Origin of the sequence: Halorubrum depositum (genome assembly GCF_007671725.1) — an archaeon.
Taxonomy (GTDB): domain Archaea; phylum Halobacteriota; class Halobacteria; order Halobacteriales; family Haloferacaceae; genus Halorubrum; species Halorubrum depositum.
The window spans coordinates 1-57,671 of record NZ_VCNM01000003.1 but is presented as its reverse complement, the minus strand read 5'-3'; the positions used below and the strand labels follow the sequence as shown (position 1 = coordinate 57,671).

The 57,671-nt window shown below is 66.7% G+C and carries 44 protein-coding genes and 2 pseudogenes (1 of these 46 running past the window's edge); 25 read left to right on the top strand and 21 right to left on the bottom strand.

Annotation, left to right across the window (positions count from 1 at the left end; translation table 11 throughout):
- Positions 1-509 carry the 3' portion of a DsbA family protein gene (locus tag FGM06_RS14595; RefSeq protein ID WP_144800007.1) on the top strand. 382 nt of this gene lie to the left of the window's left edge, so 509 of the gene's 891 nt are visible here — the last part of the coding sequence; the start codon falls outside the window, past its left edge; its stop codon occupies positions 507-509.
- Positions 510-882: 373 nt separating this feature from the next.
- Here FGM06_RS14595 and FGM06_RS14590 read toward each other — a convergent pair whose 3' ends face one another.
- The 6 genes from FGM06_RS14590 to FGM06_RS14565 all read right to left on the bottom strand — a co-directional run bounded on the left by FGM06_RS14590 (position 883) and on the right by FGM06_RS14565 (position 8,609).
- Complete coding sequence (locus FGM06_RS14590; protein WP_241662596.1) at positions 883-2,775, bottom strand: glycosyltransferase family 39 protein; 1,893 nt, start codon at positions 2,773-2,775, stop codon at positions 883-885.
- 123 nt (positions 2,776-2,898) lie between these two features.
- Positions 2,899-3,933, bottom strand: coding sequence for an ATP-grasp domain-containing protein (locus tag FGM06_RS14585; RefSeq protein ID WP_241662595.1), 1,035 nt, complete (start codon positions 3,931-3,933; stop codon positions 2,899-2,901).
- 395 nt (positions 3,934-4,328) lie between these two features.
- Positions 4,329-5,354 (bottom strand): DUF354 domain-containing protein, encoded by a 1,026-nt coding sequence (locus FGM06_RS14580; RefSeq protein WP_144800005.1) that lies wholly within the window; start codon positions 5,352-5,354, stop codon positions 4,329-4,331.
- Between the two features lie 9 nt (positions 5,355-5,363).
- Positions 5,364-6,650, bottom strand: a complete 1,287-nt coding sequence (locus FGM06_RS14575; RefSeq protein ID WP_144800004.1) for a nucleotide sugar dehydrogenase — start codon at positions 6,648-6,650, stop codon at positions 5,364-5,366.
- Complete coding sequence (locus FGM06_RS14570) at positions 6,643-8,031, bottom strand: nucleotide sugar dehydrogenase (protein WP_144800003.1); 1,389 nt, start codon at positions 8,029-8,031, stop codon at positions 6,643-6,645. The genes FGM06_RS14575 and FGM06_RS14570 overlap by 8 nt, the downstream gene beginning before the upstream one ends.
- On the bottom strand, positions 8,028-8,609 hold the full coding sequence (locus tag FGM06_RS14565) for an acyltransferase (RefSeq protein WP_144800002.1): 582 nt from the start codon (positions 8,607-8,609) through the stop codon (positions 8,028-8,030). Before FGM06_RS14565 ends, FGM06_RS14570 begins: the two co-directional genes overlap by 4 nt.
- 431 nt (positions 8,610-9,040) lie before the next feature.
- Here FGM06_RS14565 and FGM06_RS14560 point away from each other — a divergent pair, with 431 nt between their 5' ends.
- From FGM06_RS14560 to FGM06_RS14550, 3 genes are all read left to right on the top strand, one after another.
- Positions 9,041-10,123, top strand: coding sequence for a DUF1616 domain-containing protein (locus FGM06_RS14560; protein WP_144800001.1), 1,083 nt, complete (start codon positions 9,041-9,043; stop codon positions 10,121-10,123).
- Complete coding sequence (locus FGM06_RS14555) at positions 10,123-10,692, top strand: metal-dependent hydrolase (RefSeq protein WP_144800000.1); 570 nt, start codon at positions 10,123-10,125, stop codon at positions 10,690-10,692. The genes FGM06_RS14560 and FGM06_RS14555 overlap by 1 nt, the downstream gene beginning before the upstream one ends.
- A gap of 149 nt (positions 10,693-10,841) precedes the next feature.
- A complete protein-coding gene (locus tag FGM06_RS14550; protein ID WP_186311043.1) occupies positions 10,842-12,356 on the top strand; it encodes a pectate lyase family protein in 1,515 nt (504 codons plus the stop codon).
- Between the two features lie 86 nt (positions 12,357-12,442).
- Here FGM06_RS14550 and FGM06_RS14545 read toward each other — a convergent pair whose 3' ends face one another.
- Positions 12,443-13,126: a helix-turn-helix domain-containing protein gene (locus FGM06_RS14545; protein ID WP_144799999.1), complete on the bottom strand. Its 684-nt coding sequence runs from the start codon at positions 13,124-13,126 to the stop codon at positions 12,443-12,445.
- Positions 13,127-13,292: 166 nt separating this feature from the next.
- Here FGM06_RS14545 and FGM06_RS14540 point away from each other — a divergent pair, with 166 nt between their 5' ends.
- The 5 genes and pseudogenes from FGM06_RS14540 to FGM06_RS16440 all read left to right on the top strand — a co-directional run.
- Positions 13,293-14,318: a glycosyltransferase family 2 protein gene (locus FGM06_RS14540; protein ID WP_144799998.1), complete on the top strand. Its 1,026-nt coding sequence runs from the start codon at positions 13,293-13,295 to the stop codon at positions 14,316-14,318.
- A gap of 102 nt (positions 14,319-14,420) precedes the next feature.
- Positions 14,421-16,058 carry a right-handed parallel beta-helix repeat-containing protein gene (locus FGM06_RS14535; protein WP_144799997.1) on the top strand — a complete coding sequence of 546 codons (1,638 nt, stop codon included), beginning with the start codon at positions 14,421-14,423 and terminating at the stop codon, positions 16,056-16,058.
- Between the two features lie 57 nt (positions 16,059-16,115).
- The gene (locus tag FGM06_RS14530) at positions 16,116-17,336 is read left to right on the top strand and encodes a glycosyltransferase (protein WP_144799996.1); all 1,221 of its coding nucleotides are present in this window, start codon (positions 16,116-16,118) and stop codon (positions 17,334-17,336) included.
- Between the two features lie 291 nt (positions 17,337-17,627).
- Positions 17,628-19,103, top strand: a complete 1,476-nt coding sequence (locus FGM06_RS14525) for a PQQ-binding-like beta-propeller repeat protein (RefSeq protein WP_144799995.1) — start codon at positions 17,628-17,630, stop codon at positions 19,101-19,103.
- 306 nt (positions 19,104-19,409) lie between these two features.
- Positions 19,410-19,766 (top strand): annotated as a pseudogene (locus FGM06_RS16440) (hypothetical protein); the annotation flags it as partial.
- An 828-nt stretch (positions 19,767-20,594) separates the two neighbouring features.
- On the opposite strand, the pseudogene FGM06_RS16435 reads toward FGM06_RS16440, so the two are convergent.
- From FGM06_RS16435 to FGM06_RS14510, 3 genes and pseudogenes are all read right to left on the bottom strand, one after another.
- Positions 20,595-21,557 (bottom strand): annotated as a pseudogene (locus FGM06_RS16435) (lipopolysaccharide biosynthesis protein); the annotation flags it as partial.
- A gap of 138 nt (positions 21,558-21,695) precedes the next feature.
- Positions 21,696-22,634: a hypothetical protein gene (locus FGM06_RS14515; RefSeq protein WP_241662594.1), complete on the bottom strand. Its 939-nt coding sequence runs from the start codon at positions 22,632-22,634 to the stop codon at positions 21,696-21,698.
- Positions 22,635-22,770: 136 nt separating this feature from the next.
- Positions 22,771-23,820 (bottom strand): AAA family ATPase, encoded by a 1,050-nt coding sequence (locus FGM06_RS14510; protein WP_144799994.1) that lies wholly within the window; start codon positions 23,818-23,820, stop codon positions 22,771-22,773.
- A gap of 116 nt (positions 23,821-23,936) precedes the next feature.
- Between FGM06_RS14510 and FGM06_RS14505 the strand changes: the two genes are divergently transcribed.
- A complete protein-coding gene (locus FGM06_RS14505) occupies positions 23,937-24,851 on the top strand; it encodes a glycosyltransferase family 2 protein (protein ID WP_144799993.1) in 915 nt (304 codons plus the stop codon).
- 65 nt (positions 24,852-24,916) lie between these two features.
- Here FGM06_RS14505 and FGM06_RS14500 read toward each other — a convergent pair whose 3' ends face one another.
- The 4 genes from FGM06_RS14500 to FGM06_RS14485 all read right to left on the bottom strand — a co-directional run bounded on the left by FGM06_RS14500 (position 24,917) and on the right by FGM06_RS14485 (position 29,529).
- Positions 24,917-26,242 carry a helix-turn-helix transcriptional regulator gene (locus FGM06_RS14500; RefSeq protein WP_144799992.1) on the bottom strand — a complete coding sequence of 442 codons (1,326 nt, stop codon included), beginning with the start codon at positions 26,240-26,242 and terminating at the stop codon, positions 24,917-24,919.
- A gap of 303 nt (positions 26,243-26,545) precedes the next feature.
- Positions 26,546-27,142, bottom strand: coding sequence for a DUF7344 domain-containing protein (locus FGM06_RS14495; RefSeq protein WP_144799991.1), 597 nt, complete (start codon positions 27,140-27,142; stop codon positions 26,546-26,548).
- Positions 27,143-27,404: 262 nt separating this feature from the next.
- Positions 27,405-28,394 (bottom strand): Gfo/Idh/MocA family protein, encoded by a 990-nt coding sequence (locus tag FGM06_RS14490; RefSeq protein ID WP_144799990.1) that lies wholly within the window; start codon positions 28,392-28,394, stop codon positions 27,405-27,407.
- Positions 28,387-29,529 (bottom strand): DegT/DnrJ/EryC1/StrS family aminotransferase, encoded by a 1,143-nt coding sequence (locus FGM06_RS14485; protein ID WP_144799989.1) that lies wholly within the window; start codon positions 29,527-29,529, stop codon positions 28,387-28,389. Before FGM06_RS14485 ends, FGM06_RS14490 begins: the two co-directional genes overlap by 8 nt.
- 253 nt (positions 29,530-29,782) lie before the next feature.
- On the opposite strand from FGM06_RS14485, the gene FGM06_RS14480 reads away from it, so the two are divergent.
- Together FGM06_RS14480 and FGM06_RS16135 are read left to right on the top strand one after the other, a co-directional pair.
- Entirely contained in the window at positions 29,783-30,400 is a 618-nt protein-coding gene (locus FGM06_RS14480) for a DUF7344 domain-containing protein (RefSeq protein WP_144799988.1), read from the top strand.
- A 247-nt stretch (positions 30,401-30,647) separates the two neighbouring features.
- On the top strand, positions 30,648-30,809 hold the full coding sequence (locus tag FGM06_RS16135; RefSeq protein WP_186311042.1) for a hypothetical protein: 162 nt from the start codon (positions 30,648-30,650) through the stop codon (positions 30,807-30,809).
- 126 nt (positions 30,810-30,935) lie between these two features.
- Here the strand turns inward: FGM06_RS16135 and FGM06_RS14475 are convergent, their stop codons facing one another.
- From FGM06_RS14475 to FGM06_RS16290, 4 genes are all read right to left on the bottom strand, one after another.
- Positions 30,936-34,106 carry a PAS domain S-box protein gene (locus tag FGM06_RS14475; protein WP_186311041.1) on the bottom strand — a complete coding sequence of 1,057 codons (3,171 nt, stop codon included), beginning with the start codon at positions 34,104-34,106 and terminating at the stop codon, positions 30,936-30,938.
- 226 nt (positions 34,107-34,332) lie between these two features.
- Positions 34,333-34,743 carry a helix-turn-helix transcriptional regulator gene (locus FGM06_RS16295; RefSeq protein WP_241662593.1) on the bottom strand — a complete coding sequence of 137 codons (411 nt, stop codon included), beginning with the start codon at positions 34,741-34,743 and terminating at the stop codon, positions 34,333-34,335.
- A gap of 324 nt (positions 34,744-35,067) precedes the next feature.
- Positions 35,068-35,880, bottom strand: coding sequence for a phosphatase PAP2 family protein (locus tag FGM06_RS14465; RefSeq protein ID WP_144799986.1), 813 nt, complete (start codon positions 35,878-35,880; stop codon positions 35,068-35,070).
- Positions 35,877-37,010 carry an ABC transporter substrate-binding protein gene (locus tag FGM06_RS16290; RefSeq protein ID WP_241662592.1) on the bottom strand — a complete coding sequence of 378 codons (1,134 nt, stop codon included), beginning with the start codon at positions 37,008-37,010 and terminating at the stop codon, positions 35,877-35,879. Before FGM06_RS16290 ends, FGM06_RS14465 begins: the two co-directional genes overlap by 4 nt.
- A gap of 1,329 nt (positions 37,011-38,339) precedes the next feature.
- Here FGM06_RS16290 and FGM06_RS14455 point away from each other — a divergent pair.
- The 4 genes from FGM06_RS14455 (at position 38,340) to FGM06_RS14440 (ending at position 43,328) form a co-directional block, all read left to right on the top strand.
- A complete protein-coding gene (locus FGM06_RS14455; protein ID WP_144799985.1) occupies positions 38,340-38,666 on the top strand; it encodes a DUF5783 family protein in 327 nt (108 codons plus the stop codon).
- Between the two features lie 95 nt (positions 38,667-38,761).
- Positions 38,762-39,139: a NifU family protein gene (locus FGM06_RS14450; RefSeq protein WP_144799984.1), complete on the top strand. Its 378-nt coding sequence runs from the start codon at positions 38,762-38,764 to the stop codon at positions 39,137-39,139.
- Between the two features lie 189 nt (positions 39,140-39,328).
- Positions 39,329-39,748, top strand: coding sequence for a PPC domain-containing DNA-binding protein (locus tag FGM06_RS14445; protein WP_144799983.1), 420 nt, complete (start codon positions 39,329-39,331; stop codon positions 39,746-39,748).
- Positions 39,749-39,764: 16 nt separating this feature from the next.
- Positions 39,765-43,328: a DNA polymerase II large subunit gene (locus FGM06_RS14440; RefSeq protein WP_144799982.1), complete on the top strand. Its 3,564-nt coding sequence runs from the start codon at positions 39,765-39,767 to the stop codon at positions 43,326-43,328.
- A gap of 252 nt (positions 43,329-43,580) precedes the next feature.
- On the opposite strand, the gene FGM06_RS14435 is transcribed toward FGM06_RS14440, so the two are convergent.
- Entirely contained in the window at positions 43,581-44,225 is a 645-nt protein-coding gene (locus FGM06_RS14435; RefSeq protein ID WP_144799981.1) for a bifunctional 4-hydroxy-2-oxoglutarate aldolase/2-dehydro-3-deoxy-phosphogluconate aldolase, read from the bottom strand.
- 207 nt (positions 44,226-44,432) lie between these two features.
- Between FGM06_RS14435 and FGM06_RS14430 the strand changes: the two genes are divergently transcribed.
- The 5 genes from FGM06_RS14430 to rpsJ all read left to right on the top strand — a co-directional run bounded on the left by FGM06_RS14430 (position 44,433) and on the right by rpsJ (position 50,280).
- Positions 44,433-46,622, top strand: a complete 2,190-nt coding sequence (locus tag FGM06_RS14430; protein WP_144799980.1) for an elongation factor EF-2 — start codon at positions 44,433-44,435, stop codon at positions 46,620-46,622.
- Positions 46,623-46,878: 256 nt separating this feature from the next.
- Positions 46,879-47,529, top strand: coding sequence for an amino acid-binding protein (locus FGM06_RS14425; protein WP_144799979.1), 651 nt, complete (start codon positions 46,879-46,881; stop codon positions 47,527-47,529).
- Entirely contained in the window at positions 47,526-48,512 is a 987-nt protein-coding gene (locus tag FGM06_RS14420) for a homoserine dehydrogenase (protein ID WP_144799978.1), read from the top strand. The genes FGM06_RS14425 and FGM06_RS14420 overlap by 4 nt, the downstream gene beginning before the upstream one ends.
- Before the next feature lie 190 nt (positions 48,513-48,702).
- On the top strand, positions 48,703-49,968 hold the full coding sequence (gene tuf, locus FGM06_RS14415) for a translation elongation factor EF-1 subunit alpha (protein ID WP_008005409.1): 1,266 nt from the start codon (positions 48,703-48,705) through the stop codon (positions 49,966-49,968).
- A 3-nt stretch (positions 49,969-49,971) separates the two neighbouring features.
- A complete protein-coding gene (gene rpsJ, locus FGM06_RS14410; protein ID WP_004048854.1) occupies positions 49,972-50,280 on the top strand; it encodes a 30S ribosomal protein S10 in 309 nt (102 codons plus the stop codon).
- Between the two features lie 77 nt (positions 50,281-50,357).
- Here rpsJ and FGM06_RS14405 read toward each other — a convergent pair whose 3' ends face one another.
- On the bottom strand, positions 50,358-50,918 hold the full coding sequence (locus FGM06_RS14405; protein WP_144799977.1) for a rhomboid family intramembrane serine protease: 561 nt from the start codon (positions 50,916-50,918) through the stop codon (positions 50,358-50,360).
- Between the two features lie 71 nt (positions 50,919-50,989).
- Positions 50,990-51,262 carry a hypothetical protein gene (locus tag FGM06_RS14400; protein WP_144799976.1) on the bottom strand — a complete coding sequence of 91 codons (273 nt, stop codon included), beginning with the start codon at positions 51,260-51,262 and terminating at the stop codon, positions 50,990-50,992.
- 230 nt (positions 51,263-51,492) lie between these two features.
- Between FGM06_RS14400 and FGM06_RS14395 the strand changes: the two genes are divergently transcribed.
- From FGM06_RS14395 to FGM06_RS14380, 4 genes are read left to right on the top strand one after another with little or no spacing between them, the layout of a single operon-like run.
- Positions 51,493-52,734 carry a lysylphosphatidylglycerol synthase transmembrane domain-containing protein gene (locus FGM06_RS14395; protein ID WP_144799975.1) on the top strand — a complete coding sequence of 414 codons (1,242 nt, stop codon included), beginning with the start codon at positions 51,493-51,495 and terminating at the stop codon, positions 52,732-52,734.
- A gap of 22 nt (positions 52,735-52,756) precedes the next feature.
- Positions 52,757-53,938: an alpha-1 4-glucan-protein synthase gene (locus tag FGM06_RS14390; RefSeq protein ID WP_144799974.1), complete on the top strand. Its 1,182-nt coding sequence runs from the start codon at positions 52,757-52,759 to the stop codon at positions 53,936-53,938.
- Between the two features lie 39 nt (positions 53,939-53,977).
- A complete protein-coding gene (locus tag FGM06_RS14385) occupies positions 53,978-55,114 on the top strand; it encodes an extracellular solute-binding protein (RefSeq protein ID WP_144799973.1) in 1,137 nt (378 codons plus the stop codon).
- Positions 55,115-55,130: 16 nt separating this feature from the next.
- On the top strand, positions 55,131-57,365 hold the full coding sequence (locus tag FGM06_RS14380) for a DUF7846 domain-containing protein (protein WP_144799972.1): 2,235 nt from the start codon (positions 55,131-55,133) through the stop codon (positions 57,363-57,365).
- The last annotated feature ends 306 nt before the right edge of the window (positions 57,366-57,671 follow it).

The following is a 57,671-nucleotide window of genomic DNA, read 5'->3' as shown; positions in this document are numbered from 1 at the left end:
AACAGTTCGACGACCTCGTCGACGACTTCGTCGCCACCGGCGACGTCTCCGTCGAGTTCCGAAACGTGGCGTACGTAGACGGCGAACCGTATCTCGGCGAGGACGCGCCGAGAGCGACCGAGGCGGGCCTCGCCGTCTGGGACATCGACCCGTCGTCGTTCTGGGACTACTTCGCGTACGTCTTCGCCAACCAGCCGCAGGGGCGATTCGAGTGGGCGACGACCGACAACCTCGTTCGCTTCGCCGAGCACGCGGACGTCGACGGACTCGACCAGATCCGACAGGCCATTCGCTCCCGAACGTACAATCGGAGCGTCGAACAGTCCGCCGAACGCGCCGACGGACTCGAGATCACGACCGTTCCGCGCGTCGCCTACGGCGACTCCGTGACGGCACCGACCGTCGACCCCGAGTCGACCCGCGAGCAGTTCGAACGGGCGGCCGACGGGGCGTCGGGATCCGGCGACGACTCGTCCGGCGGTAACGGCACCGCGACCGACGGAAACTAGACGCGGCCGCGGACTCCAACGAACCCGAGCAGTCGGACGAGAGCCGCTTCGCGGAGGCAACTCCCGTGTTTTCGCACCGTTTCCAGCCGCAGGCGCTCAGCGGTTGACGCGTGTTCCGTGCCGACCGTCGCGGGCGGATTCTCCTCGACCCGTCCGGAAACCCCGCGGAAGAACACGCCGACCCCGAGTAGACGGTCGACCGTCCCTCGCGGGGCGTCGCCGCAACGCGAGGAACGCACCGCGTGGCATCGTCGCCGACGGCGGTTCGACCGTCCGTCGAGACGCACTGACCGATCCGCGCTTCGCGTTCCGCAGGACGACCGTCCGTCGGCGCGGCGGGGACGCGAGATCCGAGAAGAGCGGCCGCGGTCGATCAGGACCCGGGCAGCGTGCAGACGGTGACCTGCCCGTTCGCGTAGACGTGGTTGGTCGTCGACGGGCAGACGTCCGTCTTCGACGGGTTGAGGTTCGTTGCCGCCTCGGTCTGACTGTTCATGAAGTACGAGGCGCTCTCGGACTGGTAGTCCCGGTACACCGAAGTCCCTTGCGGCACCGGCCGTCCCGCCTCCGCGGGGAGCGGTTCGGCCGGATGCGCGTCTGTTCGTTCCCACACTGTCCCGTACGGCAAGTCGGTGTAGATCTCGCCTCCTTCGTCGGTCGGACGGGCGTTGCCGTACGTGTCGACCGCGGCGAGCTCCTGGTCGGTGTACGAGAGCCGTTCGTGTTGGTCCGAGAACACCGGACTGTCCATCGCGCCGTCGTTCGACATGATCATCACGTTCGGGTAGATCAGCACGAGCATGAGCAGGACGACGCCGGCGACCTTGAGCGACGTTCGGTTCGCGAGGTGACGGAACCCGAGGACGCCGACGATGGCGAGGAGCGCGTAGAGGAACCCGATCCAGCGGCCCGGCACGAAGCTCTCGATACCGAACAGCGGGAGGCCGAGGACGACGAACAGCATCGCGACGATGGCACCGACGAAGGTGTACGTCGTCTGTGTCGCACGCGACCGCTTGAGGACGGTGAGACACCCCAAGACGCCTGCGAAGATCAGCAGGAGGAATCCCGCTTCGGTGACGTACGTCGACATCTGCGAGAGGAGCGTCTGCCCGCCGCCGCCGGCGACGCCGGAGGCGCCCTCGGACCCCCCGCTCCCGCTGACACCGGTCAGGAACCCGGCGTTGAACAAGTTCACGTAGAGGTAGCTGAGGACGGTCTCGAGGAAGGTGTCGCCCTTGTACGGGGTCAGCGACCACGTGAAGACGATGAGCCCGAGGTTGAACCCCACGAGACCGATGAGGTTCACCGGGTTCGACCCCCCGCCAGTGAACGACAGGGCGTCCGGTTCCTCGGTGAAGAAGCTGAACTGGAGCAGTATCTGCGCGGCGAGCCCCGCGAAGAGCAACACTAGCATGATGAACGACGACACCTGGTGCGTGAGGATGATGGCGGTGCTAAATAGTACGAGCAGACCGAAGTCGCGCCATCGCTCGCTGGCGTGGGTGATCCGCACGAGACTGTACATGCACGCGAGGAAGAACACGAGTCCCATGCTCGTCGGGATGAGGTGGATTCCCCATCGGATGACCTGGTCGCCCATCGCGTAGAGCGCCGCCGCCGCGAGCGACCACCGGAGCGGCACGAGCAGACGGGCCGTGCCGTAGACGAACAGCGGAATGAGCGGCATCACGACGCCGAGAGAGAGGTACAGCGCGTTCCGCAGCGACAGGCCTAACAGATTGGTGGACGTCGCGGCGAGCAGATGGTACAGCGGCGACGCGTAGTACTTGATCTCGCTGATAGCCGACAGCGAGTCGGTCCGGAGTATCGTCTCGATGAACGTCGTGTGCGACCAGATGTCGATGCCGACGTACCCCGTCGTGGTGTAGAGCGCGGCGAATCGGACGACGAACGAGAACACGATGACCTGCGCGAGGAACACTCCCGGGCGCAGCTCCTCGTCCGGTGCGAGCAGTATCTGCCCGAGGAGCAGGACCCCGACGACGCCGCCGACGTCCATGAACAGGACGCTTCGCTGCCCCTGTAACGCGGCCAAGAAGACCATCGCGGCGAGGCCGAGGAAGACGCCGACGGAGAGCAGTCTCGTCGCTGACGGCGTCAGCGTCGGGAGTCCGTCAGTCGTCCGGGTCCCGCGGGCCGCCGCGAGGTAGAGGAGACAGCCGACACCCAATATCGGCGGGAGCGTCACGATGAATATCTGTGACGACAGGAACCGCAGGGGGAACATCCCGAGGGCGAGCACCAGGCCGACAATCGCTACCAGTACGTCGAGTTCTGCCTGTCGTAACCGTCCGTGTATCGATGAAATCGGATTCATGTATCGAGGTGTGAGTGCCGAGTCAGAGAATGCCGACTCGGCGGGTCGTTAGATTGTTGTCGGGCTCTTCTCGGGGCGGAAGACGATCTCCTGCCAGTCGTGGGTGACGTGCGTCCCCCAATCGACGGTGACCTCCGGGAGGTCCCAGCCGAGTGCGTGCTGCACGCTCTGTGAGGGGATGTTCGCGCCTGCACCGACACACGCGGTGACGGACTCGGAGAGGTACGGGTTGACCCCGACGAGCTTCGGCGTGCCGTCGGCGGCGTACTTAAACCGGACGTTGGCGTTGTACTCTACGTCGAGGAGCGCGCAGATCTGGCGCGCGCTTTCGATGAGTTCCGGCGCCTCTTCGATCGTCCCCGTGTACGAGCGTCCGGCATCGATTTCGTCGTGAGAACGAGAGACCGTAACCGGAACGTCGTCTTCGCGGGCGACGACGTCGACGCTGTACTCGTCGCCCGGGAGATACTCCGTCACGATGAGATCCGGAAACGGTTCGGTCTCCTCGAAAACCGGGAGGACGCCGTCCAGCGTGTTCACCGTGTTGTTCGGCTGCGTATCCAGCAGGACGTTGGAGCGGTCCGCCTCCGAGTCGAGGACGCGTACCTCGTCGCCGTCGGAGCGCTTGAAACAGACGCGCCGATCGGGGTATCCGAGCGCGCGAACCGCGTCGACGAACTCGTCGCAGGTCGAGACGCGGTAGAACTCCGGTACGATGTGATGGCCATGTCGAACGAGATGGTCGTACAGTCGCCCGGTGTCCGTCGCGGTGGACAACGTTCCGGGATCCGAGACCATCACCTCGATACCCTCGCTCTCGAATCTGGGCTTCGCCTCGGAGAGCGACCGGAGGTCCGTCGGCTGGAGCGGGAACACCACGTCGACGTCCTCACGCCGCGCGACGTCAATCACGTCCGGGATGAAGTCGTCGCCCGCGGAGACGGTCTCCGCGGTGTCAACGAGGGGGAATCCGCTCGCGTCGGGGATCGTTTCGACGCCGACGATGTGAGGATCGAACGCATCGGTCCGGCGGACGGCCTTGATGATGCCCAAAGCACCGGGCGTGCCGGCACCCGTCACCATCACGGTCACGTCCCGCTCCCGACCGGAACGTCGAGCTGTATCTGGTAGCGTCATCAGGAGAGTACGGGCGCCATAGGCCCCTTATTATGTAGCCGATAAATGTGCTCTCCCGTCGAAATTCGACCGTATAGCCGGATCGGGGTCTCTGTGCGTGGCCGCACGCTCAGCGCGACGGGCCGGACGGGTACTCCCCGACCTCGACTCCCGGTGGGGACCCGGTCCGCCGACGACCCGCCCGGACTCACACGGGACGACTCGCTCACGCCCGGGACGACGAACGCGAGAACAGAGACGACGCCGCCGGCGACGCGCGTCCGATCGCGACGAGCCGTTCCGAACGTCGTTCGGTCGTTCGACCGGTGACGCATCACGTCCGGCGGACGGCGGATTCGAGGCTACTTGGCGGCCGAGAGCACTCGATCGACGACGACGTCCGTCGCGTCGGTCTTCTGGTCGAGGAGGTCCCGGCGGCGCTGCTCCCAGTCAATCTCCGGCGACTCGAGGATGTCGACTGCCCGACTCGCGGCGCGTTCGTTCCGACGCTCACCGTGATACCCGAACAGCAGGTCGTGCGCCGAGAGGTCACGCATGAGGCCGGGGTTCGCACTGTGGACGTACACCGACGGCGTGCCGAGGACGGCACTCTCGGACGCCATCGTCCCGCTCTCTCCGACGAAGAGATCGGCGTACGCGAGAACGTGATGGATGAGGTTCGGGTCGATGTCGATACCGTACCCGTCGAGCCCCGGGGGGAGTGCGTCGTCCTCGGCCGAGACGAGGATGTCCGCCCCCGTCTCCTCGAGGCGATCGACCAGTTCCGTGAGGTCGGCGAGTCCCTCGTCGCCGACGTCGTGCGCCGCACCCCAACTGACCAACCGAAGGACTGCGTAGGTGTCGTCGGCGTCGACGGGGAGTTCGTCGAGCACGGACGGATCCGGGTCGAACCGGTCGGGGTGGAGGTAGGCGAGCTCGTGGTAACTCGGGTATCGGTACTGGTTGGGGCCGGCGTCGTCGAGATAACAGTCGGGCGTCGCGATCTCGTCCGCGAAGGGGAACGTCAACCGATTCGACAGCGTCGCGTGCTCGGTGTCGGTGAAGATGACGCTGTCCGCGTCGATCAGCTTCGCGACGTGTGCGGCCTCGATACCGCCGATCGCCGTCATCACGTCGGGGCCGATCGCTCTCGCGTCGCGGTACAGGCGGTACTCGATCGCGAGCGTCGACACCGCCGTACCGGCCAGCGACCCACCGCGAGACCCGACGACCTCGTAGTCGATGTCGTATCCGTTCAGGAGCGACAACGCGACGTCCTTGTCGAGCGCGCGGACGTAGACCTCGTGGCCGAGTTCCTCCAGCTCCTCGATGGCGTGCTTGAAGAAGTGGACGTGCGCGGGATGCTGGATCGTGATGAGGACATCCATGTCAATCACTCACAGCTGTGCGTAGTGGAACCCGTGCTCGGCGGCCTCGTCGGCGTCGAACACGTCCGCCACGTCGACCATGACCGGGTCGGAATCGAGCGCCGACGCCATCGACTCGAGTTCGTAGCCGGAGAACTCCTCGTGGGCCGTCGCGACGACGACTCCGTCGTAGGCCGCGAGGTCGACCGATTCGGTCACCTCGATGTCGAAGACGTCCCGCGACTCCTCCGGGTTCGCGTGCGGGTCGTACCCCACGCAGTCGATGTCGAACTCGTCTAGCTTCTCTATCATCGATCCGACTTCGGAACTGCGGATGTCGCCGACGCCGGGTTTGTAGGCGAGACCCAGGACTAACAGGCGCGTGTCCTGCAGGACCCGACCGGCGTCGTTGATCGTCTTGACCGTCTTGCGGGCGGCGTGGACGGGGACGTACTCGTTGATCTCGCGCGCCTGCAACACGAGTTTCGGCGAGAACCCGTCGCGCTTCGACTGATAGGTGAGGTAGAACGGGTCGACGGGGATGCAGTGCCCGCCGACGAACCCGGGCGAGTACTCGTCGTGGAAGTTCCACTTGGTCCCGGACGCCTCGAGGACGTCTTTCGTCGTCAGCCCCATGTGGTCGCAGGCGATGGCCAGCTCGTTGATCAGGGCGATGTTCATGTCCCGCTGGACGTTCTCGATGACCTTCGACGCCTCCGCGGTCTCGATGTCCGGCGCCCGATGGATACCGGCGTCCACGATGCTCCCGTAGAGGTCGGCGAGGTCCTCGCGGACCTCCTCGCTGTTCGCTCCGACGACCTTGACCACGTCGCTGACGCTCCGTCCGGTGTCACCGGGCGAGGCGCGCTCCGGCGAGTAGCCGACGAAGACGTCCTCGCCGACGGTGAACTCCGACTCGGACTCGAGGGCCGGGGCGAGGACGGACTCCGTCGCGCCGGGGTAGACCGTCGACTCGAGGACGACGGTCGTTCCGGGCGAGACGTGTCCGCCGATGGTCTCGGCGGCCGACTCCACGTACTGAAGGTTCGGGTTCTCCATGCTGTCGACCGGCGTCGGCACCGTCACGATGACGTAGTCCGCCTCCCAGATCCGCGACTCGGCGGTCGTGAACGTCACGTCGGAGCTCGCGACGCCCTCGTCGGTGACGTCCCCGGTCGGGTCGATCCCGGCGTCGAGATCGGCGACCTTGTCGGGGTCCACGTCGTAGCCGATGACCGACTTCCCGGCGTCGTCGAACTCGATGGCCAACGGCAGGCCGACGTAGCCCAGCCCGACGACGCAGACGGTCTCAGTCATGGAGACCGATTCCTCGGTAGGCGACGTCCTCGTCGTCGCGGTACTCGGTCGCGGCCTGTCGCCCGTCGACGAACACGACCGGGCGGGAGTCGACGCCGAGCTCCGGGACGTCGAGGTAGTCGAACGACTCGTGAGCGGTCACGAGGACGACGGCGTCCACCGACAGGTCGTGGCCGTTCACGTCACCGACGATGGTCGCGCCCGCGTCCTCGAAGACGGCGGTGTCGTCGAGAATCGGGTCGCTCGCGAACACGCCAGCGCCCGCGTCGTCGAGATGCTCGATGACGGGGAGCGCCGGCGTCTTGCGAATCTCCTCGACGCCGGCCCGGTAGGTCAGTCCGAGGACGAGGACGGAGGCGTCTTCCGGGTCGACGCCGCGCGCCCGCAGCTCGTCGAGCGCCGTCTGTGCGGTGACGTGCGGCATCTCGTCGTTCACGTCGCGAGCGGTCCGCATGAGGGGCGCCTCGGTCTCGAACTGCTTGATCAGGAACTGCGGATAGTAGGGGATGCAGTGGCCGCCGACGCCGGCGCCAGGCGTGTGGATCTCACAGAAGGGCTGGGTGTTGGCCACGTCGATGGCCTCGGTGACGTCGATCCCGAACTCGTCGGCGTGGGTCGCGAGCTCGTTCGCGAGGGCGATGTTGACGTCGCGGTAGACGCCTTCGAACACCTTGACCGCTTCCGCCGTCGTCGTGTCCGAGACGGTGATGACCTCGTTCGAGGAGATCTGGTCGTAGATGAGCGCCGCGGCGCGGGCGCTCTCGGCGTCGGCACCGCCGACGACTTTCGGGTACGCGCCGCGGATGTCCTCGAGCGCGCGCCCGGAGGAGGTCCGCTCGGGACAGAACGCGAGGCCGAACTCGCCCAGCGAGAGGCCGCTTTCGGCCTCGAGCTGGGGGAGGAGGACGTCGCGACAGGAACGCGGCGGAAGCGTCGACTCGAAGATGACGAGGTCGCCCTCGTCGAGCCCCCTGCCGATGGCGTCGGTCACCGCCTCGATGACCGAGAGGTCCGGGCGGTCGTCCTCGTCGACGAGCGTCGGGACGATAACCACGTGGACGGCCGCCGCTTCGGCGACTTCGCGGGGTTCGGTGCTCGCGGTGAGCGCGCCGTCCGCGACGAGGTCCTCCACGAGGTCCCCGAGACCGGGCTCACCGACGATGTGGCTTCGTCCGCCGTTGATCTCGCGGACGACGTCGCCGTCGATGTCCGCACCGGTCACGTTGCCGGTGGTGTCGGCGTAGACCGAGGCGAGCGGGAGGCCCATCTTGCCGAGTCCGTAGACGCCGACCGGGACGTCACCGGAGGTGAGTGCAGCGATCTGTTCGTCTTCGGAGCGAGTCGAACCGTAGAGGTTAGTCAGGGCTGTTTGTGAGCTCATATCGAGTTCTCTGCTTGCAGTTTCGGCGGCAGCCGACGGTGTTCAGCGGGCGTTCCGACGGCCAGCGTCTCCGGCGGTACGTCTTCGGTGACGACCGCCCCGGCGGCGACGAACGCGTCCTCGCCGACGGTCACGTCGGGGAGCACGGTCGCGTTGCCGCCGACGGAGACGCCGTCCTCGAGCGTCGGGCCGACCATCTCGATGTCCTGGCGGACCGGATACGGGTCGTTCGTCAGCACCGACCCGGGGCCGACGAAGACGTCGTTGCCGATGCGGGTGTCGGTGGGCACGTAGACGCGGCTCTGGAGGCTGACGTTCGAGCCGACGACTGAGGTCCCGTCGACGACGGTCTTGGTGCCGACGACCACGTCGTCGCCGAGTCGGGTGTCCTCCCGCACGAGCGCGTCGTGGCCCGTGGCGAATCCGTCACCGATCTCGACGTCGCTGTAGATGACGGTTCCGGAGCGAATCGTCGCGTCGTCCCCGATGACCGTCCGCTCGGGGTCATCACCGGCGGGATAGCCGATGGTAACGTCGTCGTCGATCTCACACCCGGTTCCCGTGACGTACGAGCTCATGGCCCTGTCGAGTCGACGGTCGCCTCGGTCCCGTTCGGACTCGACCCGTCGTCGGTCGAGCGGAGGGTGGTAGCGAGTACGAGCAGTGCGACGAGCAACGCGGCGAATTTGATTCTGGTACGCATCTGTGTATCACTCCGCGGACCGCCGTAGCCCGCGACTCGAACTACCGGTCACACGAGAGAGCCATTATTATCGGGACAGTAAGGCCCAGAGCGCCCGTGAGCGTGCCACATTGGGGGTTTCGTAGGGCGAATTCCACCGAGACGCCGCCGGGCGACTCGTCGAAATATCGGCGTATCGCTCGCTTCACGGGGGTACGGCCGGTGTTTAGATACCGTCCTTATCGGCTCCGTAAGGGCTGTATTCGCCGTGTTTCGGGTGTGAACGATCTCGGCCATTTTTGAGGTGGGCACGACAAGCCGCGGTCGATGAACACGTCTCACCCCCGGTGGACACTCGACTTGCTCCTCGTCGTCGTGGGCGCGGTGACCGCACTCGCGGTCATCCTCCTCGGCGTGCCGGGGTCGATCCTCCGAAGTCTCTTCGTCGTCCCGCTCATCGTCCTCTACCCGGGATACGCGGTCCTCGCGGCCGTCTTCCCGGAGCGACGTTCGGACGTCGAATCCGATAGGATGGACGCCGACCAGGCGCTGACGCGCCCGACAACGCACACCGCGGGCCTCCTCTTCTCGGTCCGGCTGGCCCTCGCGGCGGCGTTGAGCCTCGCTATCGTCGGCGGCATCGCGCTGATCACGAACTTCCTCGGACTCGGCTTCGCCGCGCCGATCACCGGCGTGGGCGCGTTCGCGGTGACGATGCTGTTCACCGCCGTCGCCATCGTGCGGCGAGCGACGCTCCCGAGAGAAACGCGCGCCGGGCTCCCCTCCCTCGCCGTCGCGCTGGGAAGCCTGCCGGACGCGGTTGGCGACACCAGATCACCGCTCTCCGGCGGGTCTCGCGGGTCGTCGATCTCGCTCGTCGTCCACGTGCTCGTCGTCGTGAGCGTCCTCCTGTTCCTCAGCAGCGTGGGCTTCGCTATGGTCGAGACGCAGTCTCCCGACGCGGAGTTCACCGAAGCGTACCTCGTGACCGAGAACGGGTCCGAGTACGACGCCGGCGGGTATCCGCAGCAGCTCACGCGGGGTGAACCCACCCAGACGACGCTCGCTATCGCGAACCACGAACACCAGACCCAGAGGTACACCGTGGTCAGTGAACTCCAGCGGTTAGACAGAACCGCCAACGGGTCGCGAGTCGTCGAGAAGCGCGAGCTCTGGCGGGCGCAACAGTCGGTCGAAGACGGGGAGACGGCGTACCTCCAGCGCGACGTGACGCCCACGATGTCGGGTGATTCGCTCCGACTCGTATTCCACGTCTACCGGGGTGAGGCCCCCGAGAACCCGACCCGCCAGAACGCCTACCGGACCGTCCAACTGGTCGTCACCGTCGGCGACGGCGACGGCGGTACGCCGGCGATTCGGTCGCCGCCGACTGGGGGCGCGAGCGCCTGATGTGGCCGTGGGAGCACCTGATCTTCGGCTACGTCTGGTACTCCGTCCTGCATCGGATCGCCTGGGGAAAGCCTATCAGCGACACCGAAGGGCTGACTCTCGCGCTGGCGACGCAGGCGCCTGACCTCGTCGACAAGACGCTGTCGTGGACGCTCGGCGTCGTCCCGTCGGGGTACGGTCCCGCACACTCGGTGCTGATCGGCCTTCCGGTCGCGGCCCTCGTCGCGGGCGCGCTGTGGACGCGGAACCGGGCGCGCGTCGCGGCCGCGTTCCTCCTGTCTTACGGCTCGCACCTCGCCGGTGACGCCCTCGCTCTCCGAGCGAACGGCCCGAACCTCGGACGCCTCCTCTGGCCCGTCGTGACGTTCGACGCCTACGAGACTCGCCTCGGGTTTATCGAACGCTTCGCGACCTACTTCGGGTCGTTCGTCGCGCAGATGACGGACCCGGAGAACCTCGTGTTGGTCCTGGGATACGGCGGGGTTTTCGCGTGCGTCGTCGTCCTCTGGGTGCTCGACGGGACGCCCGGGATTCGTCGAGTTCGACGGATCGTCGACGCGGGCCGCTGATTCCGCGCCGTCGCCCCCGACATATCGTAACACACGCGCCTCGATGCGAGAATCGACATGGGCATATGTACTTCAATCCGCATTTTCCAGCTGAATAGTGCGATAAACCCCGAAAATACTCAATAGGCGGACTCTGTCAGATTCACCCGATGCGCAAGACGAGCGTAGATGAAGGCAGTGAGAGACTAACGCGTCGGCGAGCAGTACAGGGAATCGGAGGGGTACTCGGGGCGCTCTCGTTCGCGGGAACCGCGACCGCCGAAGACGACTGGATAAACGTCGTCGAGGAGGGAGCGGATCCGACGGGAGGGGAGTCTATCAACCCGGTCTTAGACGCGATACCGTTCGACGACGGGACGACGCTGTATTTCCCGGAGGGGGAATACCTGATGGACGACACCGTCCGCCACGTCGGCTTCCGTGGGTTCGACCTTCGCGGGGACAACGCGACCATCGTCCCGGCGGCCGACTACGACGGGCAGTGGCTGTTCAAACTGGGGACGTTCGACCAGCCGGGGGAGGACCTCTACGTCGAGGGGTTCGACTTCGACTTCACGGCCGACGACACCGGTCTGCGAGCGCTGCAGGCACAGGTCAGCGACGATCTGCTCGTCGAGGACCTCGAAGTGCGCGGGGAACACGACAGCGGAAACAAAGGCCCGTTCCTCTTCGATATCACCGACCCGTCCGGTATCGGAACCATCGCGAACGTCCGGATACCGGACGGGGGCGAGTTCTCGGCGAACACGTCGGGAGATATCAACGTGGGGCCGACGGGGATCATCGTCACCTCGCACCACGACGGCAAAATCTGGGTTCGCGACTGTGAGGTCGGCCCGTGGCCGGATAACGGCCTCTACTGTTCGACCGAGGGCGGACGAGTCGTCGTCGACGGAGGCCTCTTCAAGAACAGTAACATCGCGAGCATCCGGCTCTCGGGTGACTACAGTTCGATCCACGACGCCACGGTCATCGTCGACGATCGACGCGACAGCGACGCGAACCAGCGCGGGATCCGCCTCGACGGCGGGAAATACAACTGGATAGAGAACACGGACGTTCACCTGACGGAGCCCAACGGCCATGCGATCAGCGTTCTGAACGGCGTCGAGTGGGCACGAATTCAGAACTCGCGGGTCGTCGTCGACGGCGAGACCCCCACAAGGGCGGTCTCCGTCTCGCCGAACGCGGGAAAGATCGACATCATCGGCACCGAGATCGAGTTCAACACGCCCGGTCAGGCGCTCCACGTCCAGGGGCCGAGCAGCGCGGACGCGGATCCGGTGTACGTCCTGAAATCGAGCGTCACGGGGAGCGGCGACGGCTCCAACGGTCGCCACGCCGTCCGTATCGAGCGGGGTAACGGGACGTTCGATCGGTTCGACGTCGAGCAGACGGGCGACGACTACCGACGCGGTATCAAGGTCACGGGCGACGGCTGTACCTTCCGCTGGGGCGACCTCGAGACGACGCACATTCCGCTCGTCAACGACGCCGACGGGACGAGGGTCCGCGGAATCACTGCGCGGTCGCTCGGCGACGACGAGGGGATGAAGATACTCGACGGCTCCTCGGGCGTCGACATCGTCGAATCCACACTCTACAACGGCGTCTGGGAGTCCGGTACCGTCGACGTCGACTACGACGGCAACTGGTTCCTCTAATCGGCTCCGGTCGGTCCCCGACGCGTACGCGGAGCGCTCTCCGGCCCGCCACCGACGACAGCGTTACCGCCGACTGACGGGGCCTATTACGGGTCCAGCGTCGCTTCGATGAGACGGTCGATCGCTCGACGAAGGCGCTGTGACACACCCGACTTTGAGATGTCGAGCTCGTCGGCGATTTCCTCCTGTGAGACGTCCCGAGGGACCTGAAAGTAGCCGTTTCGGTAGGCGACGAGCAGCGCTTTGTGCTGTCCCGGTGGCAGCGTCGTCTCGGCACCGATATCCGTCTCTCGAGCGACGTGAAGTCGTTTGACGCGAAACGTGATCCCGTGGTCGTGATAATGGGACTGTATGCGGTGCAGCGTCGAGTGGGCGGGAACGTGCATCAGGATGTTCCAATCCCCATCGGCGTGCCGAGCGGAGATGACGTGTACGCCCATCTCAGTCGTCTCCGGGGGAAGGAGCGGGACTCCGCCCTCGAAGAGGACTTTGAACCGGCTTTCGTCGCCGATCGTTCCGATATACTCCGCTTCCGTCACCGTGGGATCACGCTCCAGCTCGGTCCTCAGCCGCTCGATGTCGCTTCCCGCAACGTCGCTCTCCTCGACGGCGACGAACGCGCAGTCCCATCCGAGTCCCTGCGTCGGTTGGAACGCCAGTGTCACCGGACCCTGATGCGACGCGGTGAACGAGGATAAGATCAGTCGAGAGTCTTCGAGACGCACCTCGAGACATATCGGATGCGAAACGCTCTCACGTCTCTCGGTCATCGATACGTCGTCGTCACCGAGGTAGACGGGTTATTATATAGATAGTAAGACCGCGAAGCTGACATGCCGGAGATTCGTGACTACTCGCCGTCAGTTCGGCACGACACACTACGATGCCTATAATAACGTCCAGTAGGCGCCAACTGACTGATAGCGCACCACTCAAATGTACAAAGACAACTCAATCGCCGTCGTCGTGCCGGCGTACAACGAAGAGGGATACGTCGGAGCCGTCATCGACACGATGCCCTCGTTCGTCGACGTCGCGTACGTCATCGACGACGGATCCACCGACGGGACGTGGAACGAGATCGTTGAATCTGCCGACGCGTTCAACGCCGACCACACCCCCGAATCGCCGGCCTACGACGACGTCATCGTTCCCATCCAACACGACGAGAACCGCGGCGTCGGCGGGGCGCTCAAGACGGGCTACCTCCGGGCGCTCGAGGACGGAGTCGATATCACCGCGGTCCTCGGCGGCGACGGGCAGATGGACCCCAACGAGCTCGCGAAGTACCTCGACCCCATCGCCGAAGGCGACGCCGACTACTCGAAAGGCAACCGCTTCATGAAGAGCGACGACCTGGCGGCCATGCCGAGTTTCCGCCTCGTCGGTAACTCCGTGCTCTCGTACCTGACGAAGATTTCGAGCGGGTACTGGAAGACGATGGACCCGCAGAACGGGTACACCGCCATCTCCCACGAGGCGCTGAAAGAGGCAGACATCGAGAGCATGTACGAATACTACGGGTACTGCAACGACCTGCTCGTCAAACTCAACACGGAGAACCTCCGCGTCGCCGACGTCGCGTGTTCGGCCGAGTACCTGTACGACGACGACTGGAAGAGTCACATCGACTACGGCGAGTACATCCCGCGCGTCTCGGGGATGCTGCTCCAGAACTACTTCTGGCGGGTGAAAAACAAGTACATGCTCCGCGACTTCCACCCGCTGGCGGCGTTCTACCTCCTCGGAACCGCCGTCTCGGGCATCTCGGCCCTCGGCCTCGCCGGCTCGGGGCTCTCCGGCGACGGCGACGGACCGTCCGGCACCGGCAGTTGGGCCATCGGACTCCTCTTCGGCGCCGCGTTCCTCCTCCTCGGAACGGTCTTCGACCACGACGATAATCAGGCGCTCGAGATGCAGGTAGACGACGACACGTACGACACGACGGTTCCCACCGAGTAACCGTCACGACCGATCGAATCTCAAGAGTTGAAGACTGTCTGTATTTAAAGAATGTCTATTTGAAGAGAAAGAGAGTGACCGGGGGAGCCCGTTCGCTCCTAGGTGAAGGAAAATATCTCAGCGTCCGGGTCGGCCCGCGAGGGGGACGACACCGCCGGCTCGAACATCACCAGACGAAGCTATCTGTTCGGCGCGGTCGGCGCGCTCGCGGTCGGGGGAACGCTCACGAAACCCGTGGCCAGCGTCCGAGCAAGCACGATGACAGTCGACGTTCCGCAGGCGTATCTCGACCGGTTCTCCAGCGTGGTGAACGTCGTCGAGGCCGGCGCGGACCCGACCGGAGGCGTCCCGATCGACGACGCTCTCTCGGACGCCGTCGACGACGACACCCTGCTCGTCTTCCCGGAGGGGCGGTACCTGATGAACGAGCAACTCAGGGTGACCGGGTTCGACAACCTCGGGTTCTACGGCCCGAACGCCACGATCAGCCACGGGCGAATCGACGCGATTGACGGCAACTTGGTCACCGCGGGCGAGTTCTCCGGGGCGGCTCGGCTCTTCCGGCTCGGCGTCATCTACTCGCCCGGTCGCGACCTCCTCTTCGAAGGCTTCACCTTCGATTTCACGGGCGCACAGTCGGGGATCCGCGCCATCGAGGCGTACGTCACCGACGGGCTCGAAGTCCGAGACGTCACGATCGAGGGACAGCACGACACCGGCACGCTCGGTCCGGCGCTGTTCAGCGTGACCGCGGCGAACGGACGCGGACTCGTCGAACGGTTCCGCGCGCCGGACGGCGGCGCGTACTCCGAAGACACCATCGGCGACATCAACCTCGGCCCGACGGGGATGCTCATCGATCCGTACAGCGCGGGGACGATCCGCGTCGTGGACTGTGAACTCGGCCGGTTCCCGGACAACGGGCTGTACGCCTCGGGTGCGCACGGGACGGTTCACGTCGAGGGCGGAACCTACAAGAACAGCTCCGTCTCCTCGATCCGCATCAAGGGGTACCAAAGCAGTATTCGCGACGCCACGGTCGTCATCGACGAGATGGTCCCGGGAATCAGTCAACGCGGCATTCGCCTCGACGAGGGGTCCGACCTCCGCGTCGAGAACACCCACGTCGAGGTCACCGGCCCGGCAGAGAACGCCATCCTCGTCCTCGACGACGTCGAGACGGCGACGATTCAGAACTGTTCCATCGCGTTGAACGACGACGGGGGGTGTTCTCGCGGTATCCAGGTGACCGACGATTCCGGCAGCGTCGACGTCCTCGACACGACCATCGACATCCACGGGTCGAACTTCGCAGTGTTCGTCCAGGGGAACGACACCCCGGAAGACGCGATGGTCCTGCTGAAGAACGTCACCATCACCGGGTCTGCCCCGGGGGACGCCCAACGAGAGGCACTTCGCGTCGAGCGGGCAAACGGCCGCTACGAGAACTTGACCATCGACCAACCCGGAGACAGCTACCGTCGCTGCGTCCAGGTTCTGGCCGACGACAACCTGTTCGTTGGCGGGACCTACAAGGCGACGCACCACCCCTTCATCAACTCGGGGGGCCGGACGCGGTTCGACGAGATCACTGCGCAGTCGTACAGCGGTCGGGAAGCCATCAAACTGTACGCGGATGGCACTGACGTGGTCATCACGGACTCCGTCCTCTACGGCGGGTACATCGACAAGGGGGCGGAAGGCTTCGTCGTCGACAACACCGAGATGCCGCCCGCCTGAGGCGGCTCTCGGCTTACCTACCCGATAAGAAAGGGCCCGGCGCGGACACGTGAGGCCATGGACCGGGACCGGCTGGTCGACAAGAACCTCCTCGTCGTCTCGCACGGGTACAAACACTTCGTCAAGTCACAGGTCGACGTGCTCGCGGAGTACTTCGACACGGTCACCGTCTGTGTCAGGTACAACTGGTTCGCGGACGTGGCCTCGCGGCTCCCGGGTGACAGCGGAGACGGATTCGGCAAAGACTCGAAGATCGCCCGGTCGGACGTCCCGGAAAACGTCCACGTCGTCGAGACGCCCCTCTTGTATCTCCCCGTCGACTTCCACCGCGATCACTTCCTCGGACAGCAACACGCCCGGAAGGTTCGAACGGAACTCGAGAGCCACCCGGTCTCGTTCGACCTGATCCACTGCCACATGTCGTGGACGTCGGGGTACGTCGGCGCGCGCCTGAAAGAGGAGCTCGACGTCCCGTACCTCCTCACCGTTCACGCGAACCGCAACTGGTTCCAGGAACAGCTGGACTCCGACAACGACCGACTGACACGGGCGTGGACCGACGCCGATCGACTGATCCGCGTCAACCGACGCGATCGCTCGAAACTCGAACCGTACAACGACGACGTCGTCCACGTTCCGAACGGGTACGACACGGACATCTTCGAGCGGGTTCCGACCGAATCGGCGCGCGAGCGGCTCGGTATCGGCGGCGACACGCCGGTCGTGTTCGCCCTCGGGACGCTGAAGCCGCGGAAGGGGTTCCAACACCTCATGCGCGCGATGACGCGAGTCCGAGACGCCGAGCCGAACGCCAGACTCGTCATCGGCGGGCAGGGCGGGATGCGCGACGAACTCGAATCGCTCGCCGAGGAACTCGGCATCGCCGACCGGACGGAGCTCCTCGGCTACGTCGAGTCGGAGACGCTGAACGACTGGATGAACGCCGCCGACCTGATGGTCCTCCCGAGTTACAGCGAGAGTTTCGGCGTCGTTCAACTGGAAGCGATGGCCTGCGGAACGCCGGTCGTCGCAACGGAAAACGGCGGCAGTGAAGAGGTCATCACGAGCGACGACTACGGACTGCTCGTCGAGGGGCCTGAGTCACACGACGAACTCGCCGACGCCGTCCTCGAGGCGTTGGACCGGGACTGGGACGCCGACGCCATCGAGGCCTACGCGAACGAGTTCACGTGGGAGAACGTCTGCGAGGAGATCGCGGACCTCTACGTCGAGGTCCTCGAAGAGCGGCGAACAGAGCCGATTCCGGCGGGGCACTGAGTCTGCGTCGACGTGATTAGGGCGAGGCCCCCGTGAAGACTCGGTCGTTGATAGAGGCCCCTTGCGAGCCACAGCGAACCGGTTCAGCGGGGCACCCGACTCGTTCTAGCTCTCTTCGGAGTGAATCGATCGGCCGTAGCTCCGTGCACTGTCATCCACGTTAGCACATTGCACGATCTATGCTGTCCGTTCGACTCTCCTCTGCCGGTTTTCACGTTCGATTGCAACTGTCACCCCGTCTTTATCTGAGGAATAATAACCCGTCCACCCGAGCAAACGGCACTCGGAATCATGACAGACATTCCACGTCGATCGGTCCTCGAAGCCGCTGGCAGTGCTGTCGGTACAGCCCTCCTCGCTACGGGCAGTTTCTCTGCCCTCGCACAGGCGAGTGACGAATCCACGGAAGACGGGTCCGCAGCCGACACTCCCGGTTGGCCGATGCGGCGAGGTAACGGCGCGCAAACCGGGTACGCCACCGCTGCTGCTGTCGGTCCGTCGGTAACGACTCGGTTCTACACGCCGGAATCGACCAATCCGTCCGATCCGACCGAACTGGCCGTCGGTGACGGACACGTGTTCACGACCGAACTCCTCGACGACGTCTCGGGTCGAAGCCGACTCGTTGCCTACGACAAGGACTCTGGTAAACAGGTGTGGGAGCACGTCCCGCCGTCACGTGGCGATGACGCGACAGCCAGTGGAGTCGGCCGAGTGCTCGACGCACCAGTGGTCAGTGATGGCACGGTCATCGTCGCGAGTGATGGGTCGAACAACGATGGCGAATGGGAATACGGCGGGGTGTTCGCGTTCGATACCCAGACGGGCGCCCTCGAGTGGAAGAATCAAGACAGTTACAACTGGCGGAATCCACTGGTCGCAGACGGGACCCTCGTTGCACAGAATCTGGAGAACAACAACGTGAACGCCTTCGATGCTGAGTCGGGGGAGCAGCTGTGGGTGCGCCAAACTGACCTGACCACGACGACGTTGTTCGCGGTTCGAAACGAGACGGTCTACGCCCGTCTGGCAGGACCCGATTCCCGCTATATCGTGGGCTTATCCGTGGCAGATGGGTCCGAACAGTGGCGTCACGAACTCCCTGCAGACGTCGCCGCAGCGCAGCGACCCGGCAACGCGCCTGACGCAGCCGTCCACGACGAGACGATCTACTACGCGACCCAAACCGAACACGAAAACGCCCTCGTCGCCCAGTCGCTCGCAGACGGGAGCGTCAAGTGGAATTGCTCGCTCACTCAGTCGTGTGGCGACCCCCGTGACACGCTCAGTGAGCTCGTCGTGGCCGACGGCTCTGTCTACGCCTTCACGACAGTCGACTCCTCCGTGGACGCCGCGATCTCCGCATCGCTGTGGTCGGTCGACACGGCGTCAGGAACGCGCGAGTGGGTCTGGACCTCACCCTACCCCCTCTACGGGTCTCCAACGGCCACGGACGGCCACGTGTACCTCGGGACGGACGCCCCGCTTACCGAAGACGCGTCAGGTCGCTACTACGACGTCGCACCGATCAGCGAGTATCCGACAGTCGTCGCCGTTGACACCGCAGACGGAGAGGTGTCTTGGGCGTACGCCGAACCGCCAGAAAGCGGCGGAGAGGACGAACTGTTCGCCCAAACACCCGTCGTGACCGATCATGGAATCTACGTGAAAGCAACCGGAGATGACCGTGATTCGTCGACGAGAGTGTTATCGCTCGCGGCGACTGACGACGAAATCGGCCCAAACCACCGTCCGAAACGACTGTAGCATTCCGCCTGCGCTCTAACTCGACTGAAACCACGGCGTCCCGCTGGTGGGGGGCCACGACGAGAGAAGCCAGTTCCTCGCCGTCGTGGGACGCCCCGTCAGGAACGCCGACATGTCGCTATACGTTGCCGTGACGCTCTCGGTTGTGGTTGCCATCGTCGTCAATGACAACGTTGTGGTAGTGTTCTCGGTCATGGTGGTGTTTTCAGTCGTGCTGTTCTCGGTCGTAGTGTTCTCGGTCATGGTGGTGTTTTCAGTCGTGCTGTTCTCGGTCGTAGTGTTTTCAGTCGTGCTGTTCTCGGTCGTAGTGTTTTCAGTCGTGCTGTTCTCGGTCGTAGTGTTTTCAGTCGTACTATTTTCCGTCGTAGTGTTCTCGGTCGTGGTGCTATTTTCAGTCGTGCTGTTTTCGGTCGTATTGCTGTCTTCAGTCGTGCTGTTTTCAGTCGAACTGTCCTCGGTCGAACTGCTGTCCTCAGTCGAACTGCTGTCCTCGGTCGAACTGCTGTCCTCAGTCGAACTGCTGTCCTCAGTCGAACTGCTGTCCTCAGTCGAACTGCTGTCCTCAGTCGTGGTGCTGTTCTCGGTTGCACTGCTGTTCTCCGTCGTGGCGTTCCCTGTCGCACTGCTGTTCTCCGTCGTGGTTGGCGGATCGTCCGTCGATGAGTCACCGCTTTGATCCGTCGAACCGTCGGAGGTGTTCGACGGCGAGTCCGTGGTCTGCGTCTCGTTCGTCGGCGACGGCGCGTCGGTGACCGGTTCGGTGTTGTTCACATCCGGGATCGGCGAGTCGCCGTCGATGGACGGTCCCACGTCGACGCCGGGCACGCCCGCGGCGAGCACGACCCCGGAAATCGAGAGGAGGATACCGAGGACGAGGAGGGCGCGTTGAAGTGTGTCCGCGTGTCGGTCGGTCCACGACGTGGTCCTCCGCGAGCGCCTCCCGACCCCGCCGGGGCCGCCGTCGCTCGCGAGGGCGGCGGATGCGCGCGACCCTATGGGGCCCGGGAGCGACCCCATCACGTCCAGCACCTCGTCGACCCCGACGGCGCCGACCAGGAACGCCGTCGTCACGAAGACGAGGAACCCGATCGGGGGGACGACCGCCAACGCGACGAGGCTGTTCTCGAGCGTCACCGAGAGGAGGTAGATGGGGACGATCGCGATGGCTCCCGTCGCCAACACCCGACCGACTCGCGCGTCCGAGAACGGTTTAAATCCGAGGTGACGGGCGCTGAGGAGGTTGAACACCGGCAACGACGAGTAGCCGACGGTCGTCGCGACCGCCGCCCCGAGAATTCCGTATCGGGGGATGAGAACCGCGTTGAGGCCGAGGTTCAGAAGCGCTGCGGCCCCGGTCGCCGCGATGAGCGGTTTCATGTCCGCCTTCGCGTGACTGATGGCGAGGATCGGTCTAACGATGGCGAATCCGATCGTCCCGGGGAGGAGAATGAGGAGCGGCGTGACGACCGGCATCGACCCGTCACCGAGATACAGCGGGACGAAGTCCTTCGCGAGCGCCCCGAGCCCGATCGACAACAGCACGACGACGAGCATCCCGTACCGGGTGACTCGCGACGCGATCTCGTTTATCTGGTCGATGCGGCCCTTCGCCCAGAGGTCCGAGACGGACTGGATGAGCATCGACTGAATGGACCGCGGGATCACCCAGAGGAACTGAGTGATGACCAGCGCGGACTTGTAGTAGCCGACCTGCGTCTCGGTGACGACCGAGGCGAGCATCAACACGTCGACGTGGTACATCGACGTGAGAAACAGCATGTAAACCACCGAGAGGTGGTTGAAGCTGAACAGCTCCCTCGTCGGGAACCCGCCCGGCGACCTGGTGACGATACCGCGGAGCGAGATGTTGGTTCGAAGCCACCACAGCGCGAGCAGGGCGACGAGGCCGTTGACGACGATGAGGCCGACCATCATCCCTCCGATCTCGAAGCCGAGGAAGGCGATTCCGATGAGCGCTATCCGCGAACCGACCTTGTTGAACACGCGCAGCGGTTCCGAGAGGTGTTCCTGCTTGAGGCCCATCAGCGACCGGCGAGAGAATTCGCGGAACTGCGTCGCGATAGTCAGTCCCGCCAGGCCGTAGAAGCCGACGACGTACTGCTCACCGAGGTGCTGGGTGACGAGACCGAAGCGCGCCGCGCCGGCGAACGCCAGCGCAGTCAGCACCGCGAGGAGCGCCCCGAGGCGGAAGTAGTAGCCGAAGACGTGCGTCTTCCAGTTCCGAATCGAGCGCTCCTCGGAGAGGAACTTGCGGGCGCCGCTGTTGATGCCCGAACTCATCAGAATGGTCGAGATACCGAACACCGCCGTGAGGGTGCTGTAGCGCCCGTAGAGTTCGAACCCGAGGGTCGTGATGAGAATCGGGGTGAGCACCACCGACGACAGCACGATGAAGATACGCCCGCCCACGACGGAGAGGAACGCCGTGACCATGTTCCGACTCACGGTCGATGCCCCCGCTCGTCGCGCTCGACGAGTGACATCGGCCGTTCGAGACGCCTCTCTCGGTGGTGTCTCGGGTACTGGTCACGTGCTGTCCGGTGGTTCGTATGCATTGACAACGGAGCGATCTCAGTCAGACGGTTCGATCGCGATCGTGACCGAGTCGCCGTTTTTGAGGTAGTACTCGTTCGGATCGACCGACTCACCGTTCACCTTCACGGTGGCCGCTCCGTCTTCGCCGTCGAAGGCGTACGCCGTCCCGTTGTAGGTGATGGCGTCGTCGCTCACGTTGATGCCTTCGAGCGTCGACATCGCGTAGCCGACCGTGACGTGCGCGGAGTGCGCGTGCCACGGGCTGGCGTGTCCGCCTTCGAAGTGGAAGTGGTCGTTGTGGCCGGCCTGCTGATACTTGTCACGACTGAAGTCGAGCTCCTCACCGTCGACGGTGAAGTCGATACTCCCGTGGACGTGGAGGTCCTCCGGCGGGATGTACTCGCCCGGCGTGGTGACGTCCGAGTCGTCAGTCACGACGAGAACCCAGATCTTGTCGTCCGATTCGAGCGTGTACTCCTCGGGGTCGACTTCGTGGCTACCGACGCGGTAGCTGATCTTCGTCCCGTCCGTGGACTCGTCGTAGGTCTCGCCGTCGTAGGTGAGCGTCGACTCCGCAGCCTCGACGTCGGCGACCTCGAGCGCCTCCGAGAGCGTCACGCTCTCGTTCGTGTACCAGGTGTCTCTGTCGGCCATGTTGATGGCGTCCTCGCCGTCGGCGTTCGCCGCGAGGTCGACGCGTTCGTCGCCGACCATCACGGCCATTTCCCCGGTGTGCTCCGCCTCAATAGAGGTCGACGCGTTCGAGTCGGACTCGTTCTCGTGGCTGTGTGAGTGGCCGTCCGATTCGTTCGATTCCGTCGTCGTCTCCGACGTGCCCGTCGTGTTCGTCGTGTTCGAATCGGCCGTCTCAGCCGCCCCTTCGCCGGCCGAGTCGGGTGCTGCCGTTCCCGCATCGCCGCCCGGGAGGCCCGCACAGCCCGCGGTCGCCACCAGCAGTCCGACGATGAGCGCCATACTCGCGCGTTTCAGTGTCCGCGATTGCCGTTCCATATCCGGTTCGTTCATCACAATGCCCCTCCGTTATTATCGACCTGGTAGCCCCGACTTATCGGACCGGTAAAGCGGCGGGCGCGAGCGCGGGCGAGTCCGCTCAACGCGTCTCGTTCGGACGTTCGGAGGTCGTTTCGGCGTTCTGCGAGCGAGTTGTCACGCTCGCAGTCGCGCCGACGGTGCTCACGCCCGCTTCACCGCTGACCCTCGGGGCCGTGACTGCGGAGAGCAGTTCGTCGACCAGTCGCGTTCGGTCGACGCCATCCACCGTCGCCTCTGCAGCCGGAACGAGACGGTGTGCGATGGTCGAGTGGGCGACGTCCGTTACGTCGTCCGGGACGACGAACTCGCGCCCCCGCACTGCGGCCGTCGCCCGGGCGGCTTCGAAGAGGTGCTGGCACCCGCGCGGGGAGACGCCGACGGCGACACGCTCGTCAGAGCGAGTCTGCTGGACGATGTCAACGATGTACTGCTTGATTTCGTCGTCGACGCGAATCCGCTCCGGGACACGTTGCATCACGAGGACGCTCCCCTTCGAGAGGACCGTCGAGACGGACGGCGTCCGTTCGTCCCGAGCGTCGCGTCGGTCGAGTAACGTCAGCTCCGCCTCGTCGTCGGGATAGCTGAGGCTGTCCTTGATCAGGAAGCGATCCTTCTGCGCCTCCGAGAGCGGGAACGTTTCCTCGCCCTGTTCGACGCGGTTCCGTGTGGCGATGACGACGAACGGTTCGGGAAGCGGATGCGTCTCACCGTCGACCGTCACCTGCCCCTCGGCCATCGCTTCGAGGAGCGCGGCCTGCGTCTTCCGTGGGGCGCGGGTAATCCCGTCGGCGAGGACGACGTTCGCGAACACCGGTCCCTCGCTGAACTCGGCCGACCCGTCGCGTTCGCCGCCGACGTGCGTCCCGGTCACGTCGGCGGGGAGGAGGTCGGGCGTGAACCGGATCCGCGAAAACGAGAGGCCCAGCGCGGTCGCGAACCCCCGTGCGGTCAGCGTCTTTCCACTCCCCGGGACGCCCTCGAGGAGCACGTGTCCCCGTGAGAGTACGCCTGTGAGGATCCGTCGGAGGACATCGCGGTCAACGACGGCGGCACGAGATACCTCGTCGAGGACGCGCGTACTCTGCGTTTGTAACTCGGTGGTGTCCATATCCCCCCGCTCGGTCCGTCCGACTATTATTATCGGAGCGATAAGCCGCCGGCCGTCGTCCGCGTTACCGGAGCGATAATAAAGCACTCCCCGTGACGAGTCTCACTCGATTCTCGATGCCTACAGTGAGCGTCATTATCCCCACGTACAACCGAGCGGACGTCCTGCCGCGGTCCATCGACAGCGCGCTCGACCAGACGTTGGAGGACGTCGAGGTCGTCGTCGTCGACGACGCCTCCGACGACGACACGGCGTCCGTCGTGAACGAATACGACGACTCGCGTCTAACCTACCTCGAACACGAGACGAATCGAGGCGGTAGCGCCGCCCGAAACACCGGCATCGAAGCCGCGACTGGCGATTATATCGCGCTCCTCGACTCGGACGACGTGTGGGCACCAACGAAACTCGAACAGCAGGTCGAGACGCTAGAACGGCGGTCCGACGAGTGGGTCGCCGCCTACTGCGGAACGACCGTCGTCGACGATGCGGACGCGGCTCCCGGGTGGGAACGCCTCAAGTCGTTCTTCGGAGGACACGGCTCGAGAGAGGGCGCAGAGGGCGGTGAAGAGCTCGTAAAGGATGTGCTCATGGAGAACCTCCACACCAGCGCCGGGTCGACGCTCATCGTCGAGTCGGACGTCGTGGACCGCATCGACGGGTTCGACGAATCGTTCGACCGGTATCAGGACACCGAGTTCCTCATCCGCGTGCTCAAGCAGGGGAAGTTGGCTTACGTCGACGAACCGCTCTTACGGCGCTACCCGTCGGGCGGTCCGAGCGCCGGTGCCGTCCGGGAGGCGAACAGACACTTTCTCCGGACGTTCGCCGACGACGTCGTCGAACTGGAGACCGAGGGATACGACGTGACCGGAACCCACCACTACGCCCTCGCGTCGCTGTATCTACGAGAGGGCCGATTCGGCTCCGGTGTCTCGTTCCTCCGCGACGGAACGACGCCGTCACCGCGTCAGCTACCGGGACTCTGTTTCAACGTGATCAAAGGTGTCCGGACGCGACTCGACGCCTGAAAACGTGGCAGTCGGTGCCCCTTCGTCGAGAGCTCTGAGGGACGGATCACGGCCGTCAGCCGCCGTCACTCCTCGAACGGCGACCCGAACCCGTCGGGCATCGACCCCTCCTCCGCCACGACGTTCTGTCGCCCAACGCTGACCTTCTCGATCACCCCATCGTCGGCCATCTCGGAGAGCAGTCGGCTCACCTTCGACTTGGACCAACTGGTCTCCTCGACGATGACGCTCTGATACACCCACCCGTCGTTCTCGCGGAGGATCCGGAGGACTCTGTCCTCGTCAGTCAGTACCGGTTGCGACGACTCCTGACGTTCCGCGCGGTCGAACCCCGGTGCGACCGCTGGCTCGTCTGTATCGCGTTCGGCGGACGCCTCGTCGTCGGCGGACGCCCCGTCGTCGGTGGACGCACGTCCCGCCACAAGCCACGAGGGAACGTACCGGTCGACCCGGTGACGCCACGAGGGCCAGGCCCAGCGCGCCGCGAGCACGGAGATACCGAAGAGCGTCAGGCCCGCGAACAGGAGCATCGGCGTGGTACGGCCGTCGTCCGGACCCGTCCCCAGCCGCGCCTCCAACCCGTCGTTCAGTCCGTCGCCGTCGGTGTCCACTTTCGTCGGGTCGCTACCGTGTTCGTACTCGTAGGCGTCTGACAGGCCGTCACCGTCCGTATCGGCGTTCGGGTCCTTCGGCGCCAACCCGCGTTCCACCTCGACGCCGTCGGGAATCCCGTCGCCATCGGTGTCCGGGTCCGTCGGGTCGAGCGATCTCGACAGCTCGGCCGCGTCCGACAGGTTGTCGCCGTCGGTGTCGGCCGACGTCGGCGACGTGCCGTAGTTGTTCACCTCGGCCCCGTCGCTGAGGCTGTCCCTGTCGGTGTCCATCAGGAGCATCGAGGTGTTGTGCGACAGCTCCTCCGCATTCGAGAGTTTGTCGCCGTCGATGTCGCCGTCCTTCTCGACGACCCTGATGCTGATCGTGTCGGAGCCGATCGGCTCGGACTCGCCCGGAGAGCCGGGCCAGAGGACGACGGTGACGTTCTGCGTCTCCCGAAACGCCGAGAGGTCGGCGAGGTCCATCGTCACCGCTCGGTCCCCTGACGCGGCTCTCTGGTTGTCGCAGACGATCTGCGCACCGGTCTCGTTCTGCACGCAGACCTCGTAGAGCTCCGACCCGTTAGAGGGGGGGACCGTCACCCGCAGGCCGTTGGGTTCCGACTCCCAGAGGTACGCGGACCCGTTGGCGCCTTCGACCGGCACCGGGTCGGTGAACTCGGCTTGGACGATCGTCCCGTTCTGCTGTGCGACCGGCGTCGCGGTGACGGACGCAGGGGCGATGGCCGCGAGGAAGACGAACGCGGCCATCACGAACAAGGCTCGGGTCTGAGACATCGTCACGAGGAACGCGGCTCTGTGCGGGTGTGGTCACTCGGATAGTGGTGGTGAGTCACTCCGCAGTCGAGCGTTCCGCCTTCTCGACTCGGCTGCGAACGCACAGTTATGTTCATCAGATCTAACTCGTATATCCCTGAATCAGGCTCTCCCGTATTAATCTCACGGAGGACAGATTCGACGACCTCCGGTGGTCGTACTGGGTACTCACCGCTCTACAACGCTCAGATACTCATCTCACACCGCAAGCGGCGTTTATATCGGAGCAGTCGGCGCGTCGCCGGGCGTCTGGTGCGGAAAGCCTTATTCTTCGTCCGCGTCGCCGGACTCGTCGAGCACTTGCCAGAACGAGAGCGCGGTGTACACGCTCATTACCGCGAGGGCGACGAACAGGTGCGGAACGGAACTGATCGCGGGGAGACCCAGTCCCGACGCACCGATCAGGAGCGCGCTCACGCCCGACACGCCGAGGTAGTACTTCCCCCACGCCTGCTCCGACTCGTCGGCGTCGGACTCGTCGTCGTCTCCCGGCTGTTCGAGGTGGGCGATGAGCTCCTGGGCGGGGGGGTTCTTCTCGACGATCCCTCGGCTCTGGTTGTAGTCGATGACCCCCTCTTCGTCGAGTTTCGGGAGGTGCGCCTGGTACAGCGCGATGTACACGCGCTGCCGCTGGTCGGACATCAGCGCCTGCACCGTCGTGTCGTGCTCCCACGCGGCGACCTGCTCCGCGATGTCGCGCATCTGGACCGGGCCCTCGCGGCCGCGCAGATACTCGAGGACCTTCCGGCGGCGCTCGTTCTGGAGTAGATGGTACACCTCGTCAGCGTCGAGATCTGTCGTCTCTTCCTCCGCTTGCGGTTCGAGCAGCGAGTCTTCGGGGACGTCTACTTGGGCAGTCATCGTCGCTCGTACCATCACAGAGGGACCAAATAAACCGGTGAGATAGTTCCGGATTTTCCAAATGTTTTCGTCTGTTTACGCCCGGCTCTAAGGTATTTCATTTCCGTTTCCACGACTGTTTCACACTGTTTCAACGCCCCAAATCGCAAGACGGGGGCATTGTTGGGTTTTCAACAACCGTCAGACATCGTCGGGTTGAAAATCGGCTTAATTCGGATTGTTGCAGCCGGTTACGTCGGTTCACGCCGTCGATCGGCGACGGTCAGTCCGCGTCGGCAGAAATGTTCGGGCTATCGGCCGATCCCGACTGCGCCGCGCTGTCCAGCGATTTCGTCAATTTCAGCACGCGGAGCCCCTGCTTTCCGTCCACGACGGGGTCTTCTCCCGTCTCGGCGGCGTGCGCGAACGAGCTGAGTTCGCTCTTCAGGGGTTCGACCTGTTCGACGGTGAGCGTCTCGACGAAGTTCTCGTGTCGGTGGCGCACGAAGGAGTCGTCGTCGATGTGCGCCGGCACCGACGAGCGGTGGATTTCGATGCTCTGGTCGATGTAGTCGACCTTGACGCGGCACTCCTCCGCTGAGATGGTGAGTCCGCGGACCTTCTCTTGGGTGACGCGGCTCGTGGTGAGAGACGCAGTCACGCCGGAGTCGAATCGGAGGGTTGCGTTGGCGTAGCGGCAGTCGGGGGTGCCGACCGAACTGTACGAGTCGACGTCGCCGTCGACGATGTCGAGCACGATGTCGAGGTCGTGGATCATCAGATCCATGATGACCGAGTCGTCGATGGCGCGGTCTATCGGCGGCCCGACCCGTTCGGTCGACACCGCGTAGATGTTCAACTCGTCCACGAGGTCACGAAGCGTCTGGACCGCGGGGTTGAACCGTTCGATGTGGCCGACCTGTAACGTGAGGTCGCGCTCGTCCGCGATGTCGATGAGCTCTTGGCCCTTCTCGGGGTCGGCGACGAACGGTTTCTCCACGAGCACGTCCACGTCGGCTTCGAGGGCGCGCTTCGCGTTCTCGTAGTGGAACTGGGTCGGCACGGCGACGGAGACGACGTCGACGACGTCGAGGAGATCGGCCATCGACCGCGAAGTCGTCCCGTACTCCGCGGCGACGTCCGCCGCGTTGTCGTCGTCCACGTCGAAGACGCCGACGAGGTCCGTCTCCTCGAGTTCGTCGTAGACGCGGGCGTGGTTCTGCCCCATGCTGCCGACGCCGACGACGCCCGCGCTGACGGTGTCGTCAGTCATTGGACACCTCCACGGTCGTCCGCGCGGGGTCGGCCGGCGGCTCGACGGTCACCTCGTCGCGGAGGACGCTCCCGACTCGTTCGACTTCCTCCTCGTCGAGCGCCGGATGCACTGGGAGTGACAGCGCCTGATCAGCGACGCGCTCCGCGGCCGGGGCACTCACGTCGAGTGCGTCATATGCGGGTTGGTCGTGGATACATCGCGGGTAGTACACTCCGCTTCCGATCCCGTGTTCGTCGAGCCGCTCGGCGACCGAATCGCGGTTGCCGACGCGGATCGTGTACTGGTGGTAGGAGTGCCCACAGCCGTCGGGACTCACCGGTGTGACGGCGTTCGTCTCCGCGAGCAGTTCATCGAGTCTCGCCGCGTTCTCACGGCGGCGCTCGACGAACCCGGGCAGCCGTTCGAGTTGCGCCCGCCCCATCGCGGCGGCGATGCTCGTCATTCGGAAATTGTGTCCGAGCGAGACGTGTCGATACCCGTCGGTCTCGCGGCCGTGATTGATGAAACTCGCCGCGGCGTCGGCGACCCGTTGGTCGTCGGTGACGACCATGCCGCCCTCGCCCGTGGTCATGTTCTTCGTCGGGTAAAACGAGAAACACGCGGCGTCGCCGAGCGACCCGACCGGGCTGTCGTGGTACGTCGCCCCGTGAGCCTGTGCGGCGTCTTCGACGATGGCCACGTCGTACTCGTCCGCGAGTTCGCGCAACCGGTCCATCGGTGCCGGGAGCCCGTAGAGGTGGACGACGACCATCGCGTCGACGCGTCCATCGAGCGCTTCGAGCTTCGCCTCGACGCGTTCGGGGTCGAGGTTGAACGTCTCGGGGTCGACGTCCGCGAACACCGGCGTGGCGCCCGCGAACCGAATGGCGTTCGCCGTCGCGACGAACGAGAACGGCGTGGTGAGCACCGTGTCACCGGGCCCGACACCGACCGCTTCGAGCGCCGTGTGGAGCGCCGTGGTGCCGTTCGACGTCGCGACGGCCTCGTCGGCGTCGCAGTAGTCCGCGAACTCGGCTTCGAACTCGCGAACTTCGGGACCGTCGGCGATCATCCCGGAGTCGACGACCGACTCGATGCGCGAGACCTCTTCGTCGCCCAGGATCGGATCGGCGATGTTGACGTCTCCGCTCATTGACGCCTCCCGTCGCTGTCGTTCGTCGCGCTCATGCCGTCGTCGGACGGTCGCTCGCATCCGTCGTTGAATAGGTGTGATCCTCTCATAGCTTCGCGTGCGGTCCCGCTCCCGCTGTCGGGTTCCAAGTCCTATGCGGCAATTATTATGGGTAAGATAAGGGTCTCGGAGGCTAACAAGGGGAAATATCCCGAATCAGGCCCCAGCGCCACCACGGGTTTTATTTTTATAGATCCCATAGTTCCTCCCGTCAATGGTACCCCCTTGGTCGCCGACCGGCTCGGACGACTTCGAAGAGGGGTCGGGGCCAAGGCTCGACGACAGACCCGGCCTCGGCGGCGTCTCCGAGCTGCAGCGCCGGGACACCATCGTCTCGATCGTCGACGAACGCCCTCAGACCCCCGTTACGATCGGTGAGCTGACCACCGCCCTCTCGGAGTGGTTCGAGGAGGAGACCGACGAAATGGTCCCCACCGACGAGGAGATCCACAGCGTCCTCTACGACTTCGACCTCCCGCACCTCGACTCGGCCGGCCGACTCGAATTCGAACGAGAGACCGGCCAGGTGTTCTCGTCGCGTGCCGCAGACGCCCTGACCGCGGACGAGACCGAGGGCGCGACCGCCGACAGCGGGGCGCGCCGACCCACCTTTGCGACTGAACGGAACAGCGATAGTCGCACGGCGATGCGGTCCATCGGAGACGGCGAGGTATCGGGAGAACGGGCCGTCGAACTAGGGGTGCTCCTCTTCGGCGTCGCCGGCGTCGCCCTCGCCGTCTCGAGCCTCAACCCGTTCGGTACGTCGACCTCGCTCATTCCCGCGGCACTCGTCGTGCTCTTCTTCGGCCATCGAGCACTCACGCGCGACTGACGGGCGGGTACGGTGACGGTCCGCCCCGATCGCGTCGCGCTTCCCATCCGTAACGGCAGTCCGCACCCCCGGCGGAGCTACGCGTACGCCGGAGAGGGACCCCGAGACTCCCGTCGCTGACTCTCCCGGAGCGCTTACACACCTGATAAATAAATGTCGGTGCGTCGATTGGCACTCATGGTCATTCAGGGATCGACAGGCCGTACCGACACCTCACGACGGCGCACCGGAGGCGATGCGTAAACCGATGTTCACCGGTCGTTTCGCGCCGGTCAGCGCGGCGTTCGTCGCACTGGCGCTCGTCTCCTCGGGACTGGGTCACTCGGAATACTTCGACGTCTCCATGGTTCGCGCACGGCAGTTCGTCTCCCTGTTCATGTTCTGCGGGACCGTGTCGCTCGCACTGTAACCGGATCGGTCACAGCCACGAACGCTGCGCCCGGGGAGCGAACGCGAGTCCCGGTATCAGTTCGGTCGCGGTCTGCCTCCGTCACCGACCCGGACCACGCTCTCGCGCTCGCGGCGGTGTCCGCCGTCACTCCAGTCGCTGTTTGACGATGCTCCCGACGACTTTGTCGTGTGCGGTGCGAAGGTGTTGAGACAGCGTTGCCGCCGACACGTTCAGTTGGTTCGAGAGCTCCGTCCCGTCCGTATCGCGCGGCCACTCGTAGTAGCCGGCCTGATACGCCGTCTCCAGCACCTCGGCCTGCCGACCAGTCAGTTCGTCTGCGACCAGCGTCGCGAGACGCTCCGCCTCGTCCTCCGGCGAGACGGGGCGCTTAGCGATCACTTCGAGGTCCGGGTACAGCTCGCGGAACCGCTCGATGACTGAACGGATGTTCGTTTCCGTGGGGAACCGAGCGTCGATGGAGACCGTATCGCCCTCGGCGACGACCTCGCCGACGCGACCGCCGTAGACGGCGACGGTCTGCATGAGGGGAGCGGTGTCCGTACTGATCGCGAGCGACCCGTTCGCCGCGTGGTCGCTGAGGACCTCGACGGAACGGACCCGCTCGTTCTCCTCCAGGACCTCGGCGACGTCGTTGGGGTCGATGCCGTCCGTTCGAATGTACTGCCGGAACGCCCCGTCGCCCGTCTCGACCGAACTGGTGAGCGTCACGCGGCCGTCAGTGCCGTGCGTGAGGTCGGTGAAATCCGAGAGGCTCTCGGTCAGCTCCATCGATATCTCGGTCATCGACTCTTCGACGAGCGCCTGCTTCCGGTCGACGGCGTTGAGGGCGTATCCGACCATCTCTCCGAGTTCGGCGAGCAGTCGCTTTTCGCGCTCGTCGAACGCCCCGGCCTCGCCGCTGTAGACGCAGAGGACGCCGTAGGGGACGCCGCCGTACTCGATGGGGATCGACGCGCTCGATTCGAACCCGTTTTCGAGCGCGTCCTCGCGCCACGGGCCGAACGCCGGGTTGTCGGCGATCCGCTGGACGACCGAGATGGTCCCGGACTCGAGTGACCGTCCGACCGGGCCGCCCCCGCGCTCGCCGTCGATCCTCACGTCGAGGCCGTCCACGTACTCCGTCTCGTCTCCGGCCCACTCGATGGGAGTGACCACGTTGCGGGCGTGGTCGCTCTCGCCGATCCACGCCAGTTCGTACCGCTCGTCGTCCGCGAGTCGCTCACAGATCGCGGTACGGATCTCCTCGCGACTCCGCGCCTGAACGAGCGCCCGGTCGATGTCGCGAACGACGGCGTTGATTCGGTTCAGCGTGACGAGTTCGTCGCGCTGGTGTTCGAGCTCACGCCGTCGCTCCCGCTGCTCGGTCATGTCCCGGATGACTGCAACGAACCCGTACACGTCACCGCCGTCCTCGTCGGTGATCGCCCGAAGGACCACGCGGCCCCAAAACGGGCGGCCGTCGCTGGTCTGTACCCACCCCTCGTCGTACGACTCGCCGGAGAGGGACGCTTCGGTCAGGTGTGACTCGGAGAGGCAGCTGTCGTCCCTATCGGCAGGGGCGAACGACGAGAGGTGTCTTCCGGTCGCTTCGTCCGCATCGTATCCGGTGATGGCCTCCGCACCGTCGTTCCAGCTTTCGATGCGCCCCTCGCGGTTCACGGTGAAGATGGCGTATCCGGAGACGTGCTCGACGAGCGACTGGAACCGGCCTTCCTCCCACTTGAGGCGGTCCTCCGTGTTTCGCTTCTCCGTCACGTCACTGACGAACCCGGCGAGACGCGTCCCGTCTCGCGTCTCGACGCGGCGCCCGCGCTCCCAGACCCATCGGGTCGTGCCGTCGCGGCGGGCGATCCGGTAGTTCACCTCGAACGTGTCGCCGTCTTCGAGTTGCGATCGGATCGACTCCCAGGCGTTCCGTCGGTCTCGCGGGTCCACGACCGTGTCGCCCCACGAAACGGTCGACTGGATCTCTCCGGCGCCGTACCCAGTGAGCGACTCGACGGTCCCGGCGACGAAGTCCATCTCCCATTCGCTGTCGTCTCGGCACCGATACGCCATCCCCGGGAAGCTCTCGAGGAGCGACTCGCGGATCCATTCGGTCTCGGCCAACGATCGCTCCGCGGCCGCCTCTTCGGTGACGTCCTCGAAGACGTGAGCGGTTCCGCCCTCGAACCTGCCGACCTCGACCGGTTCCGCCTCGTGTTCGAGCACCCGTTCCTCCCGGTCGTAACTCTCGGTGACCCGGGCGGTACGGTCCTCCGGTCGGTCGTCGCTCGTCGACCTGGCGCCCGAGAGACGCCGCGTGAACTGCTCGGCGTCGGCGAGCACCGACGCGAGACGGTGTTCGACGAACAGCTCGTTGTCGCTGCCGACGATGTCGACGGGGTCGATGCCGACGTACTCGGCGAACGAGTCGTTCACCCACACGATGTCGTCGTCGGCATCGACGACGTACGCTCCCGCGTCGACCTGTTCGAGGGTGTGGGCGACCGATCGCCACTTTTCACGCCGGAACAGGTTCTCGACGGCGCACCCGATCGTCTCGGCCACGTGACCGAACAACGACTCGCACGCGTACGAGCCGAGACGCTCCTCGACGGAGAACGTCGCGACGCCGTAGAACTGGCTCCCGGTGACGAGCGGAACGAACACTAACTCGTCACCGGCGATATCCGACCACTCCGCGTTCGTCTGTGCGGTCGACACCCGCGTGACGTCGCGGCGGTCGACGGCGTCGACGAACCCGCCCGGGAGCTCCGGACCGAACTCGAGGTTCCCGACGCCGTCCTGTCGGTCCGCCGCGGGCTCCCCGGTTTCGACCTCGTCGATCCGAACGGCGCGGATCCCGTCGACACGGTGGAAGCGATCGGTCAGTCGGCTCTGGAAGTCGGCGAGGCTCGGCGCGTTCGTTCCCAGTTTCGACACGTCGGTGAGGACGTCGTCGAACCGCTCGCGAACCGCGAGCCGCGCGCGTTCGCGTTCGAGTTCGGCTCGCCGGTCGTGCTCGTCGGTCACGTCACGGAAGTAGACGGTGAGGCCGGACTCCGAGGGATACGCCCGGACGGAGAACCACGCCTCCAACGGCTCGAAGTACTCCTCGAACGAGACGGGTTCCTGCGCTTCGACCGCTCGGCGGTACTCCCGGTAGAACGTCGTGTTGCGGGCCTCTGGGAACTCGTCCCACACCGCCTCGCCGAGGAGGTTTTCCTCCTCGGCGTCCAGCACCTCCTCCGCGCGATCGTTGAGATGCGTGAACCGCCATCGGTCGTCAAGCGCGAAGACCGCGTCCGTCATTCGTCCGAGGACCGTTTCCTTCGAATCCTGTGGAACAGTTGTCTGAGATGTCATCGGTGTCTCTGTTACCCCCGGTCGCTGTCCCCCGACGCGTACCCGCAACGCGTATCGAGGTCAGTCCCGAAACGAGCAGCGCAAATACTGATACGCGTCCATTTCTCGAAGGAACCTAATTGATTTGGGATCGAATCGCCCCTCAACGGCGACGTGGCGTGTCGGAGGTCGGTCAGTTCTCCCGGTTCTGCGGCAGGAGAACGAGCTTCCCGGTTCCCTCTCGTCGTCGCTCGATCCGCCCCTGAGTCTCCATCCGACAGAGGGTTCGACTGATCGTCGAGTCCGTCCAGCGGGTGCGTTCGACCAACGCCGACTGTTCGACCACGCCGCCTTCGACGATGAGGACTTGGAGGGTGCGGCGCTCGGGATTGAGGAGTTCGGGGTCGACACCCACCAGCGGATGGTCGGCGTCCGTCGCGGAGACGCGGGATTCGACACTCGTTCGACCGGAGCCCGAGCCGGCGGCCACCGCAGACCGCTCGTCCGACTGCGTACCGAGAGCGGCGGACGACCTGCGGAACTCCGCGCCGGCGGACCGTGTCGCTGCAGCGTTCGTTTCGACGACCGTCCAGAGGGAGAGCACGACGGCGGTGAGCGCACGCTTGAGCGTCGAGAGAACCGGCGTACGCGGTGACGACCGTTGATTGGATGAAGACTCATCCTCGATCCGATCGGGGTAGAGGAGGGACGAATGAGCTTCGTCGTCGGTTCGTTTCGGCATATCGGTAATACCGTCTTCACGGTGTTGGGTCTTCCACCAACTATGTTTGGGATGCCCCGGAAGCGCGGGACGATCTCGCAGTGGAGACGCGCTCGACGGCCTCTCGGACCACCGGCCGGTACGTCGGTACGGGGCGGACGGTGAGAACGAACGGCGACGAGGACGGACCGCCCCGGTCACTGGTGGTTATGTCCCGTTCGTGCGGCGGTCGATGAGCCGGTCTCCGACGGCGACGCTCACGGCGCCGAGGACGCACCCGGCGGCGACGTCGACGGCCCAGTGGATTCCGAGATACATCGTCGCGAAGGCGACCATGGCCGCGATGATCGGGGCGACGACCGCCCACACGGGATACGTCCTCCGCGTCCGCAGGGCAACGATGGCCGTCGTCACCGACAGCGAGGTGTGGAGCGAGGGGAAGACGTTCGTGTTCACGTTCACCTCGCCGGTGAGGATCTGCGTCTGCGGGTACGTCGCGTAGAGGAGCGAGTCGACGTGCTCCGGGAGGAGGTTTCGCGGCCCGTACGAGATGAAAAGGATGTAGCAGGTCAGCCCGATCACGTAGTTCGCCGCGTACGCCACCGCGGTGAGTTTCAGCGGTCGCCGGTCGTCCGAGAAGAGGTAGGCCACGAACGGGAACGAGAGCAGGAAGACGTAGCCGGAGAGGTACACCGTCGAGAAGACGGCAGTGAGCGTGGGCGTCGCCAGCGACTGGACGTGTTCGACGAAGTCGCCCTCGATAGCGTAGATGAGGCCGGTCACGTTCCACCCGATGGCCCACGAGACCGCCGGACCGACGTCACGAGCGACCTTGTTTACGACGAGTACCACGGCGAGCAACCCGAGGTACGGCGCGGCGTCTCGAACGCGCTCACGGACGGTGCCGACGCTGAGCCGAAGCCGAGTCGGACCGACGACGATGAGCGTCGCACCGAGGAGCGCGAGCGCCGCTCCACTGAGGACCGCTCCCAGTATCGACAGCAGGGGCGAGGCGTTCATTCGTCTATCAGCAGCTCGCCGTCAGACGAATACGTGTACCCGGCGTCACAGAACGTCGACTTCGCTCTTTTGACGTCGAGAGAGTCGCTTCCGGGTTCGCCGAGGAACCGGACGTCGGCGAGCGAGTCGTCCCACTCGTCGCCCTCGGGCGCGTACCGCGTCGTCCCGAGCGGAGACACGACCCGTGTCGCCTCGCCGTCGAACAGCGTGTCAACGAGGGACGACCGGTCCACGAGTCGGGCGACCGCCCGTCTGAACCCGGCATCGTCGAACGGCGGCCTTCGGTGATTGTAGCCGACGTGATAGCACCACTGCGGTTCTCCGGTTTCCACGGCGAGTTCGTCGTCTTCCCTCGCCTTCTTCGCCGCTCCGGGGGACAGCGAGTTCGCCGACGCGTCGAGGGTGCCATCCGACAGCAGTTCGACGACGGCTCCACCGGACGGGAGGACGGTGAACTCCAGCGCGTCGAACGAGAAGCCGCCGTCGAACTCGACGAGCGACTCGCCGACGCCCCCCGTCGAGAGGAAGTGCGACTCGAACGGTTCCATCGAGAGCGACTCTCCCGGGGCCGCCTCGGTCACCCGAAGCGGGCCGCTTCCGACCGGATCGAGGTTCTTCCGCTCGAGTGCCTCCGTGCGGTCGCTACCGTCGATCCGGGCCGCTTTCGTCCGGCGCGCGTACTGCTCCCAGACGTGTTTCGGGAGTATCGGGACCGACAACGCGCGCTTGGCGACCGACTCGTCCACGTCGCCAAACTCGAGCGTCAGCTCGTGCGACGACTGCGTGGTGATCTCGTTGACGAGCGACGTGCGGCCACGGTACCGCGGCGACGGGACCGGTCGGTCGAGCGACCCGAGAGCGGTATCGGAGAGGAGGTCGAACGTGAACGCCACGTCGGATGCGGTTACCAACCTCCCGTCGTGCCACTCGACGCCCTCGCGGAGGTCGACGGACAGCGCGTTAGAGTCGCCCTCGTGCCACGTCCACGACGAGGCCATCCACGGCCGAACGGCTCCGTCGTACGTCCGGCCGAGCGAATCGTAGACGAGTCGAACGATCGATCTGCCGGCCCGGAACGACGCGGATAACGGGTTCAGGTTCTCGGTCGGTCGCGCGTCGGTCAGCGCCATCCGAAGCCGGGTTTCCGAAGTCGACGTCGCCGTCGTCGACGTCGTCGCGGTCGAATCGGAGTCGACCGTTCGGGCCGAGAGGTACGACAAGGCGCTGTGCGGCGGTACTCTGCCGGGCCATTCGACCCGATCAGGGCGACTCGCCCACGTCGAGTCCGGGACTGCGATGGGGGTGAACGGCTGGTCCCCGACGAGGCGGGTTTGGATCTCACGTAGCGTCGAGGTCCGAGCTGTTCCGCGTTCGGTCCGCTGCCGCTTCAGTAGTTTGTCGAGCGGTCGGTCCTCGGTCCCGAATGGATTCTGCCACCCGCCGTCGGGTGCAAATCGGGAGTGCAGGGCCGGACGAAGAAAATCCGGGTCTCGACGGAGCGGGAGGCGGTAGACGTACATCTCGAAGTCGTGGTTCGTGAGGACCGACTGGCGGAGTTGCTCGCGACTCATTGGGACGACGGTAGCACCGATCCCGACCTGTTGGAGTTGCGTCGCTAGGTATCGCGCGAGTTTCATCGCTGCCGCGTCCCGGTCGGCAGGAACTGTCTTGATTCGTACTGAGAGCGGTCGCTGTTCGTCGCGGGAGGCTGCGGTCTCGGCCCGCCGAGTACACCCACCCGTCAGCCCGACACCGGCGAGCGCCAGAATCGACCGTCTACTGAGTTTGAGAGATGACATCTTCGAAGGGGGCAACCGTTGCAATATGCCCTGAAGTAGGACGGAAGACGTTATTACTCGGGACCTAAGCGTCCGCTATCGAATCGGAGCGGCCACCCACTTAGCCGACCCACGAGCGCGTCGACTGCGGCCCACCTCGATCAAGGGAGTCCGCGACCGAACATCTCAGCGCCCGAAGTGCGACCCGAGAGTGAGACCACCCAGAACACTCCCGGAGAGGGCCCGCTGACGAATGGACTACCACTCGTGTTTACGGTGAGTGCGTCGCGCTCATTGCCCCGGTGCCGGTCCTGCACGACCGATCGGGTGCCCTTTACTGAGCCTACCGCCTGGGAGCGTCAGCCCACCGGCAGTACGGAAACCTCGCGGTTTCGTCCGCTCGTCTCGTCGTTCAATCACAGAAGCTCAAGATCGAGTAGTAACTAGAGCGGGTCACCGCGAGTCGACGGCAATTCCGTCAAAACTGACTCCTCTCCTGCACTGCAGTCTGGCACCGAATGTCATTTTGATATCGCTGAATACGGTTTATTCGGGCTCGATCAGCCTACCGGGCAGTCGCCGGACACGGTCGTCACGCTGCCTCTGTCGTGGTGTCTGCCCATCTAAGCCACTCGGACGCCGATCGAGCGCCTTTTTCCCCGTCGAATCCTCGCTCAGAACATGGCCGACGAGTTCGACCCCGAGAAGTTCGAGGACAAGTACGTCCACTACTTCCAGGAGCTCCAGCGCGCGTACAAGAACGCGTTCAACCACATGAACGAGCGTCGCGACTCCCAGCTCATCCACGGGATCGACCAGACGGTCCTCAACGAGTCCGAGCCGTTCTACGAGGACGGCGAGTTCCGCGTCGAGCTCCCCGAGAACCCGCGCGATCGGCTGGAGGGCGTCCTCGTCGACGACGAGACGTTCGAGGAGACGCTCGAGGAGTACGTCGAGCGGATCGAAACGGAGCTCCACCGGACGTTTCAGGTCGACCGGCCGGAGTAGCGATCGCCACCGGCTCGTCGTCCGAAACGTCGGTTCTCGCGGTTCGAGTCCGGTCGAACCAAAGGCATAAGCCCGCCGACCGCCAATTCGCTGGCATGAGCACGGACACTGCCGACGGGGAAAACGAGCTCCGCGAGCGGATCACGAACTTCCTGCGGCGCAACTTCCCGCAGATCCAGATGCACGGCGGGAGCGCCGCCATCAGCCACCTCGACCGCGAGAACGGCGAGGTCACGATCCAACTCGGCGGCGCCTGCTCCGGCTGCGGGATCTCGCCGATGACGATCCAGGCGATCAAGTCCCGGATGGTCAAGGAGATCCCGGAGATCGAGACGGTCCACGCCGACACCGGCATGGACTCCGGCGCCGACGGCGACCTCGGTGGCACCAGCAGCGGCGGCATGTCGCCGTCGTTCCCCGGCGAGACGACCGACGACGGCGGCGACGACGAAGGCCCGCAGGCCCCGTTCTGAACCGCCTCCGGTAGCTCTCGATTCTCCGTTTTATCCCGATTCCGACGCCGTAGCGGCGCGTCTCTCGCTCTTCCGCCGTGGCGCCGTCGTCCGTAAATAAACTAGATATCGCTATATTAATTCTGTCAAGGCCGGCCGCGCTCACCGCGACTGAAGCCTTTTTGCCCCCGGCCACCGTGGACGGTTCCTATGCACCACCGGGAAGTCGAGACGACGGCGGAGTACGTGGCTCGGTTCGAGACCGGCGCCGACTGGCGCGAGGAGATCGAGGACCTCGCCCGCGCGGAGGACGTCGAGGCGGGCTGGTTCACGGCGCTCGGCGCCGTGCAGGACGCGGACGTCTGGTTCTACGACCAGGAGGACACCGAGTACCAGTCGGTGACGTTCGACGAGCCGCTGGAGGTCGCCGCCTGCGTCGGGAACGTCTCGCTGCTCGACGGCGACGTGTTCGCGCACACCCACGCCGTGCTGTCGCGGCCGAGCGGACAGGCGCTCGCCGGCCACCTCGACTCGGGGACCGTCTGGGCGGGCGAGTGTCACATGCGCGCGTTCGACGAGCCGCTGGAGCGGTCGCACGACCCGACGACCGACCTCGACCTATGGCTGTGAGGCGGGTCCGGCGGCGATGAGGCCGGACGACGAGCGCTACTTCGCCCGGATCGAAGACCGGCTCGACGAGGCGCTGGCGCTCGCGGAGACGGCGAAGGGACAGGGGTACGACCCGGAGCCGGAGGTCGAGATCCCCGTCGCCCGCGACATGGCCGACCGGGTCGAGAACATCCTCGGCATCGACGGCGTCGCGGAGCGCGTCCGCGAACTGGAGGGGGAGATGTCCCGCGAGGAGGCGGCCTTGGAGCTCGTCACCGACTTCGTCGAGGGGACCGTCGGCGACTACGACTCCCGCGCCGGGAAGGTCGAGGGCGCGGTCCGGACCGCGGTCGCCCTGCTCACGGAGGGGGTCGTCGCCGCGCCGATCGAGGGGATCGACCGCGTCGAGCTGTTGGAGAACGACGACGGCACCGAGTTCGTCAACGTCTACTACGCCGGGCCGATCCGGTCGGCCGGCGGGACCGCGCAGGCGCTTTCCGTCCTCGTCGCCGACTACGCCCGGTCGCTGCTGGGCATTGACGAGTACAAGCCGCGCGACGTGGAGGTCGAGCGCTACGCCGAGGAGATCGCCCTCTACGACAAGGAGACCGGGCTCCAGTACACGCCGAAGGACAAGGAGTCGAAGTTCATCGCGGAGCACATCCCCATCATGCTCGACGGGGAGGCGACGAGCGACGAGGAGGTCTCCGGCTTCCGCGACCTCGAACGCGTCGACACCAACTCCGCGCGCGGCGGGATGTGCCTCGTCGCCGCCGAGGGGATCGCGCTGAAGGCCCCGAAGATCCAGCGGTACACCCGCGACCTCGACGAGGTCGACTGGCCGTGGCTCCAGGACCTGATCGACGGGACGATCGGGAAGGACGGCTCCGGCGAGAGCGACGCGGCGGGGTCGGACGACGGCTCCGGAGACGGTGACTCGGGAGACGACGCCGAGAGCGACGCGGGCGACACCGGGGACGACGGCGACGAGGACGGAACGGACGAGCCGGACGGCCCGCCACGGGCGAAACCCTCCCAGAAGTTCCTCCGGGACCTGATCGCGGGCCGCCCCGTGTTCACCCACCCGAGCGAGGCGGGCGGGTTCCGGCTCCGGTACGGTCGCGCGCGCAACCACGGGTTCGCGACCGGCGGCGTCCACCCGGCGACGATGCACCTCGTCGACGACTTCCTCGCGGCCGGCACGCAGATCAAGACGGAGCGCCCGGGGAAGGCCCACGGGGTCGTCCCCGTCGACTCCATCGAGGGGCCGACGGTCCGGCTCGCCAACGGTGAGGTCCGGCGCATCGACGACCCCGAGGAGGCGAAAGAAGTCCGCAACGGCGTGGAGAAGGTGCTCGACTTAGGCGAGTACCTCGTCAACTACGGCGAGTTCGTCGAGAACAACCACCCGCTCGCGCCCGCCTCCTACGTGTACGAGTGGTGGGTGAAGGAGTTCGCCGACGCCGGCGCCGACGTGCAGGCCATGGCGGACGACCCCCACGTCGACCTCGAACACCCCGACGTCGACGAGGCGCTCGCGTGGGCGCGCGAGTACGACTGCCCGCTCCACCCGGAGTACACCTACCTCTGGCACGACGTGTCGGTCGGGGCGTTCGCGGCGCTCGCCGAGGCGGTCGCCGCCGGCGACGTGGTCGAGGGCGTCCTCGCGATCGAGCGCACCGAGACGACGCAAACGGCCTTGGAGGCGCTGCTGGTCGAGCACGTCGCCACGCCCGACGCGCTCCGGATCCCCACGTGGCGCCCGCTCGCGCGGTCGCTCGGGGTCGACGACGGCCTCCGGAAGACGTGGGACGAGGGCGACCTCTCGGCGGCGGCCCGCGAGTGGGACGGCGGCGAGAACGCCGTGAAGGCCGTCAACGAGGTCGCGCCGTTCGCGATCAGAGAGCGGGCGCCGACCCGGATCGGCAACCGAATGGGCCGGCCCGAGAAGTCGGAGAGCCGCGACCTCTCCCCGGCGGTCCACACGCTGTTCCCGATCAACGAGGCCGGCGGCCCCCAGCGCGACGTCGCCGAGGCCGCGAGCGTGATGGACGACTCGGGCCACCGCGGTCGGCTGGAGCTCCAGGTCTCGGACCGGCTCTGTCCCGACTGCGGCGAGCACACCTACAAGGCGCGGTGCCCCGACTGCGAGGTCCACACCGAGCCCCACTACGAGTGTAACGACTGCGGCACCGTCTGCGAGCCCGACGAGGCCGGCCGCGTCGAGTGCCCGCGCTGCGAGTGGGAGGTGCGGGCGGCGACGTACCAGGAGGTCGACCTCAACGACGCGTACCGCTCCGCGCTGGCGAACGTCGGCGAGCGCGAGGCGTCCTTCGAGATCCTGAAGGGGGTCCAGGGGCTCACCTCGCGGAACAAGACGCCCGAGCCGATGGAGAAGGGGATCTTACGCGCGAAGAACGGCGTCACGTCGTTCAAGGACGGCACTGTCAGGTACGACATGACGGACCTCCCGGTCACGTCGGTCCGGCCCGAGGAGCTCGACGTCACCGCCGACCACCTCCGCGAGATCGGCTACGAGACCGACATCGACGGCGAGCCGCTGCGCCACGACGACCAGCTCGTGGAGCTCCGGGTGCAGGACATCGTCCTCTCGGACGGCGCCGCCGAGCACATGCTGCGGACCGCCGACTTCGTCGACGACCTCCTCGAGCAGTTCTACGGCCTCCCCCGCTTCTACGAGGTGAACGAGCGCGACGACCTCGTCGGCGAGCTCGTCTTCGGGATGGCGCCCCACACGAGCGCCGCGACTGTCGGGAGAGTGGTAGGATTTACGTCGGCCGCGGTGGGATACGCTCATCCGTACTTTCACGCCGCCAAGCGTCGAAATTGCGATGGTGACGAAGACTGCGTGATGCTTCTCATGGACGGACTTCTCAACTTCTCGAAAGAATTTCTCCCCGACCAGCGGGGCGGGCGCATGGACGCGCCCTTGGTCATGTCCTCGCGGATCGATCCCTCGGAGATCGACGACGAGGCGCACAACATGGACATCGTGCGCGAGTACCCGCGCGAGTTCTACGAGGCGACGCTGGATCTGACGGACCCGGAGGAGCTGGAGGATCGCATCCAACTCGGCGAGGACACGCTCGGGACCGACGAGGAGTACCACGGGTTCGACCACACCCACGACACGACGGACATCGCGATGGGGCCGGACCTGTCGGCGTACAAGACGCTCGGGGACATGATGGAGAAGATGGACGCACAGCTGGAGCTGGCCCGGAAGATCCGCGCGGTCGACGAGACCGACGTGGCCGAGCGGGTCATCGAGTACCACTTCCTGCCGGACATCATCGGGAACCTCCGGGCGTTCTCGCGGCAGGAGACGCGGTGTCTCGACTGCGGCGAGAAGTACCGCCGGATGCCCCTCTCGGGGGACTGCCGCGAGTGCGGCGGGCGGGTGAACCTCACCGTCCACCAGGGGTCGGTGAACAAGTACGTCGACACGGCGATCGAGGTCGCCGACCGGTTCGGCTGTCGGCCCTACACGAAACAGCGGCTGAAGGTGTTAGAGGAGTCGCTCGAATCGATCTTCGAGGACGATACGAACAAGCAGTCCGGCATCGCCGACTTCATGTGAGGCGTCGCGGCCGCGGCACGCGTGTCGTCACGGCGCGGGACGCGACGGCCGACCGGTCCCGCCGGGAAGGGGGATTCCCGGCGGCGGACCGGGGGATTAGTTCCGACAGGGGTCTCGGGATGACTTCCAGACGGGTGTACCTCTCGCAGAGCGGGCTGGAAGTCACCTCGGGCTTGCGCACTCGCACGCTTGTACCTGTGGCATGGTATGGCATGGGATTATAGCGGGACCGTCACGGCACCGGTCGTTTCCTCAGCCGTCGGTCCGCGCCTCCTCGACGACCCGCGTGAACTCGCGGGCGGTCTCGGTGATCGTCTCGTAGTCGCCGCGGTCGGCGGCGTCGTAGTCGACGAGGGCGCCGCCGGCGCCGACCGCGAACGCGCCGGCCTCGACGTAGTCGCCGGCGTTGTCCGGGCTGACGCCGCCGGTCGGCATCATCGGGATCTGGCCGAGCGGGCCCTTCATCGCGCCGAGGTGGGCCGGGCCGACGGTCTTCGCGGGGAACACCTTCACGAAGTCGGCGCCGGCCTCGTAGCCGCGGATCGCCTCCGTCGGGGTCATCACGCCGGGCGCGGTGACGGCGCCGTAGCGGTTGCACGTCTCGATCACGTCCTCGTGGAGGCTCGGCGAGACGACGAACTCCGCGCCGGCCATCAGCGTCGTCCGGGCGGTCTCGCTGTCGAGGACGGTGCCGGTGCCGACGACCACTTCGTCGCCGAACGACCCCGTCACCTCGCCGAGCTTTCCGGCGACGTCGGGCGTGTCCGCGGTGATCTCGACGGCGGTGACTCCGCCCTCGCGGAGCGCCTCCGTGATCTCGATGAGCTGGTCGGCCTCGACGCCGCGCAGCACCGCGACGACGCCGGTGTCGGCGAGCCGTGAGAGCGTCTCGTTCATACGCCTCGGTCCCCCACGGAGCACTTAAATCCGCGTGGACGCGGTCGCTGCCGCACAGCGGACGGCGGGGCCGACATCGGCCCCGGTTCGCCCCCGAACCGTGCGACCGATCGACACGAAATCGCCAGCGATCGGGGGTGATCCTCGGCGAAACGGCCGCGGAGAAACACTACCCTTTTGACCCTGCTATCGGTAACAAGCGGTATAATGGGCCGACGCAAGAAGATCGTTCAAGAGTGCGAGCGGCTGATGGACACTCCGGAGAACATCCGGAACATCGCCATCGCCGCCCACGTCGACCACGGGAAGACGACGCTCTCCGACAACCTGCTGGCCGGCGCCGGCATGATCTCCCAGGACACCGCGGGCGAGCAGCTCGCGATGGACACGAAGGAGGACGAACAGGAGCGCGGTATCACCATCGACGCGGCGAACGTCTCGATGACCCACGAGTACGAGGACACCAACCACCTCGTCAACCTCATCGACACCCCGGGCCACGTCGACTTCGGGGGCGACGTCACCCGCGCGATGCGCGCGGTCGACGGCGCCTTAGTGGTCGTCGACGCCGTCGAGGGCGCGATGCCTCAGACCGAGACGGTGCTCCGGCAGGCGCTCCGCGAGGGCGTGAAGCCGGCGCTGTTCATCAACAAGGTCGACCGCCTCATCTCCGAGCTTCAGGAGGGGCCCCAGGAGATGCAGGAGCGGCTGATGTCCGTCATCGCCGACGTCAACGAGCTCATCCGCGGGATGGCCGAGAACATGGACGACATCCCCGAGGACTGGACCGTCTCCGTCGAGGACGGCACGGTCGGGTTCGGCTCCGCGCTGTACAAGTGGGGCGTCTCCATGCCGTCGATGCAGCGGACCGGCATGGACTTCGGCGACATCATGGACCTCGAACAGAACGACAAGCGCGACGAGCTCCACGAGCGGACGCCGCTGTCGGACGTCGTGCTCGACATGGTCTGCGAGCACTTCCCGAACCCGGTCGACGCCCAGCCCCGCCGCGTCCCGCGCATCTGGCGCGGCGACCCCGAGTCCGACCTGGCCGACACGATGCGACTGGTCGACGAGGACGGCGAGGTCGTCTTCATGGTCACCGACATCTCGATGGACCCGCACGCGGGCGAGATCGCGACGGGCCGCGTCTTCTCCGGCACGCTGGAGAAGGGCCAGGAGCTGTACGTCTCCGGCACGGCGGGCAAGAACCGCATCCAGAGCGTCGGCCTCTTCATGGGGTCGGAGCGCGAGGAGGTGGAGCACGTCCCGGCCGGTAACATCGCCTCGGTCACCGGCCTCCGTGACGCCATCGCCGGCTCCACCGTCTCCTCCGTGGAGATGACGCCGTTCGAGTCGATCGAGCACATCTCCGAGCCGGTCATCACGAAGTCCGTCGAGGCGCAGAACATGGACGACCTGCCGAAGCTCATCGAGACGCTCCAGCAGGTCGCGAAGGAGGACCCGACGATCCAGATCGAGATCAACGAGGACACGGGCGAACACCTCATCAGCGGGCAGGGCGAGCTCCACCTCGAAGTGATCACCCAGCGGATCCGCGACAACCAGGGGATCCCGGTCATCACCGGCGAGCCGATCGTCGTCTTCCGCGAACAGCCCCAGGAGGCGTCCCGCGAGGTCGAGGGCGTCTCGCCGAACCGCCACAACAAGTTCTACATCACCGTCCAGCCGATGTCCCAGGACATCGTCGACGCCATCCAGCTCGGCGAGGTCTCGATGGACATGCCCGAACTGGAGCGCCGCGAGGCGCTCCAGGAGGCCGGCATGGACAAGGACACCTCGCAGAACGTCGAGGACATCCACCGGACCAACATCCTCATCGACGACACGAAGGGGATTCAGCACCTCAACGAGACGATGGAGCTCGTCTTAGAGGGGCTCCAGGAGGCGCTCGACGACGGGCCGCTCGCCGCCGAGCCGGTCCAGGGGTCGCTGTTCCGCCTGCACGACGCGAAGCTCCACGAGGACACCATCCACCGCGGGCCCGCGCAGGTCATCCCCGCCGTCCGCGACGCGGTCCACCGCGCGCTGATCGACGGCGAGGTCCGCCTGCTCGAGCCGATCCAGGACGTCCGGATCGACGTGCCCTCGGAGCACATGGGCGCGGCGTCCGGCGAGATCCAAGGCCGCCGCGGCCGCGTCGACGACATGTACCAGGAGGGCGACCTCATGGTCGTCGAGGGCATCGCGCCCGTCGAGGAGATGATCGGCTTCTCCTCCGACATCCGCTCGGCCACCGAGGGCCGCGCCTCGTGGAACACGGAGAATGCGGGCTTCCGCGTCCTCGTCGACAACCTCCAGCGCGAGAAGATCATGGAGATCCGCGAGCGCAAGGGGATGAAGCTCGAACTGCCGCAGTCGATCGACTACTTCTAAGTCGACGGCGCGGTCCGCGGTCGCGGTCTTCTGCTGTTTCGCGTTCTCTCTCCGTTTTCGCGGTTCTCGCGCTCGCTCCGTCCTCGCCGCCGTCCGTGCCGTGAGTTCACACGGGCGGAAGCGAGGCAACGCCTGCCATCGCCGAAGGCTTATACCGGATCCCCCGACTCCTTTCGGGTATGCAGACGGGCACGACTCCCGCTCGGCGCATCGCGACGGAGCCAGCAAGCGACCGCTCCGCGTCGCCGACAGGACCGTGCCGGATCGCGCCGACAGCGCCGACGGCGTCGACGGCGGCCCCCGCGGAGGTGGCGGCGTGAGCGACGCCCACGAGGGGGTCGACGGGCGGTCCGACGACGAGGACGCCAGCCCCGACGGCGGGCACGCCTCGGCGACGCCGTCGACGCACACGGTGCGGCTCGAGCTCGTCGACGAGCCGGGGCAGCTGCTCGCCGCGCTCCGGCCGATCGCCGACAACGGCGGGAACCTCCTCTCTATCTACCACGAGCGGGGGAACAAGACGCCCCGCGGCCGGATCCCGGTCGAGGTCGACTTCGAGGCGACCCAGGAGCGCTTCGAGGGGATCGTCGAGGCGCTCCGGTCCGAGGGCGTGAACGTGATGCAGGCCGGGACGGAGCGGTACGCCGAGGAGGTGACGCTGCTCTTATTCGGCCACCTCATCGACACCGACCTCTCCGACACGCTCTCGCGGATCGAGGCCTGCGCGTCGGCGTCGGTCGCCGACGTGTCGCTGGCGGCGCCGCAGGGCACCGAGGACGTGTCGAGCGCCCGGCTCCGCCTGGAGGCCCGCGCCGGCGAGACCGAGGCCGCGCTCGCGGCGGTCCGGGAGCTGGCCGAGGAGAAGGAGCTGCGGCTGGTCGAGCCGCTCACGGGGGTGGAGGCGTGAGGCTCGCCGTCATCGGCGCGGGCGCCGTCGGCCGCTCCGTCGTCGAGCTCGCGGGCGAGTACGGTCACGAGGTCGTCGCGGTCGCGGACTCCTCGACGGCGGCCGTCGCTGACGGGACGGGAGGTCGGAACGCGGGCGTCGACCCCGACGCGGTGGTGGCCCGGAAGGCCGAGCGGGGGATCGTCGGCGACGACGACCCCGAGGACGCGCTGGCGGCCGACTACGACGTCCTCGTCGAGGCGACGCCGACGACGCTGGACGACGCGGATCCCGGCTTCTCGCACGTGACTCGCGCGCTGGAGCGCGACCGCCACGCCGTGCTCGCGAACAAGGGCCCGGTCGCGGAGCGGTTCGGCGACCTCCGGCGGGCCGTCGCCGACAGCGCGGGGGAGATCCGGTTCGAGGCCACCGTCGGCGGCGCCATCCCCGCGGTCTCGACCGTCGAGGACATCGAACCGGGGCACGTCACGGCGGTGCGCGGCGTGCTCAACGGCACGGCGAACTTCATCCTCACGCGGATGGCCGCCGAGGGGCTCGACTACGAGCACGTGCTCGCGGAGGCGCAGGACCTCGGCGTCGCCGAGGCCGACCCCTCCTTCGACGTCGAGGGGACCGACGCGGCGCTGAAGTGCGTCATCCTCGCGAACGTGCTCTCGTTCGGCGCGGCCGACGACCCGGCCGACGCCCGCGAGTTCACGCTCGACGACGCCGACGTGGCGGGGATCCGCGACGTGCCCGGCTCGGCGCTCCGGCTCGCCGCCGAGGACGGCCGGACGGTCCGGCTCATCGGCGAGGCGACCGGTGAGACGGTCCGGGTCGCCCCGCGGCTCGTCCCCGAGAACGGGACGCTCGCGGTCTCCGGGACGCAGAACATCGTCCAGATCGAGACCTCGCACGCCGGCCGGCTCAACATCTCGGGACGCGGCGCCGGCGGCCCGGAGACCGCGAGCGCGGTGCTCGGCGACGTCGGGCGGCTGGAGTAGCCGGCAGGGCGAACGCTCTCGGTGCGGCGGATCTCTCGGGTCGCCGCGGGGGTCTGTGTGTCGCGCTGCCGTGCCCCGCGTTGTCGAGAATCGCCCGACGGCGGCGCGATACTCTGTGGTCCGTATCGAAACCGTTTTAGTGGAATCAACCGAAACTTACTCACAGAGCGCCTTAGCGCGTGATTACCCCATGAGTGACAAACCGCACCAGAACCTGGCCATCATCGGCCACGTCGACCACGGCAAGAGCACGCTCGTGGGTCGCCTCCTCTTCGAGACGGGGAGCGTCCCCGAGCACGTAATCGAGCAGCACCGCGAGGAAGCCGAAGAGAAGGGCAAGGGCGGCTTCGAGTTCGCCTACGTGATGGACAACCTCGCCGAGGAGCGCGAGCGCGGCGTCACGATCGACATCGCCCACCAGGAGTTCGACACGGACAACTACTACTTCACCATCGTCGACTGCCCGGGCCACCGTGACTTCGTGAAGAACATGATCACGGGCGCCTCGCAGGCCGACAACGCGGTGCTCGTCGTCGCGGCCGACGACGGCGTCGCGCCTCAGACCCGAGAGCACGTGTTCCTGGCCCGCACGCTGGGCATCAACGAGCTCATCATCGGCGTCAACAAGATGGACCTGGTCGACTACCAGGAGTCCACCTACAACGAGGTCATCGAGGAGGTCAAGAACCTGCTCAACCAGGTCCGCTTCGCGACCGACGACACGACCTTCGTGCCGATCTCCGCGTTCGAGGGCGACAACGTCGCCGAGGCGTCCGACAACACGCCGTGGTACGACGGCCCCACTCTGCTGGAGTCGCTCAACGACCTGCCGGAGTCCGAGCCGCCGACGGACGCGCCGCTCCGACTCCCCATCCAGGACGTCTACACCATCTCCGGTATCGGGACCGTCCCCGTGGGACGCGTCGAGACCGGGATCCTCAACACCGGCGACAACGTCTCCTTCCAGCCGTCCGACGTGGGCGGCGAGGTGAAGACGGTCGAGATGCACCACGAGGAGGTGCCCAAGGCCGAGCCCGGTGACAACGTCGGGTTCAACGTCCGCGGCATCGGCAAGGACGACATCCGTCGCGGCGACGTCTGTGGCCCCGCCGACGACCCGCCGAGCGTCGCCGAGACGTTCAAGGCCCAGGTCGTCGTCATGCAGCACCCGTCGGTCATCACGGCCGGGTACACGCCCGTCTTCCACGCCCACACGGCGCAGGTCGCCTGTACGATCGAGTCGATCGACCAGAAGATCGACCCGTCGTCCGGCGAGGTCGCCGAGGAGAACCCGGACTTCATCAAGTCCGGCGACGCCGCGGTCGTCACCGTGCGCCCGCAAAAGCCGCTCAGCATCGAGCCGTCCGGTGAGATCCCGGAACTCGGCAGCTTCGCCATCCGCGACATGGGTCAGACCATCGCGGCCGGCAAGGTGCTCGAAGTCAACGAGCGATAATCGATGCAGCAGGCACGCGTCCGCCTCGCCGGCACGAGCCCCGAGGACCTCGACGACATCTGCGACGACGTCCGCGAGATCGCGGACTCGACGGGGGTCGCCCTGTCGGGCCCGATCCCGCTGCCGACGAAGACGCTCGAGATCCCGTCGCGAAAGTCCCCGGACGGTGAGGGGACGGCGACGTGGGAGCACTGGGAGATGCGCGTTCACAAGCGTCTGATCGACATCGACGCCGACGAGCGCGCGCTCCGCCAGCTCATGCGCGTCCAAGTGCCGAACGACGTCAGCATCGAGATCGTTCTCGAAGACTAAGCGCTAGGGCGTATTTCGCTCTCTCCGCATTTTCCACCGTCGCCAGCGGCGGCGTTGCGGTCTTCTCTCCGCTCGCATTACCGAACGTCGAGCAGCCCGACCCGTCCAGCGAGGAGGCCGCAGAACGCGCCGACGGCGTGGGCGATCAGCGCGACGCCGGGCGCCGCGGTCGTCGCGGTGAGCGCGACGGCGGCGAGCCCGAACAGCGCGAACTGCGCGCGCGGCGGGAGCCGCAGCCGGTCGAACAGCGTCGCGGTCACGACGTTGCCCGCGAGCAGGTAGCCGCCGAGCGCGAACACGGCGCCGCTCAGTCCCAGCACCGCCGTCGGCGGACCGACCAGCCCGCCGACCGTCACCTGCGCGATCCCGGCCAGTCCCCCGGTCGTCACCACGAACGCGTGGAACCGCGCTCGCGTCGTCCGGCGCTCGACGAGCGGGCCGACGAGGAGGAGCGCGAGCGCGTTCGCCAGCAGGTGACCGATCGACCCGTGCGCGTACACGCTGGTGACGACCGTCCAAGGCGCGACGGACAGCGGCGTCGCGAGCGCGAAGAGCCCTGCAAGCCCGACGACGCGTAGCGCCGCCTGCACGGCCCCGACGAGCGTCGCGATCGCGAGCGTTTCGAGGGTGGCGCGCATCGGGGACACGTTCGCGGTGGACCGACTTAAGCACGGTCGCGCCGGTCGGATCGCGCCGGTCGAGTCACCGGTCAGATCACGTCGTCGGGGTCGTGGGCCGCCGCCATCCGGTCGGCCTCGGCCGCGTATCGCTCTCGCTCGGCCGGGTCGTCGACGGTCCCGACGTTCGCCGGGTCGGCGTCGACCGCGGCGGTGGTGTCCCGGACGTCGGAGAAGGAGGTGAGCGCGCGCTCCTTTCGGAAGTACCGCTCGCCGTCGGGCGTGGCGTAGGTGAGGATCACCATGTTCTGCTCGTCGTCGGAGTACGTCCGCTCGACGAGCCACATTCGGACGGTGTCTGTCATGTGTAATATTTCGATAGACGCACAAAAGCACCTTTCGGCGGTCGTCAACTCCTCGGAACGCGGTTCGGTCCGCCACGTGGAGACGGTCGAACGCGGTCGCCGAACCGTCAGCGTTATGTGTTTTAGGGCGACCTAAATAAACGCATGACCGTCGAACGGCGCCTCGAACGCCTGCAGACCGGCGCGCTCGCCGGCCGGTTTCGATCTCCCCGGTACGGGGAGTCGCGTCCATGACGGGGGCCGGCCTCCGGGCGCGCCTCCGCGCCGGGCTCTCGCGCGGGCGACTCACCGCCTTCGGGACGCTCCTCGTCCTCGGAGTCGGCGCGGCGATCCTCGCCCGGAGTCTCGACGCGGGCGCGGTCGTCGCGGCCGTGACGGCGGCCGATCCGACGCTCCTCGCCGTCGCGTTCGGCGCCTACCTGCTCTCGTGGCCGCTCAGGGGGCGACGGTACGGCGACGTGCTCGCGGCGATGGGCCGGCGCTGCCGGACCGATTTCCTCACCGCGACCGTGTTCGCCAGCCAGACCGCGAACCTCGTCGTCCCCGCCCGCGCCGGCGACGGCGTCCGCGCGTACCTGCTCAAGGAGCGCCGGGACGTGCCGTACCCGACCGGCGTCGCCTCGCTGGCCGTCGAGCGGGCGTTCGACCTCGTGGCGATCGGCGCCCTCGGGGGCGTCGCGCTCGCGCTCCTGTTCCTGACCGGTCGGTCGCCCGGCTCGGGCGAGTCCGTCGGCGCCGTCGCGCCGTCGACCGCGCTCGCGGCCGCCGCCGGCATCGCCGCCGTCGCCGCGGTGCTCTCGGTCGCGACCGTCGCGGTCGCCCGGAGCGACCGGCGGTTCGGGTCCGCGCTCCGCGCCCGCGTATCCGGATCGCGACTCGCGGGGCTCGTCGACGCCGCCGTCCGGTTCGGCGCGTCCGTCCGCGTCGTCGCCGCCGACCCCCGGCGCCTCGGCGCGGTGTTCCTCTGGAGTATCGCCGTCTGGGCGCTGGACGTTCTCACGGCGGTGCTCGTGCTCGCCGCGCTTCTGGGGGGCGTCGGTGGGCCGGTCCCGGCGACGACGCTGCTCGTCGTCGGGACGCTCGCGGTCAGCGTCGGCAACCTCGCGAAGGTGCTCCCGCTCTCGCAGGGCGGGATCGGGCTGTACGAGGCGGCGTTCACCGGTCTCGTCGTGAGCGCGACCGGGCTGCCGGTCGAGACCGCGCTCGCGGCGGCGATCCTCGACCACGCGCTGAAGAACGCCGTCACGCTCGCGGGCGGCGGCCTCGCCGCGCTCGCGCTCGGCCTCTCGCCCGCGGCCGGCCCGGCGGGAGACGGGGAGCCGACGCCCTCGGTGCAGGCCGACGGGGGGAGCGTCGTCGGGGAGTCCGGGACGGAAGGCGCCGCCGGCCCCGACGTGGAGAGCACCGGCGACGCGGCGTCGAACGCGACCGATGAGAGCGGGTCGTCGCATCCCGGACCGTCAGATTTTTAGGTTGGCCTAAAAACATCGGAGTATGGAAGGACGCCGCGAAGCAGCCGCGAGCGGGGACATCTGCGTGATCGTCCCCACGATCCGGGAGTACGAGTGCCTCCGCGCGTACGTCGCGAACGCCCGCGAGCACGGGTTCGACGTCTCCCGGCTCCACTTCGTGCTCGTCACCGAGGACTTCTGCGACGTCGAGGAGATGCGCGCCATGCTCGACGACCTCGACGTCTCCGGCGAGGTGTTCGACGGCTCCCGCCGCGAGGAGTGGTACGAGGCCAACGACGTCGCGGAGTACGGCCACGTCGTCCCGGCCGCGAGCCACGCCGAGACGAGCTTCGGGCTGTTGTACATGTGGGCCGACAACGCCTTCGAGTACGGCCTGTTCATCGACGACGACACGCTCCCGCACGACGACGAGGACTACTTCGGCCGCCACATGGAGAACCTCGCGTTCGAGGGGGCAGTCGAGTCGGTGAGCTCCGACGAGCAGTGGGTGAACGTGCTCTATCAGAACGCCGACGAGCACGGGCTCTACCCCCGCGGCTACCCGTACTCGGCGATGGACGAGACGGTCGAGACGGGGACCGCCGAGGTCGAGTCCGGCGAGGTCGTCGCCTCGCAGGGGTTGTGGACGAACGTCCCCGACCTCGACGCGGTCCGGATCCTGATGGACGGCGACCTGGAGGGACAGGCGCAGACCCGGACGACCGCCGACGACTTCGGCGGCGACTTCGTCGCCGCGCGCGGCAACTACCTCACCGTCTGCTCGATGAACCTCGCGTTCCGCCGCGAGGTGATCCCCGCCTTCTACCAGATGCCGATGGACGACAACGAGTGGGACGTGGGTCGCTTCGACGACATCTGGTCGGGCGTCTTCCTCAAGCGCGCCTGCGACGTGCTCGGAAAGCGGATTTACAACGGCCGTCCGCTGTGCGAGCACAACAAGGCCGCGCGCTCGACGTTCGACGACCTCGCGAACGAGGTGGCCGGACTGGAGCTGAACGAACACGTCTGGGAAGTCATCGACGAGGAGGGGGCCGACGCCGACTCGTTCGCGGCGGCGTTCGCGGAGATGGCCGACGCGCTCGCGGAGGGGGACTTCTCCGAGTGGAACAACGGCGCGTTTCTCAACCACTGCGGCGAGTACATGCGCGACTGGCTCGACTGCCTCGACGCGATTCAGCGTACGCCGGCGCCCGCGGACGACTGAACCGACACGATTAAAAGTATTTAGGCAAGCCTAAAACACATGACTCACCACTTCCCGGACGACGTGGATCGCCGGCGGTTCCTCGCGGCCACGGGCGCGCTCGGCGTGGCCGGGCTCGCCGGCTGTATGGGCGGCGACGACGAGAGCGACGACGGCGACGACGGCGGCGCAGAGGGGTCGATCGGACAGATCGGCTCCGGCCGCGCGGGTCGCGGTGCCCCCGGCGGTACCCCCATCGCCGAGATGCCCGACCTGGAGGGCGAGCTCACGGTGTACTCCGGTCGCGGCGAGTTCCTCGTCGGCGAGCTCGTCGAGTACATCGACGACCAGTACGACGACTTCGACCTGACCGTCCGGTACGGCGGCTCCACCGACCTCGTCAACCAGATCGCCAACGAGGGGGAGGGGTCGCCGGCCGACGTGTTCTACTCGGTGAACGCCGGATCGCTCGGCGCGCTGGCCGACGAGGGACGCACGCAGGCGCTCCCCTCGGAGGTCACCGAGATGGTCCGGTCGGAGTTCCGCACCGAGCAGTGGATCGGCACGTCCGGTCGCGCCCGCACCGTTCCGTACAACACCGAGGAGTTCTCCGACGACGACCTGCCGGACGACGTGATGGCGTACCCCGAGGAGTTCGACGGAAGCCTCGGCTGGGCTCCCTCGTACGGGTCCTGCCAAGCGTTCGTCACGGCGATGCGACTCATCGAGGGCCCGGAGGCGACGCGCGACTGGCTGGAGTCGATCGTCGAGTCCGGGATCAGCAGCTACCCCGACGAGTTCGCGGCCTGTCAGGCGATCGCCGACGGCGAGATCGACGCGGCGTTCACGAACCACTACTACACCCAGCGCGTCCTCGACGGCAACCCGAACGCGTCGATCGGCACCGCGTTCACGAGCGGCGACGCCGGCGCGGTGTTCAACGTCGCCGGCGCCGCGGTCATCGACACCGCCGCCGACGGGACCCTCGCCGGGAACTTCGTCCGTCACCTGCTGTCGGCCGAGGCGCAGGACTACTTCGCCCGGACGACGTTCGAGTACCCCCTCATCCCCGAGGTGGAGCCGATCGGGGACCTGCCCACGATCGACGAGCTCGACGTCCCCGACATCGATCTGACGCAGCTGTCCGACCTCGAACCGACGATCGACCTCATGCGCGAGGCCGGCGTCGAGGTGTAGGCCCGCGCCGCCGCCCGTGGCTTCTCCTCCGGCCCTCCGCCGTCTCCGTCGGTCCGCCCGCCGACTCGCGAGCGGCGCGCGCGTTCGGCTCGCCGAGACCGACCGGCTGACGCTTTCGGCCGCCCTCGTCGCCCTCGCGACGGGAGCGCTCACCTTCCTCGTCGCCGCGACGCTGTTCCGCTACCACTCCGTCAACCACGACGAGGCGGTGTACCTCACGCAGGCCGCGCTGCTGCTCTCCGGGCAGCTCGAGATCCACGCCGGCGCGCTGGCCGACGCCGTCCACCCGTGGTTCTTTATCGAGGACGGGGGACGGCTCTACCCGAAGTACAACCCCGTCCCCGCCGCGATGTACGCCGCGTCGATGGCGCTGTTCGGCGAGCCGCGGGTGACGCTCGCGGCGGTCGCCGCCGGCAACGCGGCGCTCGTGTACCTGCTCGGGTCGACGATATTCGACCGGCGGGTCGGCCTCGCGGCCGCCGTCTGCTTCGTCGCGTCGCCGCTGGCGCTCGTCACCTCTTCGGTGTTCCTCCCGTACGCGCCGACGACGCTGTTGAACCTGCTGTTCGCGGTCGCGTACCTCCGAGGCGTCCGCGACCGGTCGCTCCCGCTCGCCGGGCTCGCGGGCGTCGCGATCGGGCTCGCCTTCTTCGCCCGGCCGTACACGGCTGTCCTGTTCGCGGCGCCGTTCATCCTGCACGCGCTCTGGCGAGTCGCCGGCGCGGTCCGCGAGTTCGGCGCGGCTCGCGAGGCCGGCATTTGGCCCTTTCCCGGCCCGATCCGTCGCCACGGGCTCACGGCGCTTCTCGGGATCCTGTTCGTCGGCGTCACCCTCGCGTACAACCTCCGGATGACCGGCTCCCCCCTGACCTTCCCGTACGAGGCGTTCGCGCCGATGGACGGTCCCGGATTCGGCGAGCGCCGGATCCTCGGGCACAGCGAGGCGTACACGCCCGAACTTGCTCTCCGCTCGAACGGATATGCGCTGTGGTACCTCGCAACACGCTGGGTCGTCGCCGGGCCGCTCGGCACGCTGCTCGCACTCACTGGCGGCGGGCTGGCCGCGCGCCGCTGGTTGTCGGGGCGGCGCGCGCTCGGATTCGGTGACGGGAACGTCGGACGCGGCGGCGCCCCTACTCGGCGATTCGAGCGAACCGCCGGGCTCCTCCTCGTCGGCGTCGCCGGCTCCGTCGCCGTCGGGAACCTCTTCTTCTGGGGGACGAACAACCTCCTCGCGACGCTCTCGGACCCGACGGACGGGCTGGTCGCCGGCTTCGGACCGTTCTACCACTTCGACCTCCTCGTTCCGCTGTCGATATTCGCCGGCGTCGCCGTCGTCGCCGGCGGGCGAAGACTCTCCCGGCTCCGCGCGCGGCTCGCGTCCCGGGTCACGCCGGGAACCGCGCGGGCGGTCGTCGTCGCGGTCGCGGTCCTCGCGGTCCTCGGCGGAGCGCTCGGCGCGGCCGCCGCGGCCGAGGCGCCGCTCGACCGGCACGCGTCGCACGCCGAGAAGTACGAGACGGCCTACGCGCCGATCGAGGCGGCGGAGTTCGACGACGACCTCGTCTTCGTCCCCACGCCGTACGGCGAGTGGCTCAACCACCCCTTCCAGGCGCTCCGGAACGATCCCGGACTGGACGGTCCGGTCGTGTACGCGCTCGACCGCGATCCGGCCGAGGATTTCGCGGTGATCGACGCGTACCCCGACCGCGACCTCCGCCGCTACGCGTATCGGGGGGAGTGGACGCCGGACCCGAACCGACACGTCGCCCCCAAACTCGAACCGCTCGACGTCCGCGAGGGGGCGCGGATCGACGCGACGGCGACCGTCGGCGTCCCGGACCGCGTCCGGCGCGCGGTGGTCCGGCTGGAGACCGCACGCGGTGACGGTAGCGCCGAGTACGACGTGCGCGACCCCGACGGATCGCTCACGGCCGACTGGTCGCTGACGCCCGCGGGCGCGACGTTGGACGGGGCTCCGAACCAAACCGTCCCGATCGACCCGGCGGGCGACGAGGTGATCGTGACGGTGACGCTCGTCGACCCCGCGGGCTCGACGTTCACCTACCGGCAGGAGGCGACGGTTCGGGAGTCCGACGGGAGGGTCGAGGCCGTCTGGCCGCCGGAGCGCTTCGTCTGTCGGCTCACGACCGAGTGCGGGACGGAGGGGACGTATCTGTCGGACGACCCGGAGGCGCACCCGGAGTGGGTCGCCTTCGAGACGGACGCCGAGGCGAGCGAGGAGCGGTGAATCGATGGTGGTCGTTCATGGATAGTCGACCGTGGCTCGACGGGGAACACCTCCAACGATCCAACCGCTCATTTATAAACGGTCAATTACGGATTGTCGGTGGACACCTCCAAAGCCCCAGCCGCGAGGCGGTCGCACGCTCGCTGCGCGCTTCAGTCGCTCGCGGTGCTCGCTCCTTCCAGTGCTTACGTCGCCTGCGACCGCCTCGCGGCTGCCCCTTTGAGTCCCTCCCAGCCGCACCGCAACTACGCCTCGCACCTCCCCAGCCTCGCGGTTCGCGCTCTTCGAGCGCTCACCGCGTCCCTC

What these genes read in the sequence shown, in the direction of transcription:
- FGM06_RS14585 (WP_241662595.1), bottom strand. Translation starts at nt 3,933, where the DNA reads ATGGTGACGGGTGCCGGCACGCCCGGTGCTTTGGGCATCATCAAGGCC.
- FGM06_RS14580 (WP_144800005.1), bottom strand. Translation starts at nt 5,354, where the DNA reads ATGGATGTCCTCATCACGATCCAGCATCCCGCGCACGTCCACTTCTTC.
- FGM06_RS14575 (WP_144800004.1), bottom strand. Translation starts at nt 6,650, where the DNA reads ATGACTGAGACCGTCTGCGTCGTCGGGCTGGGCTACGTCGGCCTGCCG.
- FGM06_RS14570 (WP_144800003.1), bottom strand. Translation starts at nt 8,031, where the DNA reads ATGAGCTCACAAACAGCCCTGACTAACCTCTACGGTTCGACTCGCTCC.
- FGM06_RS14565 (WP_144800002.1), bottom strand. Translation starts at nt 8,609, where the DNA reads ATGAGCTCGTACGTCACGGGAACCGGGTGTGAGATCGACGACGACGTT.
- FGM06_RS14560 (WP_144800001.1), top strand. Translation starts at nt 9,041, where the DNA reads ATGAACACGTCTCACCCCCGGTGGACACTCGACTTGCTCCTCGTCGTC.
- FGM06_RS14555 (WP_144800000.1), top strand. Translation starts at nt 10,123, where the DNA reads ATGTGGCCGTGGGAGCACCTGATCTTCGGCTACGTCTGGTACTCCGTC.
- FGM06_RS14550 (WP_186311043.1), top strand. Translation starts at nt 10,842, where the DNA reads ATGCGCAAGACGAGCGTAGATGAAGGCAGTGAGAGACTAACGCGTCGG.
- FGM06_RS14545 (WP_144799999.1), bottom strand. Translation starts at nt 13,126, where the DNA reads ATGACCGAGAGACGTGAGAGCGTTTCGCATCCGATATGTCTCGAGGTG.
- FGM06_RS14540 (WP_144799998.1), top strand. Translation starts at nt 13,293, where the DNA reads ATGTACAAAGACAACTCAATCGCCGTCGTCGTGCCGGCGTACAACGAA.
- FGM06_RS14530 (WP_144799996.1), top strand. Translation starts at nt 16,116, where the DNA reads ATGGACCGGGACCGGCTGGTCGACAAGAACCTCCTCGTCGTCTCGCAC.
- FGM06_RS14525 (WP_144799995.1), top strand. Translation starts at nt 17,628, where the DNA reads ATGACAGACATTCCACGTCGATCGGTCCTCGAAGCCGCTGGCAGTGCT.
- FGM06_RS14515 (WP_241662594.1), bottom strand. Translation starts at nt 22,634, where the DNA reads ATGGCGCTCATCGTCGGACTGCTGGTGGCGACCGCGGGCTGTGCGGGC.
- FGM06_RS14510 (WP_144799994.1), bottom strand. Translation starts at nt 23,820, where the DNA reads ATGGACACCACCGAGTTACAAACGCAGAGTACGCGCGTCCTCGACGAG.
- FGM06_RS14505 (WP_144799993.1), top strand. Translation starts at nt 23,937, where the DNA reads ATGCCTACAGTGAGCGTCATTATCCCCACGTACAACCGAGCGGACGTC.
- FGM06_RS14500 (WP_144799992.1), bottom strand. Translation starts at nt 26,242, where the DNA reads ATGTCTCAGACCCGAGCCTTGTTCGTGATGGCCGCGTTCGTCTTCCTC.
- FGM06_RS14495 (WP_144799991.1), bottom strand. Translation starts at nt 27,142, where the DNA reads ATGACTGCCCAAGTAGACGTCCCCGAAGACTCGCTGCTCGAACCGCAA.
- FGM06_RS14490 (WP_144799990.1), bottom strand. Translation starts at nt 28,394, where the DNA reads ATGACTGACGACACCGTCAGCGCGGGCGTCGTCGGCGTCGGCAGCATG.
- FGM06_RS14485 (WP_144799989.1), bottom strand. Translation starts at nt 29,529, where the DNA reads ATGAGCGGAGACGTCAACATCGCCGATCCGATCCTGGGCGACGAAGAG.
- FGM06_RS14480 (WP_144799988.1), top strand. Translation starts at nt 29,783, where the DNA reads ATGGTACCCCCTTGGTCGCCGACCGGCTCGGACGACTTCGAAGAGGGG.
- FGM06_RS16135 (WP_186311042.1), top strand. Translation starts at nt 30,648, where the DNA reads ATGTTCACCGGTCGTTTCGCGCCGGTCAGCGCGGCGTTCGTCGCACTG.
- FGM06_RS14475 (WP_186311041.1), bottom strand. Translation starts at nt 34,106, where the DNA reads ATGACGGACGCGGTCTTCGCGCTTGACGACCGATGGCGGTTCACGCAT.
- FGM06_RS14465 (WP_144799986.1), bottom strand. Translation starts at nt 35,880, where the DNA reads ATGAACGCCTCGCCCCTGCTGTCGATACTGGGAGCGGTCCTCAGTGGA.
- FGM06_RS16290 (WP_241662592.1), bottom strand. Translation starts at nt 37,010, where the DNA reads ATGGCGCTGACCGACGCGCGACCGACCGAGAACCTGAACCCGTTATCC.
- FGM06_RS14455 (WP_144799985.1), top strand. Translation starts at nt 38,340, where the DNA reads ATGGCCGACGAGTTCGACCCCGAGAAGTTCGAGGACAAGTACGTCCAC.
- FGM06_RS14450 (WP_144799984.1), top strand. Translation starts at nt 38,762, where the DNA reads ATGAGCACGGACACTGCCGACGGGGAAAACGAGCTCCGCGAGCGGATC.
- FGM06_RS14445 (WP_144799983.1), top strand. Translation starts at nt 39,329, where the DNA reads ATGCACCACCGGGAAGTCGAGACGACGGCGGAGTACGTGGCTCGGTTC.
- FGM06_RS14440 (WP_144799982.1), top strand. Translation starts at nt 39,765, where the DNA reads ATGAGGCCGGACGACGAGCGCTACTTCGCCCGGATCGAAGACCGGCTC.
- FGM06_RS14435 (WP_144799981.1), bottom strand. Translation starts at nt 44,225, where the DNA reads ATGAACGAGACGCTCTCACGGCTCGCCGACACCGGCGTCGTCGCGGTG.
- FGM06_RS14430 (WP_144799980.1), top strand. Translation starts at nt 44,433, where the DNA reads ATGGGCCGACGCAAGAAGATCGTTCAAGAGTGCGAGCGGCTGATGGAC.
- tuf (WP_008005409.1), top strand. Translation starts at nt 48,703, where the DNA reads ATGAGTGACAAACCGCACCAGAACCTGGCCATCATCGGCCACGTCGAC.
- rpsJ (WP_004048854.1), top strand. Translation starts at nt 49,972, where the DNA reads ATGCAGCAGGCACGCGTCCGCCTCGCCGGCACGAGCCCCGAGGACCTC.
- FGM06_RS14405 (WP_144799977.1), bottom strand. Translation starts at nt 50,918, where the DNA reads ATGCGCGCCACCCTCGAAACGCTCGCGATCGCGACGCTCGTCGGGGCC.
- FGM06_RS14400 (WP_144799976.1), bottom strand. Translation starts at nt 51,262, where the DNA reads ATGACAGACACCGTCCGAATGTGGCTCGTCGAGCGGACGTACTCCGAC.
- FGM06_RS14395 (WP_144799975.1), top strand. Translation starts at nt 51,493, where the DNA reads ATGACGGGGGCCGGCCTCCGGGCGCGCCTCCGCGCCGGGCTCTCGCGC.
- FGM06_RS14390 (WP_144799974.1), top strand. Translation starts at nt 52,757, where the DNA reads ATGGAAGGACGCCGCGAAGCAGCCGCGAGCGGGGACATCTGCGTGATC.
- FGM06_RS14385 (WP_144799973.1), top strand. Translation starts at nt 53,978, where the DNA reads ATGACTCACCACTTCCCGGACGACGTGGATCGCCGGCGGTTCCTCGCG.